General features: G+C 42.5%; 55 protein-coding genes. 40 read left to right on the plus strand and 15 right to left on the minus strand.

The features are described 5' to 3' along the window. Nucleotides 1-336 precede the first annotated feature (336 nt). From dxs to JK635_RS17800, 7 genes are all read left to right on the plus strand, one after another. Nucleotides 337-2232: a 1-deoxy-D-xylulose-5-phosphate synthase gene (gene dxs / locus JK635_RS17770; RefSeq protein ID WP_202655284.1), complete on the plus strand. Its 1896-nt coding sequence runs from the start codon at nt 337-339 to the stop codon at nt 2230-2232. 3 nt (nt 2233-2235) lie between these two features. Beyond that, nucleotides 2236-3069, plus strand: coding sequence for a TlyA family RNA methyltransferase (locus tag JK635_RS17775; protein ID WP_202655285.1), 834 nt, complete (start codon nt 2236-2238; stop codon nt 3067-3069). 149 nt (nt 3070-3218) lie between these two features. After that, nucleotides 3219-3668: a transcriptional regulator AhrC/ArgR gene (gene ahrC / locus JK635_RS17780; protein WP_202655286.1), complete on the plus strand. Its 450-nt coding sequence runs from the start codon at nt 3219-3221 to the stop codon at nt 3666-3668. Nucleotides 3669-3683: 15 nt separating this feature from the next. Further along, entirely contained in the window at nt 3684-5372 is a 1689-nt protein-coding gene (gene recN, locus JK635_RS17785) for a DNA repair protein RecN (protein WP_202655287.1), read from the plus strand. A gap of 113 nt (nt 5373-5485) precedes the next feature. Beyond that, nucleotides 5486-6781, plus strand: a complete 1296-nt coding sequence (spoIVB, locus tag JK635_RS17790) for a SpoIVB peptidase (protein WP_438803840.1) — start codon at nt 5486-5488, stop codon at nt 6779-6781. Nucleotides 6782-7067: 286 nt separating this feature from the next. After that, nucleotides 7068-7862 carry a sporulation transcription factor Spo0A gene (gene spo0A / locus JK635_RS17795; RefSeq protein ID WP_202655289.1) on the plus strand — a complete coding sequence of 265 codons (795 nt, stop codon included), beginning with the start codon at nt 7068-7070 and terminating at the stop codon, nt 7860-7862. A 146-nt stretch (nt 7863-8008) separates the two neighbouring features. Then, on the plus strand, nt 8009-8737 hold the full coding sequence (locus JK635_RS17800) for a glycerophosphodiester phosphodiesterase (RefSeq protein WP_202655290.1): 729 nt from the start codon (nt 8009-8011) through the stop codon (nt 8735-8737). Nucleotides 8738-8749: 12 nt separating this feature from the next. Here the strand turns inward: JK635_RS17800 and JK635_RS17805 are convergent, their stop codons facing one another. Next, on the minus strand, nt 8750-8989 hold the full coding sequence (locus JK635_RS17805) for a DUF2627 domain-containing protein (RefSeq protein ID WP_202655291.1): 240 nt from the start codon (nt 8987-8989) through the stop codon (nt 8750-8752). A 162-nt stretch (nt 8990-9151) separates the two neighbouring features. Here JK635_RS17805 and JK635_RS17810 point away from each other — a divergent pair, with 162 nt between their 5' ends. From JK635_RS17810 to JK635_RS17865, 12 genes are all read left to right on the plus strand, one after another. Continuing rightward, nucleotides 9152-11227: a sigma-54 interaction domain-containing protein gene (locus JK635_RS17810; RefSeq protein WP_202655436.1), complete on the plus strand. Its 2076-nt coding sequence runs from the start codon at nt 9152-9154 to the stop codon at nt 11225-11227. 130 nt (nt 11228-11357) lie between these two features. After that, complete coding sequence (gene yqiS / locus JK635_RS17815) at nt 11358-12245, plus strand: phosphate butyryltransferase (protein ID WP_235888198.1); 888 nt, start codon at nt 11358-11360, stop codon at nt 12243-12245. 81 nt (nt 12246-12326) lie between these two features. Then, nucleotides 12327-13430, plus strand: a complete 1104-nt coding sequence (gene bcd / locus JK635_RS17820; RefSeq protein ID WP_202655292.1) for a Leu/Phe/Val dehydrogenase — start codon at nt 12327-12329, stop codon at nt 13428-13430. A gap of 89 nt (nt 13431-13519) precedes the next feature. Continuing rightward, nucleotides 13520-14653, plus strand: coding sequence for a butyrate kinase (buk, locus tag JK635_RS17825; RefSeq protein ID WP_202655293.1), 1134 nt, complete (start codon nt 13520-13522; stop codon nt 14651-14653). Continuing rightward, nucleotides 14643-16064, plus strand: a complete 1422-nt coding sequence (gene lpdA / locus JK635_RS17830) for a dihydrolipoyl dehydrogenase (protein WP_202655294.1) — start codon at nt 14643-14645, stop codon at nt 16062-16064. Before buk ends, lpdA begins: the two co-directional genes overlap by 11 nt. 258 nt (nt 16065-16322) lie before the next feature. After that, nucleotides 16323-17315: a thiamine pyrophosphate-dependent dehydrogenase E1 component subunit alpha gene (locus tag JK635_RS17835; protein WP_202655295.1), complete on the plus strand. Its 993-nt coding sequence runs from the start codon at nt 16323-16325 to the stop codon at nt 17313-17315. Between the two features lie 14 nt (nt 17316-17329). Then, nucleotides 17330-18313: an alpha-ketoacid dehydrogenase subunit beta gene (locus JK635_RS17840; RefSeq protein ID WP_202655296.1), complete on the plus strand. Its 984-nt coding sequence runs from the start codon at nt 17330-17332 to the stop codon at nt 18311-18313. Nucleotides 18314-18352: 39 nt separating this feature from the next. Next, a complete protein-coding gene (locus tag JK635_RS17845; RefSeq protein WP_202655297.1) occupies nt 18353-19660 on the plus strand; it encodes a dihydrolipoamide acetyltransferase family protein in 1308 nt (435 codons plus the stop codon). A 207-nt stretch (nt 19661-19867) separates the two neighbouring features. Further along, nucleotides 19868-21715 carry a methylmalonyl-CoA mutase subunit beta gene (locus JK635_RS17850; protein ID WP_202655298.1) on the plus strand — a complete coding sequence of 616 codons (1848 nt, stop codon included), beginning with the start codon at nt 19868-19870 and terminating at the stop codon, nt 21713-21715. Continuing rightward, on the plus strand, nt 21696-23894 hold the full coding sequence (gene scpA, locus JK635_RS17855; RefSeq protein WP_202655299.1) for a methylmalonyl-CoA mutase: 2199 nt from the start codon (nt 21696-21698) through the stop codon (nt 23892-23894). Before JK635_RS17850 ends, scpA begins: the two co-directional genes overlap by 20 nt. Beyond that, nucleotides 23895-25007 carry a methylmalonyl Co-A mutase-associated GTPase MeaB gene (meaB, locus tag JK635_RS17860; protein WP_202655300.1) on the plus strand — a complete coding sequence of 371 codons (1113 nt, stop codon included), beginning with the start codon at nt 23895-23897 and terminating at the stop codon, nt 25005-25007. It abuts the gene before it with no gap. Nucleotides 25008-25190: 183 nt separating this feature from the next. Next, the gene (locus tag JK635_RS17865; protein WP_202655301.1) at nt 25191-25628 is read left to right on the plus strand and encodes a BrxA/BrxB family bacilliredoxin; all 438 of its coding nucleotides are present in this window, start codon (nt 25191-25193) and stop codon (nt 25626-25628) included. A gap of 58 nt (nt 25629-25686) precedes the next feature. Here the strand turns inward: JK635_RS17865 and prli42 are convergent, their stop codons facing one another. Then, nucleotides 25687-25785 carry a stressosome-associated protein Prli42 gene (gene prli42, locus JK635_RS17870; RefSeq protein WP_202655302.1) on the minus strand — a complete coding sequence of 33 codons (99 nt, stop codon included), beginning with the start codon at nt 25783-25785 and terminating at the stop codon, nt 25687-25689. A 163-nt stretch (nt 25786-25948) separates the two neighbouring features. On the opposite strand from prli42, the gene mce reads away from it, so the two are divergent. The 4 genes from mce (at nt 25949) to JK635_RS17890 (ending at nt 30583) form a co-directional block, all read left to right on the plus strand. Continuing rightward, entirely contained in the window at nt 25949-26362 is a 414-nt protein-coding gene (mce, locus tag JK635_RS17875; protein WP_202655303.1) for a methylmalonyl-CoA epimerase, read from the plus strand. A 5-nt stretch (nt 26363-26367) separates the two neighbouring features. Then, entirely contained in the window at nt 26368-27915 is a 1548-nt protein-coding gene (locus JK635_RS17880; RefSeq protein WP_202655304.1) for an acyl-CoA carboxylase subunit beta, read from the plus strand. 81 nt (nt 27916-27996) lie between these two features. Continuing rightward, the gene (locus JK635_RS17885) at nt 27997-29118 is read left to right on the plus strand and encodes a M20/M25/M40 family metallo-hydrolase (protein ID WP_202655305.1); all 1122 of its coding nucleotides are present in this window, start codon (nt 27997-27999) and stop codon (nt 29116-29118) included. A 196-nt stretch (nt 29119-29314) separates the two neighbouring features. Continuing rightward, the gene (locus JK635_RS17890; RefSeq protein ID WP_202655306.1) at nt 29315-30583 is read left to right on the plus strand and encodes a DNA polymerase IV; all 1269 of its coding nucleotides are present in this window, start codon (nt 29315-29317) and stop codon (nt 30581-30583) included. Between the two features lie 39 nt (nt 30584-30622). Here JK635_RS17890 and zwf read toward each other — a convergent pair whose 3' ends face one another. Continuing rightward, complete coding sequence (gene zwf / locus JK635_RS17895) at nt 30623-32092, minus strand: glucose-6-phosphate dehydrogenase (RefSeq protein WP_235888206.1); 1470 nt, start codon at nt 32090-32092, stop codon at nt 30623-30625. Between the two features lie 213 nt (nt 32093-32305). On the opposite strand from zwf, the gene rnz reads away from it, so the two are divergent. After that, on the plus strand, nt 32306-33229 hold the full coding sequence (rnz, locus tag JK635_RS17900; RefSeq protein WP_202655438.1) for a ribonuclease Z: 924 nt from the start codon (nt 32306-32308) through the stop codon (nt 33227-33229). A gap of 348 nt (nt 33230-33577) precedes the next feature. On the opposite strand, the gene namA is transcribed toward rnz, so the two are convergent. The 3 genes from namA to proC all read right to left on the minus strand — a co-directional run bounded on the left by namA (nt 33578) and on the right by proC (nt 36725). Beyond that, nucleotides 33578-34597: an NADPH dehydrogenase NamA gene (gene namA / locus JK635_RS17905; protein ID WP_202655308.1), complete on the minus strand. Its 1020-nt coding sequence runs from the start codon at nt 34595-34597 to the stop codon at nt 33578-33580. Between the two features lie 66 nt (nt 34598-34663). Continuing rightward, nucleotides 34664-35818, minus strand: coding sequence for a glycosyltransferase family 2 protein (locus JK635_RS17910; protein WP_235888199.1), 1155 nt, complete (start codon nt 35816-35818; stop codon nt 34664-34666). Between the two features lie 73 nt (nt 35819-35891). Beyond that, the gene (gene proC, locus JK635_RS17915; protein ID WP_202655309.1) at nt 35892-36725 is read right to left on the minus strand and encodes a pyrroline-5-carboxylate reductase; all 834 of its coding nucleotides are present in this window, start codon (nt 36723-36725) and stop codon (nt 35892-35894) included. Between the two features lie 465 nt (nt 36726-37190). On the opposite strand from proC, the gene JK635_RS17920 reads away from it, so the two are divergent. Both JK635_RS17920 and JK635_RS17925 read left to right on the plus strand, forming a co-directional pair. Next, nucleotides 37191-38150: an MBL fold metallo-hydrolase gene (locus tag JK635_RS17920; protein ID WP_202655310.1), complete on the plus strand. Its 960-nt coding sequence runs from the start codon at nt 37191-37193 to the stop codon at nt 38148-38150. An 18-nt stretch (nt 38151-38168) separates the two neighbouring features. Further along, the gene (locus JK635_RS17925; protein WP_202655311.1) at nt 38169-38966 is read left to right on the plus strand and encodes an SDR family NAD(P)-dependent oxidoreductase; all 798 of its coding nucleotides are present in this window, start codon (nt 38169-38171) and stop codon (nt 38964-38966) included. Nucleotides 38967-39069: 103 nt separating this feature from the next. Here the strand turns inward: JK635_RS17925 and JK635_RS17930 are convergent, their stop codons facing one another. From JK635_RS17930 to JK635_RS17960, 7 genes are all read right to left on the minus strand, one after another. Next, on the minus strand, nt 39070-40191 hold the full coding sequence (locus JK635_RS17930; RefSeq protein WP_202655312.1) for an aminotransferase: 1122 nt from the start codon (nt 40189-40191) through the stop codon (nt 39070-39072). A 31-nt stretch (nt 40192-40222) separates the two neighbouring features. Further along, complete coding sequence (gene arcD / locus JK635_RS17935) at nt 40223-41695, minus strand: arginine-ornithine antiporter (RefSeq protein WP_202655313.1); 1473 nt, start codon at nt 41693-41695, stop codon at nt 40223-40225. Nucleotides 41696-42023: 328 nt separating this feature from the next. After that, a complete protein-coding gene (locus JK635_RS17940; protein ID WP_202655314.1) occupies nt 42024-42215 on the minus strand; it encodes a YqzH family protein in 192 nt (63 codons plus the stop codon). Nucleotides 42216-42416: 201 nt separating this feature from the next. Further along, complete coding sequence (locus JK635_RS17945) at nt 42417-42623, minus strand: CDGSH iron-sulfur domain-containing protein (protein ID WP_202655440.1); 207 nt, start codon at nt 42621-42623, stop codon at nt 42417-42419. Nucleotides 42624-42728: 105 nt separating this feature from the next. Next, complete coding sequence (locus tag JK635_RS17950; RefSeq protein ID WP_202655315.1) at nt 42729-43658, minus strand: alpha/beta hydrolase; 930 nt, start codon at nt 43656-43658, stop codon at nt 42729-42731. A 102-nt stretch (nt 43659-43760) separates the two neighbouring features. Then, nucleotides 43761-43901, minus strand: a complete 141-nt coding sequence (locus JK635_RS17955; protein ID WP_202655316.1) for a hypothetical protein — start codon at nt 43899-43901, stop codon at nt 43761-43763. Between the two features lie 54 nt (nt 43902-43955). Continuing rightward, nucleotides 43956-44873 (minus strand): hydroxymethylglutaryl-CoA lyase, encoded by a 918-nt coding sequence (locus JK635_RS17960; protein ID WP_202655317.1) that lies wholly within the window; start codon nt 44871-44873, stop codon nt 43956-43958. 295 nt (nt 44874-45168) lie between these two features. Between JK635_RS17960 and JK635_RS17965 the strand changes: the two genes are divergently transcribed. After that, a complete protein-coding gene (locus JK635_RS17965; RefSeq protein ID WP_202655318.1) occupies nt 45169-45414 on the plus strand; it encodes a YqkE family protein in 246 nt (81 codons plus the stop codon). Nucleotides 45415-45466: 52 nt separating this feature from the next. Here JK635_RS17965 and JK635_RS17970 read toward each other — a convergent pair whose 3' ends face one another. Together JK635_RS17970 and mciZ are read right to left on the minus strand one after the other, a co-directional pair. Next, the gene (locus JK635_RS17970; protein ID WP_202655319.1) at nt 45467-46378 is read right to left on the minus strand and encodes an aldo/keto reductase; all 912 of its coding nucleotides are present in this window, start codon (nt 46376-46378) and stop codon (nt 45467-45469) included. Between the two features lie 64 nt (nt 46379-46442). Next, on the minus strand, nt 46443-46574 hold the full coding sequence (gene mciZ, locus JK635_RS17975) for a Z-ring formation inhibitor MciZ (RefSeq protein WP_202655320.1): 132 nt from the start codon (nt 46572-46574) through the stop codon (nt 46443-46445). 72 nt (nt 46575-46646) lie between these two features. On the opposite strand from mciZ, the gene JK635_RS17980 reads away from it, so the two are divergent. From JK635_RS17980 to sigF, 13 genes are all read left to right on the plus strand, one after another. After that, a complete protein-coding gene (locus JK635_RS17980) occupies nt 46647-47201 on the plus strand; it encodes an NUDIX hydrolase (protein WP_202655321.1) in 555 nt (184 codons plus the stop codon). After that, nucleotides 47198-48364 carry an endonuclease Q family protein gene (locus JK635_RS17985; protein ID WP_202655322.1) on the plus strand — a complete coding sequence of 389 codons (1167 nt, stop codon included), beginning with the start codon at nt 47198-47200 and terminating at the stop codon, nt 48362-48364. Before JK635_RS17980 ends, JK635_RS17985 begins: the two co-directional genes overlap by 4 nt. A gap of 125 nt (nt 48365-48489) precedes the next feature. Continuing rightward, complete coding sequence (gene spoIIM, locus JK635_RS17990; RefSeq protein WP_202655323.1) at nt 48490-49128, plus strand: stage II sporulation protein M; 639 nt, start codon at nt 48490-48492, stop codon at nt 49126-49128. Between the two features lie 113 nt (nt 49129-49241). After that, nucleotides 49242-49703, plus strand: a complete 462-nt coding sequence (gene fur, locus JK635_RS17995) for a ferric iron uptake transcriptional regulator (RefSeq protein ID WP_202655324.1) — start codon at nt 49242-49244, stop codon at nt 49701-49703. A 170-nt stretch (nt 49704-49873) separates the two neighbouring features. Next, the gene (locus JK635_RS18000; RefSeq protein WP_202655325.1) at nt 49874-50101 is read left to right on the plus strand and encodes a YqzK family protein; all 228 of its coding nucleotides are present in this window, start codon (nt 49874-49876) and stop codon (nt 50099-50101) included. Between the two features lie 4 nt (nt 50102-50105). Beyond that, on the plus strand, nt 50106-50999 hold the full coding sequence (xerD, locus tag JK635_RS18005) for a site-specific tyrosine recombinase XerD (RefSeq protein WP_202655326.1): 894 nt from the start codon (nt 50106-50108) through the stop codon (nt 50997-50999). A 264-nt stretch (nt 51000-51263) separates the two neighbouring features. Continuing rightward, entirely contained in the window at nt 51264-52448 is a 1185-nt protein-coding gene (deoB, locus tag JK635_RS18010; protein WP_202655327.1) for a phosphopentomutase, read from the plus strand. Nucleotides 52449-52487: 39 nt separating this feature from the next. Further along, nucleotides 52488-53306, plus strand: coding sequence for a purine-nucleoside phosphorylase (locus tag JK635_RS18015; RefSeq protein WP_202655441.1), 819 nt, complete (start codon nt 52488-52490; stop codon nt 53304-53306). A gap of 25 nt (nt 53307-53331) precedes the next feature. Continuing rightward, entirely contained in the window at nt 53332-54636 is a 1305-nt protein-coding gene (locus JK635_RS18020) for a pyrimidine-nucleoside phosphorylase (protein ID WP_202655328.1), read from the plus strand. A 132-nt stretch (nt 54637-54768) separates the two neighbouring features. Continuing rightward, on the plus strand, nt 54769-55941 hold the full coding sequence (locus tag JK635_RS18025) for a D-alanyl-D-alanine carboxypeptidase family protein (protein WP_202655329.1): 1173 nt from the start codon (nt 54769-54771) through the stop codon (nt 55939-55941). A 136-nt stretch (nt 55942-56077) separates the two neighbouring features. Next, nucleotides 56078-56428, plus strand: a complete 351-nt coding sequence (gene spoIIAA / locus JK635_RS18030; RefSeq protein ID WP_202655330.1) for an anti-sigma F factor antagonist — start codon at nt 56078-56080, stop codon at nt 56426-56428. Beyond that, on the plus strand, nt 56429-56869 hold the full coding sequence (gene spoIIAB / locus JK635_RS18035) for an anti-sigma F factor (RefSeq protein WP_202655331.1): 441 nt from the start codon (nt 56429-56431) through the stop codon (nt 56867-56869). 12 nt (nt 56870-56881) lie between these two features. Continuing rightward, a complete protein-coding gene (gene sigF / locus JK635_RS18040) occupies nt 56882-57640 on the plus strand; it encodes an RNA polymerase sporulation sigma factor SigF (protein WP_202655332.1) in 759 nt (252 codons plus the stop codon). Nucleotides 57641-57671 lie beyond the last annotated feature (31 nt).

A 57671-nucleotide genomic window follows, 5' to 3' on the forward strand; every position in this document is an offset into this window, starting at 1 on the left:
CATTAAAAGAGTTGGCCGGTTTTTAAAAAAGACAAATTTTCTATCAAGAGAGCACTCTAAATAAGTGAATCCGCTTTCACTTCTGTGGGGATAAAAAAACTGCCCACAAATACTTGACTCAAACATTAAACAACGGATGTTTGAGACAATGAGCTCACTGTGATATAATAACTTTTACGCAGAAAACGTTGTCAGGGCCGTTGCACAATGTGTAAGCGGCTATTTTTTAAGATGAAGGTCGGCGGCTATGTCTTTATTAGCTTAGGACAATGAAGCTTATTTATCCGCTGTTCCGTCTTTTTTTCCTAGAAAATGTATGAAAGTGAGTGATCCTTTATGGATCTATTATCAATAAAAGACCCGTCTTTTTTAAAAGGAATGTCAATCAAAGAGCTGGAGGTATTAAGTCAGGAGATCCGTCAATTTCTGATTGAAAAACTTTCTGTGACCGGTGGACATATTGGGCCTAATTTAGGAGTAGTCGAATTAACGATTGCTTTGCATAAATGTTTTAACAGTCCGAAAGATAAAATAATCTGGGATGTCGGGCATCAATCTTATGTCCATAAGATTCTTACAGGAAGGGCAAGTCAATTTGATACTTTGAGACAGTTTAAAGGATTGTGCGGTTTTCCGAAAAGAGCTGAAAGTGAGCATGATGTTTGGGAAACCGGTCACAGTTCAACTTCCTTGTCTGCGGCAATGGGAATGGCCATTGCCCGTGATTTAAAAAGGGAAAAGCATTATGTTGTACCAGTTATTGGCGATGGGGCATTAACAGGTGGAATGGCGCTGGAAGCATTAAATCATATCGGGCATGAGAAAAAAGATATGATTGTGATTTTAAATGACAATGAAATGTCCATTGCACCAAATGTCGGAGCGCTGCACAATATTCTCGGTCAATTGCGCACGGCAGGCAAATATCAATGGGTGAAGGATGAGCTTGAAGTATTGTTGAAAAAGATTCCTGCTGTTGGCGGGAAGTTAGCAGCTACTGCCGAAAGAATAAAGGATAGTCTTAAATATTTATTTATTTCCGGAATGTTCTTTGAAGAACTCGGCTTCACTTATCTTGGACCGGTGGATGGACATCATTTTGAAGCCTTATTGGAAAATCTCAGCTATGCGAAGAAGACAGACGGCCCTGTCCTGCTTCACGTTATTACCAAAAAAGGGAAAGGGTTCCGTCCAGCTGAAACTGATAAAAAAGGGACTTGGCACGGTACAGGGCCCTATAAGATGGATACCGGTGATTTCGTAAAACCGGCTAAAAAGCAGCCGCCGGCATGGAGCAGCCTTGTGAGTGAAACAGTTCGCAAACTGGCGCGAAGCGATAATCGAATTGTTGCGATTACACCAGCGATGCCGGTAGGGTCAAAGCTTGAGGGGTTTGCCAGTGAATTTCCCGACCGCATGTATGATGTAGGAATTGCCGAGCAGCATGCAGCAACCGTTGCTGCAGGATTGGCAACCGAAAACATGAAGCCATTTTTAGCGATTTATTCGACCTTTTTACAACGGGCATATGATCAAGTCGTTCATGATATTTGCCGGCAAAATTTAAATGTTTTTATTGGCATTGATCGTGCCGGGCTGGTTGGGGCCGATGGTGAAACCCATCAAGGTGTGTTTGATATTGCTTTTTTACGGCATGTGCCGAATATTGTCTTGATGATGCCAAAGGATGAAAATGAAGGGCAGCATATGGTTTACACGGCTTTAACTTATGATGATGGCCCCATTGCCATGAGATTTCCCCGCGGCAACGGCCTCGGAGTACCGCTTGATCAAGACCTTAAAGCGATACCAGTGGGGACATGGGAAGTGTTGAAGGAAGGCTACGATGCAGCCATTTTAACCTTTGGGACGACCATTCCAATGGCCCTGGATGCAGCGCAAATCCTTGGAAAACAAGGCATTTCCGTGAAAGTCATTAATGCCAGATTTATTAAACCGTTAGATGGCAAAATGTTAACGGCTTTATTTAACGAAAATATTCCGATTCTAACCATTGAAGAAGCAATCTTACAAGGTGGATTTGGAAGTGCTGTGCTGGAGTTTGCTCAATCCCAAGGATTTTATCATCAATATATCGACCGAATGGGAATCCCCGACCATTTTATTGAACATGGGGATGTAGCCTGCCTTTTAGAAGAAATCGGTTTAACTACTGAAGAGGTTGTTAAACGAATTTCCATCATGGCAAGGAAAAAACAACAAAGGGCGTAAAACATGAAAAACAAAGAACGTTTAGATGTTTTACTGGTAGAGAAAGGCTTGTTTGACACAAGGGAAAAAGCAAAACGAGCGATCATGGCAGGACTTGTCTATACTAATGAAGAACGCTTGGATAAACCGGGAGAAAAAGTAAAAGTTGACATTCCGCTTGTTATAAAAGGTAATGTCTTACCATATGTCAGCCGTGGCGGTTTAAAATTGGAAAAGGCCCTGAAAGTTTTTGATGTCAATGTAACAGATAAAGTTCTGTTGGATATTGGGGCCTCAACCGGGGGGTTTACGGACTGTGCCTTACAAAATGGGGCAAAACGGTCGTATGCCCTTGATGTCGGTTATAATCAGCTTGCTTGGAAGCTGCGGCAGGATGAGCGTGTCGTGGTGATGGAGAGAACTAATTTTCGTTACGTTACACCTGCTGATCTTACGGGAGAGATGCCAAATTTTGCAACCATCGATGTTTCTTTTATCTCGCTAACGTTAATTTTACCGGTATTAAAAACACTTCTCGTTCCCGGAAGCGATATTATTGCCTTAGTAAAGCCACAGTTTGAGGCTGGCCGGGAACAAGTTGGTAAAAAGGGGATCGTCCGGGATCCTAAGGTGCATCTCCAAGTCATTGAAAAGATCATTCATTTTTCGATTGCTCAAGGATATATTGTCCGTGATTTATCATATTCTCCGATAACTGGCGGGGATGGAAATATTGAATTCCTGCTGCATCTTAGATGGGATGGGGAGAAGGAAACCGGAGTTAATCAGCTGCCAGTAACTCCTCATGAAATTGTTTCTCAAGCACATGCAGAATTTCATACGAAACAGGATAAATAGGGTAAGTGAAAAGCTTATCCTATTATGTGTTTTTTATATTTACCGAAACCAAATAATAAATATACAATTTCGGGAAAATGGGCTAACATAAAGATGAAGCGGCCTTTATCGCCGAAGCGCTATAAAAATACGTTGGGGTGACAAAATGAATGAATAAAGGACAACGACACATCAAAATTAGGGAGATTATTGCCATCCAGGATATCGAAACGCAGGATGAGTTAGTCGATGCATTAAAGGCAGAGGGCTATAATATTACCCAGGCTACCGTCTCCCGTGATATTAAAGAATTACATCTTGTGAAGGTTCCTTTAAGTGATGGACGTTATAAATATAGTTTGCCGGCAGATCAACGATTTAATCCATTACAAAAATTAAAAAGAGCACTCATTGATGCTTTCGTTAGACTTGATTCGGCTGGACATTTATTAGTCATGAAATGTCTTCCTGGCAATGCAATGGCGATTGGTGCTTTAATAGATCATTTAGATTGGGAAGAAATCCTTGGAACGATATGTGGTGACGATACGATTCTGATTATTTGCCGGACGTCTGAGGATATTGAAATCGTTTCGAAACGGTTCCTAGAGATGCTTTAATGGGGGGAGTGTTCCTTGCTAGCAGAACTTTCAATTAAAAATTTTGCAATCATTGAAAAGGTATCGATTTCCTTTGAAAAGGGGCTAACTGTGTTAACCGGCGAAACCGGTGCTGGAAAGTCAATTATTATCGATGCCATTCATTTGTTGACAGGCGGGAGAGGGTCAGCAGAATTTGTCCGGCATGGGGAGGATAAGGCTGAAATAGAAGGCTTATTTCAAATTGAAAATCCCAATCATCCTGTTTACGGCAAGGCGCTCGAATTTGGCATCGACATCGAAGAAGGAATGGTTATCTTAAGGCGTGATATTTTTCGTTCGGGAAAAAGTGTCTGCCGGATCAATGGCAAGTTAGTAACGATCTCCATTCTTCGTGAAGTGGGGGCAACACTGGTTGATATTCACGGGCAGCATGAACACCAAGAACTAATGGATGAGACAAGACATTTACCGTTACTTGATCAATTTGGTGCCAGGGAGATTGCAGCTTCCTTGCAGGAGTACCAGCAAATATTCCATCGCTTTGAACAGACGCAAAGCCGGTTAAAGGCGCTGAGTGAAAATGATCGGCAAATGGCACATAGGCTGGATTTAATCCAATTTCAATATGATGAAATCCAAAAGGCAAATTTAAAGCTCAATGAGGATGAAGAGCTGCTTGAAGAAAAAAGGAAACTGGCGAATTTTGAAAAAATTTATGAAGCGATTCAATTAAGCTTTTCCGGCCTGCAGGGTGAACAAAGAGGGCTGGATTGGATCGGTCTGGTTATGGGACATATGGAAAATGCTGCCTCGCTGGATGCTTCTTATAAGGAATTATATGAGGCTGTTGCGAGCAGTTATTACCAATTAGAAGATACTGCTCGATCATTAAGAAATCAATTGGATATTTTAGAATATGATCCGCAAAGGTTAAATGAAATTGAAGATCGCTTAAATGAAATCAACCAGTTAAAGCGAAAATACGGGAAAACAATTCCGGAAATATTAGAATATGCAGCCAAAATTGAAGAGGAAATCGAAACCATTCAAAATAAAGAAACACATATAACTGAATTGGAAAAGGAACTGAACTCCATTAAAAAAGATTTGAGAATTGAAGCCAAACAGCTGACAGAACTTCGCCATAAATGGGGAGAAAAGCTGACAGGATTGATACATAAAGAATTAAAAGATTTGTATATGGATAAAACCGTTTTTGAAATACACTTTGAAACGGAACAGGATCATTTTTCTAGAAATGGCGCAGACCATGTTGAATTTTATATTTCGACCAATCCTGGTGAACCATTAAAGCCTTTAACAAAAATTGCCTCGGGTGGCGAATTGTCTCGGATTATGCTGGCATTAAAAAGTATTTTTTCCAAGCACCAGGGTGTTACCTCGATAATATTTGATGAGGTGGATACCGGAGTAAGCGGCAGGGTTGCTCAGGCCATTGCTGAAAAGATTTATAAAGTGGCGCTCGATTCTCAGGTCTTATGCATTTCCCATTTGCCTCAGGTTGCTGCCATGGCCGACACCCATTTGTTTATATCTAAGATGATTAAAGATGGTAGAACATCAACGGCTGTAACCGCATTAACTGAACAAGAGAAAATTAAGGAAATCAGCCGGATGATTTCCGGAGTAGAAATTACCGATTTGACAAAGCAGCATGCAGAGGAGCTACTTCATCTGGCAGCGGAAACAAAAAGAACTTGAAAAGCTATCCAACTTGGGTAGCTTTTTTATATCAAACGAAGTTATAAATGGCTGTTAAGGAGGCAAAATTAATGATGTAGCCATTTTTTTAGCAGCAAATAGAAGCGAGGAGAGTGAAAAGTTTGAAGCTAGAGATGATTAGAAAAATTATTGGTGGAATTCTCCTTGTTTCATTAATCAGTATTATTTTTTTTCACCCATTGCGACAATATGTAAGTATCCCAAAGACATTGTTTCTGTTTGAGGGACAGAAATATAACCTAAACAAGGCTGCTCCGGTTACAGCCAGACTAGCATCTAATTCAAATATTTCACTTAATCAGGAAAAACATTCGGTCTCTTTACTGGCAATGGAAACAGGCAAAAATGAAATGCTGTTGGAATATGCCGGGATTCCGATTAAAAAGGTCGATGTAAATGTTTTAAAGGATTTTCGGGTATTTCCAGGCGGCCAGTCGATCGGTGTTAAATTAAATACAGTTGGCGTCTTGGTGGTTGGTCACCACTTAGTGAATACACCAGAAGGAAAAAAATCTCCAGGTGAACTGGCTGGAATCAAAGTTGGAGATATTATTACCAAAATAAACGGAAACAAAATTGAAAAAATGACAGATGTTGCCCCATATGTGCAGGCTGCAGGTCAAAACAAAAAAGCCTTGAACTTGGTCATCAGCAGAGAAAATGGAAAATTCTCAACAAAGCTAACCCCATTAAAAGACAAAACCGAAAATTCCTATAAACTGGGATTATATATTAGGGATTCAGCAGCAGGAATTGGTACCATGACTTTTATTCACCCACAAACAAAAAAATATGGAGCCCTTGGCCATGTGATTTCAGATATGGATACAAAGCGGCCCATTGTAGTGGAAGATGGACAAATTGTTCGATCAACTGTCACCTCCATTGAAAAAGGGAGTAATGGCGACCCGGGAGAAAAACTCGCCCGATTCTCCAATGATCGTGAAATTGTCGGAAGCATTAATAAGAATAGCCCCTTTGGGATATTTGGAAAATTAAATCGGGATTTGTCCAATGGCATCATGGATAAGCCGCTGCCTATTGCTTTGTCTCATCAAGTTAAAGAAGGTCCGGCGAAGATTTTGACGGTCGTAAATAATGACAAGGTGGAAGAATTTAATGTGGAAATTGTCAGTACAATACCGCAAAAGTTTCCTGCTACGAAAGGCATGGTCATAAAAATAACCGACCCTAAGCTTTTAGAAAAAACAGGTGGAATTGTTCAAGGGATGAGCGGCAGTCCGATTATTCAAAATGGAAAGCTGGTAGGTGCTGTCACTCATGTATTTGTCAATGATCCAACTTCGGGGTATGGGGTCCATATTGAATGGATGCTGAATGAAGCAGGAATTAATATATATGAAATGTCAAAACATAAAGCGAGTTAAATCAAAAACAGTGCAAAAAGCAAAATAGGTCTTATTTCCTATTTTGCTTTTTGATTTACCAGTGAATTTTCGACATCGAGTTTACGGATTTATAGGAAATCTGCGATTTACGTCGAAATAAAGAGAAATACGAAGAAAAGATAAGATTTTATCCCTATTTTAAGAAAAATAAAAAAAATGAAAGGAATTTTAATGGCATTGTCGAATTTCTAATTTAGAATAGTAGGTAAGAAAGAAAAAAGTCATGAATAATTAGAAATTGGATATACTTGAGGAGGAACTGAAGTTGAAGAAGATCAAAGTCTGTGTCGTGGATGACAATAGAGAATTAGTAGGATTGTTAGAGGAATACATATCCTCACAAGATGATATGGAAGTGGCAGGAACCGCTCATAATGGTCAAGAATGTTTAGAAATGCTTAAAACCACTGACCCTGATGTGTTAGTTTTAGATATTATTATGCCACATTTGGATGGCTTAGCCGTTCTTGAGCGGCTTCGTGAAATGAAAAAAGGAATACTGCCAAATGTCATCATGTTAACAGCGTTTGGTCAGGAAGATGTTACGAAAAAGGCAGTCGAACTAGGTGCCTCCTACTTTATTCTAAAACCATTTGATATGGAGAATTTAGGCAATCACATTCGCCAAGTCAGTGGTAACAGCCAATCGATGACGGCTCGTAAAGGTTCATCATCAGCCTATCGTTCCCAAACGGAATCGAAGCCGAAAAACCTGGATGCCAGTATTACCAGCATTATTCATGAAATCGGTGTTCCGGCACACATTAAGGGCTATTTATATTTACGTGAAGCCATTGCCATGGTTTTTAACGATATCGAGCTGTTAGGGTCAATTACAAAAGTTTTATATCCGGATATCGCTAAAAAATATAACACCACTGCCAGCAGGGTTGAACGGGCAATCCGTCACGCAATCGAAGTGGCCTGGAGCCGTGGAAATATTGATTCGATCTCCTCTTTATTTGGATATACTGTCAGCATGTCTAAAGCGAAGCCAACAAACTCAGAGTTTATTGCCATGGTAGCAGATAAATTGCGCTTGGAACATAAAGCTTCTTAAAAGTCAAAAAGCCTCATGGTTGAGGCTTTTTGACTTTTAGCAAGATTTAATTTTTAATGAGAATAAACAAGCGCATATGCATAATCTGTTCTATAGGAAATTTTCAATAGAAGTTAGTTCCCTATTTAAAGTTAGGAAGTGAAGAGATGACACAAATATTAGCTCATCGAGGATACTCCGCTTCTTTCGCTGAAAATACCATGAGTGCCTTTATGGGAGCAGAAAAAGCCGGTGCAGATGGTTTAGAGCTTGATGTTCAATTAACCAGAGATGGTGAAATTGTCGTGATACATGATGAAAAAGTTGATCGCACCACGAATGGACATGGATTTGTGAAAGATTATTCATATAAAGAAATTAGAAAACTAAATGCCAATAAAAAAGGAGTAAAAAGGGAGCCAATTCCTTCGTTGGTGGAAGTTTTTGAATGGCTGAAAACGAACAAATTATTATGCAATATTGAAATGAAAAATGGCTTGTTTCCATATGAAGGTATGGAAGAAAAAGTGATTGAGCTTGTATACAAGTATGGTTTGACCGATCGGATTATTATTTCCTCGTTTAATCATTACAGCATCGTTTATAGTTACCGGCTGGCTCCGGAAATTGAAACAGCTCCCCTCTTTTTGGAAGCCATTTATATGCCGTGGGTTTATTCACAATCGATTCGGGCGAAAGGAATTCATCCAAAGCATTCAACTATTCCTGATCATATTATCACGACAACCATGGAAAATGGAATTGCCGTACGCCCCTATACCGTTAACAGGGAAGCTGATTTAAAGCGGATTTTTAAGCTGAATTGCACAGCTGTCATTACCGATAATCCTGTCAAGGCTTTAAAAGTTAAAAAACAATATGAAAAGAGGCCGTAATAACAGCCTCTTTTATCTTTTTTGTTTAAATCTAGCCTGGACTTTATTTCTTTTGCGGTCGCGGTGAAGAATAAATCCGCCAATGAAGCCTAAACCGATGACAAATAATAATAAACCACCAATAAATTGGATCCATAAATTAGGGAATGGCGGTTGCAGCACTCCAAAGATCATGTCGCGCATTAATTTGATTCCCAATGCAGCTAAACAGCCTGGGATTAAGAGAATGAAGAGGGCAATGATTCGTGTCATATGTATTTCCTTCCATTGTTATTTACATCCACTATTATCCACTCAAAAAAATAATATTACATAGAAGGAATTTGTCAAGAATTCAGTTTAACGCTACAATTTATTATGAAAAATATTGCAAAATTCCAATGAAAAAAATTTCCAACTAAAAGGAGTGGAATGATGCAAAACGTTATGATTGTAGGTGCAGGTAAAGGTGGCACGGCAATTTTTAAAATATTAAAGGAATCTGAAGTACTAAATGTTTTTGCGGTCATCGATCGAAATAGAAAGGCAACAGGAATTTTATTGGCACAACAGCAAGGGATTAAAACCGGAAGCGATTGGAGGCCGTTATTAAACGAAAATATTGACATCATCATCGAGGTAACTGGTGATGACAATGTATTTCAACAACTGCGAAACGAAAAAAAGAAAAAAACAATTTTAATTCCAGGGAGTGTCGCCTTTCTTTTATCAAGGCTGATGGAAGAGAAAGAAGAATTAATCAGGAAGCATCAATATGAATCATATTTGCAGGAGCTGATCTTTAACTCTACGAATGACGGAATGGTTGTCATTGATCATAACGGGTTTGTTATTTTGTTTAATAAACGGGCTGAAGAAATGATGGGGGTTAGGAAATCACAGGTAATCGGAAAACATGTAACGGAGATCATCCCCGAAAGCCGGCTTCCCATTATTCTTAAAACCCGAAGGATTGAGACAAACCAAGAAATGGTGCTGGGCAATGGTCGAAAAATTATTACATCGCGTATTCCTATTGTGGAAGCGAACGGATCATTAATTGGGGCCGTTGCCGTCTTTAAAGATATTACTGAAGCGGTAAAACTTGCTGAGGAGATTACTAATTTAAAGGAAATTCAAACGATGCTGCAAGCAATTATCCATTCTAGCGATGATGCGATTTCTGTCGTCGATGAAAATGGCCGGGGGATTTTGATAAATCCCGCCTATACCCGAATAACTGGTCTTTCCGAGGAACAGGTGATCGGTCAGCCGGCAACAGCTGATATTTCGGAAGGCGAAAGTATGCATATGAAGGTGTTGCAAACAAGACGTGCAGTGCGTGGAGTACCAATGAGGGTGGGCCCGAATAAAAGGGAAGTCATCGTCAATGTGGCCCCTATCATCGTGAATGGTAAATTAAAAGGCAGCGTCGGTGTTATTCATGACATGTCGGAGATGAAATCGCTGAGTCGAGAATTAAATCGGGCCCGGCAGTTAATTCGAAAGCTTGAGGCAAAATACACGTTTGAGGATATTATTGGTAAATCGGATGAAATGGTACTGGCCATTGAACAGGCTAAACTTGGCGCGAAAACGCCAGCTACCGTTCTATTGCGCGGGGAGTCAGGGACGGGAAAAGAGCTATTTGCCCATGCAATCCATAATGCCAGCGACCGAAAATACAATAAATTTATTCGCGTAAACTGCGCCGCCATTTCAGAATCCTTGTTGGAAAGTGAATTATTTGGCTACGAGGAGGGGGCTTTTTCCGGTGCCTTAAGAGGCGGCAAAAGAGGGTTATTTGAAGAAGCAAATCACGGAAGTATTTTCCTCGATGAAATCGGAGAACTTTCAGCCAATACACAGGCAAAGCTCTTGCGTGTCCTTCAGGAAGGAGAAATCATTCGTGTCGGTGGTACAAAGCCGATCACCATTGATGTAAGGGTAATTGCTGCGACAAATGTCAACTTGGAAAAAGGGATTGCGGGCGGGACGTTTAGGGAAGACTTATATTACCGTCTTAATCGGATGCCCATTCATATTCCGCCGCTCAGAAACCGCAAAGAAGAGATTCCGGCATTATGTGAGCGACTGATTCAAAAAATAAACCGCGATTATGGGAGAAATGTGGAGGGGATTACCGAGGCAGCTTTAACTCAGTTAATCGAGTATGACTGGCCGGGAAATGTCAGGGAATTAGAAAATATTCTTGGCAGAGCGATGATTTTTATGAACAATTATGAGCTGTTCATCGATGTCCATCATTTACCGGAATTGAAAAGCAGCACCCATCACAAAGAAGAAGGTATACAAGACAGCCACCAACCGCTTGGCATAGGGCGTAGCTTGGCGGATTTGCTGGATGAATATGAAGCTAGAATTATTCAGCAAACTCTCTCAAGATGTAATGGAAATAAAACATTAACGGCTAAAACACTTGGCTTATCCGTAAGAAATTTATATTACAAGCTCGAAAAATATAAATTTGAAAACAATAGCATGCAATAAATTTCATGGTGTGAAATTTATTGCATCATATATACGGAAAAGTTAAAGCGTTTTCAAAAATATTTTTGGCGCAATACTTGCATTTAAAAATATTAGAGTTCGAGTTAAGGAGGAAAGGGTTGATGACAACTTGTTGCTGGAATCGCTTATCGAAAGAGCAGCCCAAATAAACACCAAAACAGTCGCAGTTGCTCTAGCAGAGGACTCTGAAGTGATCAAGGCGGTGATTGAGGCATCTGAGCGGAATTTAGCACGTTTTATTCTTTACGGAAATCAGGAAAAAATCAAGGCATTATTAGATACAACGAAGTATGATATCAAAATTGTTCATACAGATTCAAGTGCTTCTGCAGCAGAATGTGCTGTAAAGGCAGTTTCTAGCAAGGAAGCCGACGTTTTAATGAAGGGCAATCTCGCGACAAATATTATTTTAAAAGCGGTGTTAAATAAGAACTTCGGTTTACGAACTGGTAACATTCTATCGCATACAGCCGTTTTTGAGATTCCGGAAATTGATCGCTTGCTGATTGTTACCGATGCGGCGATGAATGTTTCACCGGATTTGGAACAAAAACGGCAAATTATCGAGAACGCGGTATGGATTGCCCAATCAATTGGCATCGACCATCCAAAAGTTGCTCCAATTGCTGCAGTGGAAACTGTGAACCCTCTAATGCAAGCTACATTGGATGCAGCCGCTTTAACGATGATGAATAAGCGTGGACAAATTGACGGATGTTCCATCGATGGACCGCTGGCATTAGATAACGCTGTGTCCAACCTGGCAGCGAAACATAAAGGAATTCACAGCGAGGTTGCCGGTAATGCTGATATATTATTAGTTCCAACCATTGAAGTTGGAAATGTTTTATATAAATCACTCGTTTATTTTGCCAAAGCAAAGGTTGCAGCGGTCATTTCCGGTGCCAAAGCGCCGATTGTTTTAACTTCAAGAGCTGACAGTTCCGAAAGTAAGCTGCATTCTCTCGCCTTGGCATTATGTTGTGCTACTGAATAGCATTGTTTTGCTGATCTTCATTCGAATGATTCTTGACTGATAAGGTGCGGCCTGCTGCAAAATTTAGGAGGAATGAACAATATGGAAATCTTTAACTACCTAGAAAAATATGATTATGAACAGCTTGTATTTTGTCAAGATAAACAATCTGGTTTAAAGGCGATTATTGCCATCCATGATACCACTCTTGGTCCAGCACTCGGAGGAACAAGAATGTGGACTTATGCTTCTGAGGAAGCAGCCATTGAAGATGCCCTTCGTTTAGCAAAAGGGATGACGTATAAAAATGCCGCAGCCGGATTAAATCTTGGCGGTGGTAAGACAGTCATTATCGGTGATCCGAGAAAGGATAAAAACGAAGAAATGTTCCGCGCTTTTGGTCGCTATATTCAAGGACTAAACGGCCGCTATATTACCGCGGAGGATGTCGGAACAACCGTAGCCGATATGGATCTAATTCACGAAGAAACCGACTATGTTACCGGTATTTCACCGGCGTTTGGTTCGTCAGGCAATCCTTCTCCAGTGACAGCATACGGAGTCTATCGCGGAATGAAAGCAGCGGCAAAAGAAGCCTTTGGGTCTGATTCATTAGAAGGTAAGACAGTTGCCATTCAAGGTGTTGGCAATGTCGCTTATACGCTTTGCCGTTACCTGCATGAAGAAGGCGCACGATTAATCGTAACAGATATTAATAAAGAAGCAGTGAAGCGGGCAGTAGAAGAATTTTCTGCCAAGGCTGTCGATCCGGACGAAATTTACAGTGTAGAATGTGATATTTATGCCCCCTGTGCACTTGGGGCCACCATCAATGATGAAACGATTCCCCAGTTAAAAGCAAAAGTAATTGCCGGTTCAGCCAATAATCAATTAAAGGATGCACGCCACGGAGATATCATTCATGAATTAGGCATTGTTTATGCCCCTGATTATGTGATTAATGCCGGTGGAGTCATTAATGTTGCTGACGAATTATATGGCTATAATCGCGAACGGGCCATGAAAAAGGTAGAAACGATTTATAACAGCATTGAAAAAATTATTGAGATTTCAAAGCGTGACGGTATCCCAACCTATGTAGCAGCGGATCGGATGGCTGAAGAAAGAATAGAAAGAATGCGAAATTCAAGAAGCCAATTTTTACAAAATGGACATCACATTTTAAGCCGAAGAAGATCAAGATAAGGACTTGAAGAAACTAAAGGCAAAGTGCTGAATCGGGGGAATTCAGTGTCTTTGCCTTTGTTAAAGTAACTGTTTTGGAGGTTATCGTATTGCCGGAAACTGTGTATCGAATACTTACGATCAATCCTGGTTCAACATCTACAAAGATTGGAATCTTCGATAACGAACTGCTGCTACTCGAAAAAATAATTCGCCATGACGCCGACATGCTTCATTCCTTCCCTAATATTATCGATCAATATGAATTCAGAAAGAAGATAATTCTTGAAATACTTGATTATGAGGGAATCAATATCTCAAAATTTAGTGCTGTTTGTGGGCGCGGCGGTCTTCTCCGGCCGATTGAAGGGGGGACTTACGCTGTCAACGAATTAATGCTGCAAGATTTACGAACCGGTTATTCAGGCCAGCATGCCTCTAATCTTGGTGGAATCATTGCCCATGCGATTGCTTCTGGTTTAAATATTCCTTCCTTTATTGTTGATCCAGTCGTAGTCGATGAGCTTGAGCCCATTGCCAGATTTTCGGGATTCCCCTTGATTGAAAGGAAAAGTATCTTTCATGCTCTGAACCAAAAAGCAGTTGCAAGAAGAGTTGCAAAGGAATTAGGAAGAGATTATAGCGAATTAAATCTTATCGTTGTCCACATGGGCGGGGGAATTACAGTTGGTGTCCATAAACAGGGTCGGGTGGTCGATGTGAATAATGGACTTCATGGTGAAGGTCCGTTCAGCCCGGAACGTGCTGGTACAGTTCCTGCGGGAGACTTAGTGTCGATTTGTTTTTCTGGAGAATATTACAGGGAAGAAATTATGAAAATGCTTGTTGGCCGAGGCGGACTGGCTGGTTATCTTGGAACAAATGATGCCCTAAAAGTGGAAGCGCGCATTGCCGCTGGCGATGAAAAGGCAAAACAGGTCTATGAAGCTATGGCCTATCAAGTTGCCAAGGAAATTGGTTCTGCAAGTGCCGCACTTTCCGGTAAAGTAGATGCAATTATTTTAACAGGTGGTTTGGCCTACGGGAAGGATTTTGTCACGGCCATTTCGAATAGAATTAATTGGATTGCAGATGTGCTGGTCCACCCGGGAGAAAATGAACTTCAAGCATTAGCGGAAGGAGCCTTAAGGGTTTTACGTGGAGAGGAGGAAGCAAAAGTATATCCTGGGAAATATATAGAATCTAAAATATCAAATTCAGGAGGAACGAAAAGTGGCACATGAGTATGATGTAGTAATTTTAGGCGGGGGCACTGGCGGCTATGTTGCAGCGATACGGGCATCACAACTAGGTTTAAAAACAGCAATTGTCGAAAAAGGAAAGCTTGGGGGGACATGTTTACATAAAGGCTGTATTCCTAGCAAGGCTTTGTTAAGAAGCGCCGAAGTATTTGCCACGGCAAAGCGAAGTGAAGATTTCGGCGTCATGACTGGTGATATATCGGTAAATTTTGGCAAAGTCCAGGAAAGAAAAGACAAAATTATCACCCAGCTTCACAAAGGGGTTCAGCATCTTATGAAGAAGGGGAAAATTGATGTTTACGAAGGGATTGGCCGGATTCTCGGTCCATCGATATTCTCACCAATGCCGGGAACGATTTCGGTTGAAATGAATAATGGGACTGAAAATGAAATCCTTATCCCGAAAAATGTGATTATTGCTACCGGCTCAAGACCAAGGAGCCTGCCGGGTCTGGAAATTGACGGAGAATATGTCATGTCATCCGACGAGGCCTTGGAAATGAAAACCTTGCCTGAGTCTATCCTTATAGTCGGTGGTGGAGTTATTGGGATTGAATGGGCTTCCATGCTTTCTGATTTCGGAGTGAAAGTAACCATTATTGAGTATGCGGACCGAATTATCCCCACGGAGGATCATGAGATTTCTAAGGAAATGCAGCGGATCATGAAGAAAAAGGGAATAAAAATGATCACGGGTGCTAAGGTCTTGCCCGAAACATTGGTTAAGGATCAAGGTGTTACCGTATCTGCAGAGGTTAAAGGAACAGTAAAAGAATTTAACGCTGACAAGCTGCTTATTTCTGTAGGACGACAGGCAAATACAGAAGGGATTGGTCTTGACAATACGGAAATTCAAGTTGAAAAAGGTTTTATTGTCACCAATGAATTTTTTCAAACAAAGGAATCTCACATTTATGCCATTGGCGATGTGATCGGCGGCCTTCAATTGGCACATGTTGCATCACATGAAGGAATTATTGCGGTGGAACATATAGCCGGGAAAAATCCATCGCCGCTTGATTACCATCTGGTTTCCAGATGCATATACAGTAATCCGGAGGTTTCCAGTGTCGGAATGACTGAACAAGAGGCAATTGAAACAGGAAAGAAAGTGAAGGTTGGCAAGTTTTCCTTCAGGGCAATTGGCAAGGCCCTTGTTTTTGGGGAATCGGATGGTTTTGTAAAAATGATTGCCGATCAAGAGACGGATGATCTATTAGGCGTGCATATGATTGGCCCGCATGTGACAGACATGATATCAGAAGCTGGGCTGGCCATGGTATTAAATGCTGTACCTTGGGAAATTGCCCATACAATTCATCCTCATCCAACGTTGTCAGAGGCTATTGGGGAAGCGGCGCTGGCTGTGGATGGAATCGCAATTCACGGTTAAGTGTAAAGGGACACTTTTTTGGCTAATAAGAAAGTATAAACTTTCTACCGAAAGCTTTATACTTTCTTAACGCATAAGTGCAACTACGCCTTTGCCTTCGCCCTTTAAGGCTTGCCAGTCGGCGAGTTTTCTTTAACTAAAAAGAAGATGGAACGAGAATCCGGCAGTTTGCCGAATTCTTTTTCATAGCTATTACCATCTGGACTATGAGTAACTGCTTTTACATGTTGGATATAAAATGACGAGAGGATGAACTAAATGGTAGAGAAGCGTCATGAAGCGTTAGGTTTAAACGACGATAAAGTGTTGGAGATGTATGAAACGATGCTTTTAGCCCGTCGCATCGATGAGCGAATGTGGCTGTTAAATCGTGCCGGGAAAATTCCATTTGTCATTTCCTGTCAAGGGCAGGAAGCCGCCCAAGTTGGCGCCGCTTTTGCTTTGGATCGTAACAAAGATTACGTGCTCCCATACTATCGGGACATTGGAGTTGTTTTGACATTCGGAATGACCCCGAGAGAACTTATGCTGTCCGGATTTGCCAAGAAAGAGGATCCTAACTCTGGGGGAAGGCAGATGCCTGGCCATTTCGGACAAAAGAAGAATCGAATCGTAACGGGGTCATCCCCTGTAACAACACAGGTTCCACATGCAGTCGGGATTGCCCTGGCCGGAAAAATGGAAAGAAAGGATTTCGTCTCTTTCGTCACATTTGGAGAAGGATCTTCCAACCAAGGGGACTTCCATGAAGGTGCTAATTTTGCCGGTGTTCACAAACTTCCTGTTATTTTCATGTGTGAGAATAATAAATACGCTATCTCCGTACCAATTGAAAAACAATTAGCTTGTGAAAAGGTATCCGACCGGGCGATTGGCTATGGTATGCCAGGTTTCACGGTAGACGGTAACGATCCTTTAGAGGTTTATAAGGTTGTCCGTGAAGCGGCAGATCGGGGGCGTCGCGGCGAGGGACCGACTTTAATTGAAACGGTTTCCTATCGCTTGACTCCACACTCCTCTGATGATGATGACCGCTCCTATCGGGCCCCGGATGAAGTGGCAAAAGCGAAAACGCAAGACCCAATTATCACCTTTGGGGCCTATTTGAAAGAAACGGGTGTGATGACAGAGGAAACAGAAAAGGAAATTAATGACCGCGTCATGAAAGAGGTAAATGAAGCTACTGAATATGCCGAAAATGCTCCGTATGCAGCGCCGGAGGATGCATTGAAACATGTTTATGGGAATTGATGGGAGGATGAAACATGGCAGTCATTTCTTATATTGATGCTGTAACAATGGCCATTCGCGAAGAAATGGAAAGGAACCCCAAGGTTTTTGTACTGGGGGAGGACGTCGGGAAAAAGGGCGGCGTCTTTAAAGCAACGCAAGGTTTGTATGATCAATTTGGTGAAGAAAGAGTCATCGATACACCGCTTGCGGAGTCGGCTATTGCCGGTGTAGGCATTGGTGCAGCCATGTACGGCATGCGTCCAATAGCGGAAATGCAATTTGCTGATTTTATCATGCCGGCCGTTAACCAAATCATATCGGAGGCTGCAAGAATTCGTTACCGATCCAATAATGATTGGAATTGTCCGATTGTCATTCGGGCACCGTATGGCGGCGGTGTTCATGGCGCACTCTATCATTCCCAATCTGTTGAAGCAGTATTTGCGAATCAGCCGGGCCTCAAAATTGTCATGCCGTCAACACCTTATGACGTGAAAGGACTGTTAAAAGCAGCAATTCGCGATAACGATCCCGTTCTTTTCTTCGAACATAAGCGGGCCTACCGCTTAATTAAAGGGGAAGTTCCTGCTGAAGACTATACACTGCCAATTGGCAAAGCGGATGTAAAACGCGAAGGAGAAGATATCACGGTTATCACTTATGGACTTTGTGTTCACTTTGCCCTTCAGGCGGCAGAAAAATTAGCTAAAGACGGAATTTCAGCACATATTCTTGATTTGCGTACCGTTTATCCCCTGGATAAAGCGGCGATTATTGAAGCGGCCTCCAAAACAGGAAAAGTTTTACTAGTGACGGAGGACAATAAAGAAGGCAGTGTCATGAGCGAAGTAGCGGCAATCATCGCAGAACATTGCTTGTTTGAATTGGATGCTCCGATCAAACGACTGGCAGGCCCAGACGTTCCGGCAATGCCATACGCTCCGACAATGGAAAAATTCTTTATCATCAATCCGGATAAGGTTGAAAAAGCAATGCGGGAATTGGCTGAATTCTAACTGGTCCTGAAGAAATAATCGCATAGGAGGTATAGACCATTGGCAGTAGAACAAATAAAAATGCCGCAATTGGGTGAAAGCGTAACGGAGGGTACAATTAGTAAATGGCTGGTGAAACCTGGAGATAAAGTAAATAAATATGACCCACTGGCCGAGGTCATGACAGATAAAGTAAATGCAGAAATACCCTCGTCCTTTACAGGCGTCATTAAAGAGTTGGTAGCGTCCGAGGACGATACCCTGGCTGTAGGAGAAATTATTTGTACGATTGAAATTGAAGACAGCCGCGACCCTGGGGCCAAAGTAATCGCTTCTAATGATAAGCAAAAGGTGTCAACGGCAGCAGAAAATATTGCTGCAGCCAACCATGTAAATAAATCCCGCTATTCTCCTGCAGTATTGAAGCTTTCTCAGGAACACGGCATTGATTTAAACCAGGTGTCAGGCACCGGTGTCGGTGGACGGATCACCAGAAAAGATTTATTGAAATTAATAGAGTCAGGTAATATTCCAATTGCCGGTCAAACAGCAGTATCCGCAGCTACGCAGGCTGTTGACGAAACGGCCGTTCCGTCTGAGGTGCCAGGTCAAGTGGCCGGAGCACCAGTTCAACCCGCACCTGCTGTCAATATCCCGGTCTCTTCCGGGGATATCGAAATTCCGGTGACAGGTATCCGTAAAACAATTGCGGCCAATATGCTGCGCAGCAAGCATGAGGCCCCACATGCATGGACAATGGTGGAAGTGGACGCTACGAATCTGGTGGAATATCGTAACTCAATTAAGACCGAGTTTAAGAAAAAAGAAGGATTTAATATTACTTACTTTGCCTTCTTTGTAAAAGCTGTGGCACAAGCACTGAAAGAATTCCCGCAAATCAATTCAATGTGGGCAGGAGATAAAATAATCCAGAAAAAAGATATCAATATCTCCATTGCCGTGGCTACGGATGATGCTTTATTTGTTCCAGTAATTAAACAGGCAGATGAAAAAACGATTAAAAGAATTGCCCGTGAAATTTCTGAACTGGCTGAGAAGGTTAGAGTCGGCAAGCTGCGACCCGAAGATATGCAGGGCGGAACCTTTACTGTTAACAATACGGGCACATTTGGCTCTGTTCAATCCATGGGTATTATCAACTATCCGCAGGCAGCGATTCTGCAGGTTGAATCAATTGTCAAACGGCCGGTTGTGATGAGCAATGGCATGATTGCGGTCCGTGACATGGTGAACCTTTGTCTGTCACTTGACCACCGTGTCTTAGACGGTCTGGTTTGCGGGCGCTTCCTGGCAAGATTAAAGGATATTATCGAAAATATCTCTAAAACAACAACTTCAATTTATTAATAGTTGTTGGAAAGCCGCCAATTGTATTTTTCATTGGCGGCTTATTTTTTCCTAAAAGGCTAGGATAATACAGCTCCACCTCTGTCTTCGTGCTTATGGACTTGCCAATCGGAAGTTTTCATTTAGCTAAATATTCTGTTTTCATTGCCTGATTGTTCATTGTATCCTAAAATAAAGTTATAAGCAGACGGAAGGGGGAGAAGAAGCTTGGATCAAATAAGGAGTCAGAATTTTCCAATTAAATCTTTAGACGATTGGATTGAGAAAGCTGAATTATCATTAAAAGGGAGGAAGGTAGAATCCCTGCAAAGTAATACATATGAAACTATTACTTTAAAACCGCTTTATACTCGGGAAGATGAAAAGCCGGTATCGAATTATCCGGGCGGGACCGATTTCCGGAGGGGGATTGATCCATTAGGTTATCTTATTAATGAATGGAAGGTTGCGCAGCGAATTTCCTATGAAACAGTAGGAGAGCTTACACAGAAGCTGGAAGACGCTTTCAAGCGAGGACAAACCGCTATTTCCTTTGAGGTTTCGGAAGAGGTTGTTCCCCATTTATCGGAATTACCAACTGAAATAATTCAAAACTATCCCTTTGCGATTAATTCTAAATGGTACCAGGCCGCGCTATTAAATAATCTTGCCGCTTTGTCAATCGATGGCACACAGCTAACCGGGTATATTGCCAATGATCCGATTGCCTTGTTTGCTGAGGAGGGAGTCTTGACAGAGACAGTCTTTAAAGAATGGTCATTGGACGTAATGCAAGCTGAAGATCATTTTCCTAATTTACGCACGATCCTCATCGATACAACTCCTTATCATAACGGCGGGGCCAATGCGGTTCAGGAGTTAGCAATTGCTGCAGCTACAGGTGTATTTTATTTGGAGAAACGGACAGAAGACGGGATCGAACCGGAGCGGACACTGTCAAAAATGATATTTCAGTTCGCGATCGGTTCAAACTTCTTTATGGAACTGGCAAAGCTTCGCGCGGCAAGAATCTTGTGGAACCGCATCAGTGAACTTTATCGTGCTGAAGAAAAAGCACGGGGTATGCAGATTGCGGCTGTTACATCCAGCTTTACAAAAACAGTTTTTGATCCGCATGTCAATCTGCTTCGTGGCGCAAATGAAGCCTTTGCGGCTGTGTTAGGCGGTGTTCAGTATTTGCATGTCGAACCCTTTGATCAGCTTACCGGTTCCAGTCCGTTTTCAGAGCGAATTGCCCGAAATACGCAGCTGATCTTAAAAGAGGAAGCCCTTTTACAGAAGGTAGTTGATCCTGCTGGTGGTTCTTGGTATATAGAAGCCTTAACAACAGAGTTGGCAGACAAGGCGTGGGCGCTCTTTCAAGCAATTGATGCCAAGGGCGGAATCCTTGAGGTTTTAAAAACAAATTGGCTGCAGCAGGAAATAGCGGCCGTTTTTGCAAAAAAGAGGATCGATATCGAGACCAGAAAACAAAGCATCATTGGAACGAATGTTTATGCCAGACCGGATGAAACAGCTCTTTATAAAACGTCTCTTCACGATAAGCAAAACAAAAATATTGAGGCAATACCGCAGCGCAGACTAGCGGAGCCTTACGAAAAACTCCGTAGCAAGGCAAAAAAACTAGCGGAACAAAAAGGATCGGCTTTGACTGTAGGGCTTCTATGCCTTGGCGAATTAAAGCAGCACAAAGCAAGAGCTGATTTTATGAAAGGGTTTCTTTCAGCAGGTGGGATTAAAACCGTTGACAGTCCTCCAATTGGAACCGTTGCTGAGGCCAGACAGTATTTAACAGAGTTACCATCGCCGTTCGTTGTCTTTTGCGGAACAAATGAGCAATATGAACAGCTTGGTCATAAGCTGTTAACGACTTTAAAACCAGAATTTCCAAAGCTGAAATTTTTCCTGGCAGGACTTCCTGATAAAGAAAATCAGAGCCAGTGGCTTGCGGATGGAATAACACAGTTTATCCATGTGAAAAGCAATTGCTATGAAACTCTTGCGGGAATGCTTGAAGAATGGGAGGTGACCTTCGATGAATCACAACAAGCCTGATTTTCAACATATAACATTGTCTGATCATCAGCCGCTAATGACGAAAGAGGAGTGGCAGAAAAAGGCGGAGCAGGAATTGGAAGGCTCTATTGAAGAACTGCTGTTTGAAACAAATGAGCATATTAAATTAAAACCACTTTATACAGGAGAAGATCGCGAAGGCATTGAGCATCTTGATCATCTCCCGGGACTGCCGCCATATACAAGGGGCCCCTATCCCACCATGTATGTAAATCGTCCTTGGACAGTCAGACAGTATGCCGGATTTTCAACTGCGGAGGAAAGCAATGCTTTTTACCGCCGCAACCTGGCGATGGGACAAAAAGGCTTATCGGTCGCCTTTGACTTGGCGACACATAGGGGCTATGATTCTGATCATCCGCGTGTCGTCGGCGACGTCGGGAAAGCAGGGGTAGCGATTGATTCTGTTCTTGATATGAAAACGTTATTTGCCGGAATTCCGCTTGATCAAATGTCTGTCTCGATGACGATGAACGGGGCAGTACTTCCGGTTCTTGCCTTCTTTATTGTCACGGCCGAGGAGCAGGGGGTCAGTCAAGAAAAGCTATCTGGAACAATTCAAAATGATATTTTAAAAGAATATATGGTCCGAAATACGTATATTTATCCACCAGAGATGTCGATGAAAATCATTGCTGATATTTTTGAATATACCTCGAAGTATATGCCGAAATTTAATAGCATCAGTATTTCCGGCTATCATATGCAGGAGGCTGGAGCACCAGCAGATTTAGAATTAGCCTACACCTTGGCGGATGGCTTGGAATATGTAAGAACCGGACTTAAAGCCGGCATTGATATCGACTCATTTGCCCCAAGGCTGTCGTTTTTCTGGGGAATTGGCATGAATTATTTCATGGAAGTTGCCAAAATGCGGGCCGCCAGATTGATTTGGGCTAAAATGATGAAATCCTTTAACCCGAAAAATGAAAAATCAATGGCGCTCCGGACTCATTCGCAGACATCAGGCTGGAGTTTGACGGAGCAGGATCCATTTAATAACGTTACGAGGACGCTGTTTGAAGCTCATGCCGCGGCAATGGGGCACACGCAATCCTTACATACCAACGCGCTTGATGAGGCAATCGCACTGCCGACAGATTTCTCCGCCCGGATAGCCCGCAATACCCAGTTATTCCTTCAAGAAGAGGCAGGAATTACCAAGGTAATCGATCCATGGGCTGGTTCTTATTATGTTGAAAAATTAACCGATGAATTGATTAAGCGTGCCTGGAGCCATATCGAGGAGATTGAAAATCTTGGCGGTATGGCCAAAGCGATTGAAACCGGGCTGCCAAAGATGCGAATTGAAGAGGCTGCTGCGAGAAGACAGGCACAAATCGATTCCGGCAAGGAAACCATCATCGGGGTCAACCGCTATCGCTTGGAAAAGGAAGAACCGATTGATATTTTAGATATTGATAATACCGCTGTCCGGTTAAAACAGATCGAGAAATTAAACGCCCTAAAAATGAGCCGTGATGATCAAAAGGTGGAAGAGGCATTGACAGCCCTGGCTCAAGCTGCGGCAACTGGTGAAGGGAATCTGTTAGAGTTTGCCGTTAGGGCAGCACGTGCACGGGCGACCCTTGGAGAAATTTCCGATGCGATTGAAAAGGCTGCCGGCAGACATAAAGCAGCCATTCAATCCATCAGCGGTGTCTACAGTTCGGCCTTTAGCAATGAAGAGGAAATTAGAATTGTCAAAGAAATGTCCGATGAATTCCTTGACAATGAAGGAAGAAGACCGCGAATATTAATAGCTAAGATGGGGCAGGATGGTCATGACCGCGGTGCCAAGGTCATCGCTACGGCGTTTGCCGACCTGGGCTTTGATGTGGATATCGGTCCACTATTTCAAACACCGGAAGAGACGGCACGACAAGCGGTTGAGAACGATGTCCATGTGATCGGGATGAGTTCGCTTGCTGCTGGACACAAGACATTGTTGCCCCAGCTGGTTGATGAACTGAAAAAGCTGGGCCGTGAGGATATCTTGGTGGTTGTCGGCGGCGTCATTCCGGCACAGGATTACCAATTTTTATATGAACATGGGGCTGCTGCCATCTTCGGACCAGGGACGGTAATTCCGGTAGCGGCACAAAAGGTCATCAAGGCGATCTATCAGCAGCTCGGTTATGAGGAAGTGTCAAATTAAATGACAGCTGATTATAAACCTGAATGGAACGACCCGAAGAATCCGGAGCTCTGTTCAAGTGTGGTAAGAAAGGGGGAGGAGCTTGAAGTTCAAGCATCCCTTAAAAAAAACAGTCGCTTTGCCAAACGCAGTGCACTTGAGCCTTCGGTTAATCAATTATTTGATGGTGTTTTAAACGGTAACAGAGGTCTGCTTGCACGGGCGATTACGTTGATTGAAAGTAACGCGGAGCAGCATTTTCAAAAGGCGCAGGAATTGTTGCGAAGGCTTTTGCCATTCAGCGGTCATTCGATTCGTATTGGCATAACCGGTGTCCCGGGAGCCGGGAAGAGTACCTTTATTGAAGCGTTTGGGATGCATCTTTGCAGCCTGGGATTGAAGGTGGCGGTATTAGCTATTGATCCGAGTTCAAGCATCAGCGGCGGCAGTATCCTTGGTGATAAAACCAGAATGGAGCAGCTGTCGAGGGATCCGCGGGCATTTATCCGCCCCTCTCCTTCCGCCGGCAAGCTGGGCGGAGTCCATCGAAAGACTAGAGAAACGATGCTTGTTTGTGAAGCGGCCGGTTTTGATGTGATTTTGATTGAAACTGTTGGGGTCGGGCAAAGTGAAGTGATTATCAGGGACATGGTTGATTTCTTCATGCTCCTGGTCTTAACCGGTGCCGGTGATGAATTGCAAGGGATGAAGAAAGGGATCATGGAGCTTGCCGATGCGATTATTGTCCATAAGGCAGATGGCGATAATTTACCGAAGGCGGAAAAAACGAGGCATGAGTACAATCGAATCCTTCATTTTTTGCAGCCAGCTACCAAAGGCTGGGTCACAAAGGCACACACCTGCTCATCTTATACCAAGGAAGGCATCAGCGAAGTCTGGAATGTAATTAAAACCTTTGAAGCCAAAGGGAAAGCTTCAGGAATCTTTGACGAAAGAAGAAAAGTGCAATCACGGGAATGGCTGCATGCATTAATTGCCGACCAGCTGCACTATCACTTTTATCATCACCCAGATATTAAAAATCTCCTGCCAAAATTGGAGAATGAAGTGATTGCCGGGGAAAAAACAGTGGCCTCAGCGGTGGAAATCCTATTTGAAAAATTTTTATCATAATTTATCTTAGAAGAAAAGATATAGAAAATTACCACGCTGCAGTGTACGGTGTAATGACTAGACAGGGATCAATAGGCTCTCTGTCTTTTAATTTCATTCCAAGAAAATAAGAATTATAATTTGTAATAAGATTATTTTTACTGTTAATATGTAAATATAGGATTTATAAAGGAGTGAGAAGATATGAGTATGGATTTTAATTTTTTCATGAATGATGTTGTCCGCCAAGCACGGCAGGAGATTGCCGAAGCAGGGTATGAAGAATTAACCACTCCTGAGGAAGTGGAAACAGCATTTGAACGTAAAGGAACAACTTTAGTGATGATAAATTCGGTTTGTGGCTGTGCCGGTGGTGTTGCCCGCCCGGCAGCGGCGCATGCGATTCATTATGATAAGCGTCCAGATCATCTTGTGACCGTGTTTGCTGGTCAGGATAAAGAAGCAACGGAGAAGGCAAGAAGCTATTTTACTGGCTACCCGCCATCCTCACCATCATTTGCCCTATTAAAAGACGGTAAAATCTGTACCATGGTGGAACGTCATCAAATCGAAGGGCATGATCCGGCAGCTGTTGTGGCAAAACTGCAGCAGGAATTTGATAAATATTGTGAAGAAATTTAACTGTCTACTCAAAAAGGCCAATCTCATTTCAGAGATTGGCCCCTTTTTAGACAATTTTTTAATAAAGAAATTTGGCGATCCCCAAAAGGAGTGTAGAGGCCAGCATCGCAAACAACATTAAATAAACGATAATCTTTTGTGTTTTTTTCTTAGACAACTGAGCAAACCTCCCTTACAACCTAAAGTTTTAACTCCATTTTACAGGGAAAAACCAAAATGGACAACCGGAAACTACTGTTCATTTTAGGAAGGATTTATGACATTTATCACGAATACAATAAATGTCGAAAATTATAATAATTTGAACAAGAGGGGTATAAATGATTAAAAAAGTCGACCACATTGGAATTGCTGTTAAATCTCTGGAAGCAGTGTTGCCTTTTTACACGGAAGTACTAGGAATCCCTTTGTTAAGGGTCGAGGAGGTAGAAAGTCAAAAAGTGAAAGTTGCTTTCATGCAAGCAGGGGAAACAAAATTAGAGCTGCTTGAGCCGATGTCTCCGGAAAGTACGATTGCCAAATTTATCGAAAAACGTGGCGAAGGCATCCATCACGTCGCACTGGGCGTTGAATCAATTGAAAAGAGAATTGCTGAACTAAAAGAAAAAGGGATTCGCATGATTGATGACAGTCCAAGACCTGGAGCAGGAGGCGCCGATATTGCCTTTATGCATCCAAAATCAGCTTCAGGTGTGTTGTTCGAGCTTTGTGAAAAGAAAGTAAAGAAGGGGTAATTGGGATGGATATCTATGAAAGAATCAATGAGTTATATGACAGGCGCAGAGAGGTAGAACTGGGCGGTGGCGATGAACGAATCGATAAACAGCATGAAAAGGGAAAATTAACCGCTCGCGAGCGAATTGACTTGTTAGTTGACAAAGGAACGTTTGTGGAACTGAATCCTTTTATTGAGCATCGCACCAATGATTTTGGCATGGATGGGCAAAAAGGACCTGGTGACGGGGTTGTAACCGGGTACGGAAAAGTCAATGGCCGGCCGATTTATTTGTTTTCACAGGATTTTACTGTGTTTGGCGGTGCTCTGGGAGAAATGCATGCGAAGAAGATTGCTACGGTTATGGATTTAGCGGCAAAAAACGGGACACCGTTTGTCGGACTGAATGACTCAGGGGGCGCGCGGATTCAGGAAGGTGTTGTTTCCCTCGATGGATATGGACACATCTTTTACCGCAACTCGGTTTATTCCGGTGTCATCCCGCAAATCTCCGTGATTATGGGACCATGTGCTGGCGGGGCAGTTTACTCACCGGCCATTACTGACTTTGTCTTCATGGTGGAGAAAACTAGCCAGATGTTTATTACCGGACCAAAGGTAATTGAAACCGTTACCGGAGAAAAAATTTCCGCCGAAGACCTTGGCGGTGCAAATGTTCACAATACCATTAGTGGGAACGCCCATTTTCGTGCGAAGACGGAAGAAGAAGTTCTCCATCAGGTTCGCAAACTATTAAGCTATTTACCTCAAAATAATCAAGAGAGACCGCCAGTTGCTGCCGTGGAGGAATCAGATGATTATCGTCCAGACTTGACTGATGTGATTCCCTTTGATGCGGTGCGGCCATATGATGTCAGGGTGGTAATTGAACAGGTTGTTGATCATGACTCCTTTTTGGAGATTCAAAAAGATTTTGCGAGAAATATAGTTGTTGGATTTGCAAGAATAAAAGGGGAGACGGTCGGCCTTGTTTGCAACCAGCCAAAGGTAATGGCCGGCGGCCTGGATATCGATTCCTCCGATAAAGCGGCCCGGTTTATTAGAACCTGTGATTCCTTTAATATCCCAATTATCACCTTTGAAGATGTCACCGGCTTCTTTCCGGGAGTAAAACAGGAACATGGCGGGATCATTCGTCACGGGGCGAAAATATTATATGCCTATTCGGAAGCAACCGTACCGAAGCTAACGGTTATTTTACGCAAAGCATACGGCGGGGCCTATGTGGCATTAAACAGTAAATCAATTGGCGCTGATCTTGTTTTCGCCTGGCCAAATGCGGAAATCGCCGTCATGGGCCCACAGGGGGCAGCCAATATTATTTTTGCGAAAGAAATTCAGAACAGTGAAAATCCGGAGCAAACAAGACAGCAGAAAATTGAAGAATATCGTGATAAATTTGCCAATCCGTATGTAGCAGCTGCAAGAGGGATGGTTGATGACGTCATCGACCCTCGCGAGACAAGAATCAAAATCATCCAAGCTTTAGAAATGCTTCGTCATAAGAAGGAAACCCGGCCATATAAAAAACATGGAAACATTCCACTATAATTTTATCTATCTCCCTGATTTGAAGCGGGGAATCGGTAAAGGTATACTGATATAGTGAGTACATATTATGGAGGGACAACAATGGTGAATCAAGAACGTTTGTTAAAGGAATTTTTAGAGCTTGTACAAATTGATTCAGAAACAAAATACGAAGCAGAAATTGCCAAAGTTTTAAAACAAAAATTTACCGATTTAGGTCTTGAAGTTTTTGAAGATGATACAACCGCAGTAACAGGACATGGAGCCGGGAATTTAATTTGCACGCTTCCGGCTTCGAAAGAGGGCGTCGACCCGATTTATTTTTCCTGTCATATGGATACCGTTACACCTGCGAAAGGTGTGAAGCCATCGATTAAAGACGGCTTTGTTGTGACAGACGGAACGACCATTTTAGGTGCTGATGATAAAACCGGGATTGCCGTTATGCTGGAAACGATCCGCTTGCTGAAGGAACAAAATCTGCCGCATGGATTAATTCAATTTGTGGTCTCTGTTGGTGAAGAGTCCGGCCTGCAAGGGGCGAAGGCAATCGACCCGTCGCTGTTAAAAGCTAAATACGGCTATGCACTTGATAGTGACGGCTTAGTTGGGAACGTCGTAGTCGCAGCGCCAACACAAGCAAAAGTGACAGCGACCATTTACGGAAAAACGGCGCATGCCGGGGTTGCTCCTGAAAAAGGGGTTTCTGCAATCACGATCGCTGCCAAAGCGATAGCAAAAATGCCGCTGGGAAGAATTGATCAGGAAACAACGGCGAATATCGGTCGTTTTGCAGGCGGACAGGCAACCAATATCGTTTGTGACCGCGTCGATATTTTAGCGGAGGCTCGTTCGCTTGTTCCGGAAAAAATGGAAGCCCAGGTAAGGAAAATGAAAGAAGCATTTGAATCGGCTGCTGCGGAAATGGGTGGAAAAGCAGAAGTGAATGTGGAAATCATGTATCCTGGCTTCAAATTTGGCGATGGTGACCAAGTCGTTGAAATCGCCAAGAAAGCAGCGGCAAAAATTGGGCGCAGTTGTGAATTGCAGCAGAGCGGCGGCGGCAGCGATGCCAATGTTTTTAATGGCTTCAATATTCCAACTGTTAACCTGGCTGTTGGTTATCAAGAAATTCATACGACCAATGAGCGGATGCCGCTTGAGGAATTATACAAGCTGGCAGAAATGACGTTGGCAATCATCGATGTCGTGACAAATCAATAATTTGCTGGAGAGCCCGTACACTTAGGGCTCTCTTTTTTGGATTAATAGGGAAGAAAAATTTTTGCTAATTTTATCCTTCCTATGTCGCATCCATTCAACTACGTCTCATGAACCGCCCTAACGGACTCGTCAATCGGCGAGTTTTCATTTAATATTAATATAATGGAAAGAGATTATTTTGTAAGGAAGTGTCGGCATGAAAGAGATGTATCCGAAAAACGGACGAGTCATTTTACATGTTGATATGAATAGTTTCTATGCCTCGGTGGAGATGGCCTATGACCCAACCCTAAAGGGGAAACCGCTGGCGATTGCCGGCAATCCTGAAGAACGGAGAGGTATCATTGTAACCTGCAGCTATGAGGCTAGGAAATTTGGAGTGAAAACAACAATGCCGCTGTGGGAAGCGAAAAAGCTCTGTCCGCAGTTGATTGTTAGAAAACCAAATTTTGAGCGTTACCGGAAGGCTTCAATGGCGATGTTTGGAATTTTACGGAATTATACCCCGCTTGTTGAACCTGTTTCCATTGACGAAGGATATATGGATATTACCGAAAGCTTTGAGCTTGGAACGCCGCTTGAAATTGCCGAAAGCATTCAAAAGCGGATTCTTGAACAGCTTGATTTACCTTGCAGCATTGGAATTGCTCCAAATAAATTTTTGGCCAAGACGGCCTCGGATATGAAAAAACCGCTCGGAATTACCATTCTTCGTAAACGTGACATTCCTACTGTACTCTGGCCGCTTGCGACGAACCAAATGCATGGGGTTGGTAAAAAAACGGCGGAGAAGCTTGCCACGATTGGAATTCATACAATTAGAGATTTAGCCAGTGCGAATGATCTCCAGCTTAAATCTCTTCTTGGCATCAATGGACTTCGTTTAAAAGAGCGGGCAAATGGAAAGGACCAACGGCCTGTTGACCCGGAAGCTATTGAGGAATTTAAAAGTATTGGCAACTCTACGACTCTTCCCAAGGATGTTAGCAATCAACAAGAACTTTTCCATGTACTGGAATCACTGTCTGAAACGGTTTCGGTCAGACTCAAGCGAAAAAATGTCTTCGCAACTACTTTGGCCATAACCATTCGCTATAAGGACCGAAAAACAATAACCAGAAGTAAAAAACTTGCCAATCCAATTCAACTTCCAGAAGATGTGGCATCCATCGCCAAAGAGCTTCTAATCAAGAATTGGAATGGAGACCCGGTTCGGTTGTTAGGGATCACTGGGTCCGATTTGATTGAGCAAGATCATGCTTATAAACAGTTGGATTTATTTTCCTACGAGAAAGATGCCAAGCAAGAGCCGTTACTGCATGCCCTTTCAAGTTTAAGGGAGAAATATGGAAAAAATATTATTGAATCGGCTGGTTCCCATAAAGTCGATCCAAATCATACAATTGGTACCGCAACCAGCTTTAATAAAGATTTCCTGCGCCGTCGTGAACCCGAAAAAGAATAAAAGCTCTACTTGCTGGCAAATCAGCATGTAGAGCTTTTTTTATCTACAATTATCAACATCTAAATTATTTATAGGCCACCAGAAAAAGCCGTCCTTTTCCAGCAGTTCATCGGCCGCTTTTGGTCCCATTGTGCCTGCATCATAGTTTGGAAAGTCTCCCTTCGTTTGGTCCCAAACCTTCGAGATTTCATCCACAAAGGCCCAGGAATAGGCCACTTCATCCCAGTGGGTAAAATTCGTGGCATCGCCGCGCATGCAGTCGAATAGCAGTTTTTCATAACCCTCCGGGGTGTTCATCGCATATGTGCCTGTATTTGAAAAGCTTAATTTCACTTCCTGGGCATCAAGGTGACTGCCAGCCTTCTTGGCATTCAAATGCAACGTAATACCTTCCTCCGGTTGAATATGAATCACCAGCAAGTTTGGGCTTAGCTCTTTTTCCGGCCGATAATATAAATTCATCGGAATATCTTTAAATTGAATGACAATTTTTGTCGATTTCGTTTCCATTCTTTTTCCTGTTCGGATGTAAAATGGTACGCCAGCCCAGCGAAAATTGTCAATCATCACTTTTCCGGCAACAAATGTTTCGGTATTGGATTCATTGTTAACCATTGGTTCATCACGATATTTAGGAACCTTTTTTTGATCAATTTCTCCTTCCCCGTACTGTCCGCGGACGAAATAATCATTGACTGCTTCACCTTTGATGGTGCGAAGTGAGCGAAAGACCCTTACTTTTTCCAAACGGATCTCTTTTGTCGTCAGGCTGATTGGCGGCTCCATTGCCAACAGTGCGACGATTTGCATCATATGGTTTTGCAGCATATCACGCAATGCCCCACTCGATTCGTAATAGCGCCCCCGTTCTTCAACCCCAAGGGTCTCACTCGAAGTAATCTGAATGTTGGAGATATAGCGGTTATTCCAAAGCGGCTCAAAAATCGCATTGGCAAAACGGATTACCTCAATATTGCGAACCATTTCTTTTCCTAAATAATGGTCAATCCGATAAATCTCCTCTTCGGAGAAGGCTGTTCTAATTTGTTCGTTTAATTCCTTAGCCGATTCCAAGTCATGCCCGAATGGTTTTTCAATGACCAGGCGTTTGTACCCCTTAACGTTTGTTAACCCGTCTGCTTTTAAATGCAGGGCAATCGACCCGAAAAACTCCGGTGCCATTGCGAGGTAAAAGATGCGATTGCCTTCAAGATGATTGTGGGTATCGATCTCATCGGCAAGCTTTTTTAAAGCAATATAGGAGTTGGAATCTGTTACATCATGTGACTGATAGTAAAAATGGGAAGCGAATTGATCTAGGTTCTGCTTTGCTCCTAATGCCGATGTGACTGAGTCCTTTACTGATTGTTGAAACTGATCATTCGAAAGAGGCCTTCTGGCAACACCAATTACGGCAAATCGGTTCGCTATTCGGCCTCGTTCAAATAGACGGTATAGAGATGGAAAAAGCTTGCGCTTAGCTAGATCACCCGTTGCTCCAAAAATCATTATCAAGGTCGTCATGTTTTGTTCCAAAATGTTGTTACCTCTTTTCATGCAGCAAAACTTGCCTATGTATTTTATGAAACAAAATAATACTATCGGTTTATTTTAGATTTCTCAAATATATTGCTTTGCATGTATCCATTTAAAAGATTTAGGCAATTGATTTCGTTTATGCTATATTATCCATATTGAGTGATTGGAACGGAGGCTTTCATGATGGATATTTTTTTCTTGGGAACCGGTGCCGGGATGCCTGCAAAACTGCGTAATGTTACTTCAATAGCATTAAAGCTGCTGGAGGAACGGGGGGCGGTATGGCTGTTTGATGCTGGTGAGGCTACTCAGCATCAAATATTACATACAACAATAAAACCGCGGCGAATTGAAAAAATTTTTATTACGCATCTCCATGGTGACCATATATATGGTCTGCCAGGGCTTTTAGCAAGCCGCTCTTTTCAAGGCGGAGAATCAGAGGTTACTGTTTATGGTCCCAAAGGCATTAAAGAATTCTTGCAGGTAAGTTTGTCTATCAGCCAGACCTATTTGAAATATCCGTTAAAGATAATTGAAATAGAGGAAGGACTTGTGTTTGAAGATGAGCAATTTTCAGTGGAAGTCCGCCTGCTTGACCATGGAGTCCCGTCCTTTGGTTACCGGATTGCCGAAAAGGACCGGCCGGGTACATTGCTGGTTGATAAGTTGATAGCAGCCGGTGTACGGCCGGGGCCCGTTTTTAAAAAAATTAAGAATGGCGAAGCCGTAACGTTAGAGGATGGCCGGGTACTTAATGCAGGGGAATTTGTCGGTCCTCCGCAGAAAGGGAGAGTGGTGACAATTCTCGGAGATACCAGGTATTGTGAGAACGCGATTCTGCTGGCGAAAGAGGCCGACCTGTTAATCCATGAAGCAACCTTCTCGAAGGGGGAGGAGAAGCTTGCTTTTGATTATTTTCATTCCACTACCTTCCAGGCGGCTGAAGTGGCCAAACAAGCGGGATGCAAACAGTTATGCCTAACCCACATCAGCTCTCGTTACGATAAAGCTGCTTGGTTGAAATTAGTGGCGGAAGCTCGTGAAATCTTTTCTAATACCGAAATTGCCGAGGATTTTAAGGAGATTACGATTCCTTACAAATAGCCTGATTTTTTAGACAAAATTGCTTAAAGTTCGCTGCAAATGTCGTAAAGAAGTAGGATGTGGGACAAACCGAGGTGAAAATCTGGCTGAAATGTCTTTCATCAAGGGGATGAAGGACAAACCAAGGTGAAAATCTGGCCGAAATGTCTTTCATCAAGGGGATGAAGGACAAACCGAGGTGAAAAACCGATCGAAATGTCTTTCATCAAGGGGATGAAGGACAAACCGAGACGAAAAACTGGTCGAAATGTCCTTCATCATAGGTGAACGTGATGAAAAATTGTGAGAAATGCAGCCGTATCAAAACGAAAAAATAGTCCCGGATTTCTCCGGGATCATTTTGCTATATTACAACCACCCGCGCTCGTACTGCTTAGGTGCTTCAATTTCGACTCCAAGTTCTTTTGCGGCTGTCCGCGGCCAGTACGGGTCGCGCAGCAATTCCCGTCCTAAAAAGACCAGGTCAGCACGATCATTTTGTAATATTTCTTCCGCCTGAATTGGGGAGGTAATTAATCCTACTGCACCGGTTGCAATTCCGGCCTCGTTCCTGATGATTTCTGAATAAGGCACTTGATAGCTGGGAAAGGCATGGATGTGTGCCGGAACAACAGCACCGGAGCTGACATCAATTAAATCAACACCTTGTTCCTTCATCCACTTAGAAAATATTATGTAGTCTGCCGGCGTTAATCCATTCTCATGATAATCATTCGCGGAAACACGAACAAATAGCGGACCATCCCACACGGTTTTCACTGCATCAATCACTTCACGAAGGATCCGGTAGCGGTTTTCCGCTGTCCCGCCATATTCATCGTTCCTCTTGTTCGAAAGCGGGGATAGGAACTGGTTGATTAAATACCCGTGGGCGCCGTGAATTTCAATCACATCAAAGCCCGCTTTCTTAGCGCGCTCGGCCCCTTTTTTAAAGGCTTCAACGGTTTCTGCAATCTCTATTTTTGTCATCTCTTTAGGTTTTTTTGATTGTTCGTTAAAAGCAATCGCTGATGGCGCGACGATCTCCCCTTCCAGCACGGCTTTTCTGCCGGCATGGGCGAGCTGAATTCCAATCCTGGCACCATGCTCTTTCACAAGGCCGACAAGCTCCTGGAACCCTTCAATATGCTCATCGCCCCAGATGCCTAAATCCTGTGGTGAAATTCGTCCTTGCGGTGTCACGGCTGTTGCTTCCACAATGATTAAGCCCACTTGTCCGACCGCTCTGGATGTATAGTGGGTACGATGCCAATTTTGTATATGTCCATCCTCATTATGGCTGGAATACATGCACATCGGCGACATTACGATACGATTTTTTAAGGTAACATCCTTAATCGTATAAGGAGAAAATAATTTTGTTGTCATTTCGATACCTCCTTGATAGATTGAACCACTTTTAGTATAGCAAATGACCTCAAAATAATGTGCAATTTAGCTTTTGTCTTTTTCCCTCAGTTCACTTAAACGGTAGGTTGTTTCGCGCCAAACTATTCCACCGCGTTTAAAGGTGAGAAAGCTCGCCCGGACAATTGAATAGATAAACAATAAAGCAGTAATTGGCAAGACGAGAAACAGGAGAGGGGAGAAGCTCGTCATTCTTTTTATGATGAAAAAGTAATGAATCCCGCTTAAGATAATATTTCCTAAGCTCAAAAGGGCGATAGCTTTATTGCTGGAAAAAACCATGATAAATGGAAGCACATTGGTGGCAAAAACGCCGAATATTGCAAAAAACACCATGCCAATGCGATAATTTAACCCCGCAAACGTATTTTTCTCAAGTCCGACAAATGCTTCTTTAAGACTGCCGTACCACTCCACTTCAATTAATCGCTGTGCGGTAACAATTCGCTGCCGGAAACCCGCCTTTTTCAACTTCATTCCCAGCTGCAGGTCATCATCGGGGCGCATTTTGATTTTTTCATGAGTGCCCAATGCCTTGTAGGCCGATTTCCTCACAAGATTAAAGGCCCCGATTCCAGTGCCATTTTTTGATTTAGGGTTATTAGCCATCCATGGCCGTTTATAAAAAGAAAATCCAAACAGGAAGTAGGCAACAAATGTCTTCAGCCAAAACTTTTTGGCATTTAGGTTTGGTGCGGCCGTTAAATGGTCGAGTTGGTGCCTTTCAAAGTAATGCAGTGCTTTGGCAAAAGCCTTCGGCTGGTAATTGACATCGGCATCGGTAAATAGCAGCCACTTTCCGGAAGCATTTAAAGCTCCTGTATATAAGGCATGGTTTTTGCCGAGCCAGCCTTCCGGTAAGCTTTTAATATGAATCACCGTAATGCGTGAATCTATTAATGCCAATTCATCCATGATTGCCCCAGTACGGTCGGTAGAGCGGTCATTGATGAGGAGCCATTCTACATTTTTATAGGTTTGCTTTAGCTGGGTTAAAATACTTGGTTTAATATGTTTTTCTTCATGTCGCGCTGCAACAATGACAGATAATAGCTCTCCGGTTTCCAGTTCTTGCTGCGTCTCTAACTCATCCAAATTTTTAAGTCCTATTAAGGCGTCTGCCAAAAAGGCAAGCCATACAATCATGCCGATAGTGAATAAAACGATAAGTATGATTTCCATCTTTCCAATTCCTTTTTCGCAGTATTACTTTCAGTATATGAAAGATAGAGGTGAAGTAGCAGGCATGCATCAACTAATAAACTTTCAGTTCTGAGGATAAAGCATCCCCCATTTTTTTAGACTGTGTGGCGGCTGCTTTAATACAGGAAATAAACGCTTGCCGAACCCCATTTTCTTCAAGAATCCGCACTCCAGCCTCTGTTGTGCCGCCTGGACTGGTTACTTCCCGCCGCAACTCCTCAGGCGGTTTGGCCGAACTTCTAACCATTTCTGCTGCCCCAATAAGTGTTTGAACAATCAGTTGTTTTGCTATTTGTTTTTCGAGTCCAATTTCCACAGCACTGTTTTCCATCGCCTCAATCAAATAGTATATATAGGCTGGGCCGCTTCCGGACAATCCGGTTACAGCATCTAGCTGCTCTTCCTCAACAAATGTTGCCAAGCCAACTGTTTCGAACAGCTTCCGTGTGGTTTCTAACTGACTCTTTGACACACGTTCATTCACGGCAATCGCCGTTGCAGATTTTCCCACAGCTGCAGATGTATTAGGCATCGCTCTAACAACCGCCAGTTGCTTACCCGCGATCCTTTCAATGGTTTGCAGCGAAACTCCCGCAAGTACTGAGACAATTAGCATTTGTTCCGATAAATGGCCACGTATTTTGGCAATTGCCTGGGCCGCGTCCTTGGGCTTCATGGCCAGAATGACAATGTCAGTCCCGTCAAAAAGCGTTTGTAAATCATATGTCCCATTGATGCCGTAGCGTTTCTCCAAATATTGTAATCTCTCCTGATTGGACTGGTTTGTTACCCAAACATTCTTTTGCTTCACAAAGCCATTTTCAAGTATTCCCGAAATAATCGCTTCAGCCATTGAACCGCCGCCGACGATGGTCATTTTTTTCATCGAATATATCCCCTTTCCGTTTTAAAAATATAAAAAGACCTTTCATCCGTAAAGGACGAAAGGTCTTAGCTTCCGCGGTACCACCTTCATTTACCTTAAGCAACAGCTGCTGCCATGAGGTTCTCTCAACTTCCGTTAACGCCGGAATACGTTAGGTTTGCCTAACTGCTCATAAGGTAGGTTCAATGATCAAGAGGGCGGTGAAGCCTTTCAGCCTGGTTGAGCCTCACTCTCTTTCGCCGTTTCTCATTTACTGGCCTTACTCATCGCAAGAAAACGAATCAAAGTTTTAATAGTGATTATGCTGGATAGACAGTCCATCTGTCAAGAGGTAAATTTCACAATTTTCGATTTTTTAGAAAATAATCGTATAAAAATAATGACAACTTTAGAAAAAATCGTTACACTTTAAACATATATTTACAGTATCGAACTATTTAACAATAATATTGAGGGGTTTTTACTTTGACAAAATGGAATGATGGGATTGCAAAAATTACGCTGCCGACTCCTTTTCCAGTCGGAGATGTAAATGTTTATCTGATTAAGGGAGAACGGTTAACACTTGTCGACGCCGGACCAAAAACTAAAGAGTCTTGGAATCTGCTGCAAAACCAATTAGCTGAATTCAATATTCAAATGAAAGACATCGAACAGATCATTCTTACCCATGATCATCCTGACCACGCCGGGATGCTTGAGTTTTTCCCTGATTCGGTGGAGGTTTGGGGCCATCCGTTAAATGAGCGCTGGATCAATCCAAAAGAAGCCTTTATCCGCGAACTTGAAGATTTTACAAAAAGCCTGTTTGAAAAATCTGGTTTGCCTGCGGCTTATTTGCCGTATGCTGCTGACGTAAAGAAGATGTTTAAGGCTTCCTGTTATCGCTCTTTGACCGGCCATCTTTATGAAGGTATGACACCGCCGGGACTTTCAGACTGGAAGGTGATTGAAACACCGGGGCATGCCCAGAGCCAGATCGCGCTTTTCCGGGAAAAGGATGGAGTACTGATTGGCGGTGATGTTGTTTTAGCTCATGTTTCCCCGAACCCGTTGCTGGAGCCGCCATTACCCGGTGAGAAGGAAAGACCAAAGTCGCTGCTGCAGCATAATCAATCGATGATCAAGCTATTATCCTACCCTGTTCAAATGGTTTATACCGGACATGGGGCAGAGATTTTTGAATTAAAGCAATTGGTTGAAAAACGGCTGGACCGCCAGCATGAGCGGGCGATGACCGTTAATAGCTGGCTTAAAGAAGAGCAGCTGACGGTTTTTGAAATTTGTCAGCGGTTATTTCCGTCTGTGTATCAGCGCGAATTGTTCTTGACGATCTCGGAAACGATTGCCCAGCTTGACTATTTGACTTCCATCGGAGAAATTATTAGTGAGGGAAATCAGCCAATATTATTTCATGCTAAGTAACTCAACCGAGGTGGTCATATGATCAGGGAACGATTAACAGGGAAGAATATTGTCATCACTGGAGCATCGGGCGGGATAGGTGCGGAGATTGCCAAGCTGTGCGCAGCAAGCGGAGCCAATCTTGTCTTGCTTGCCCGCAGCGTCGACAAGCTTGAACAGCTTAAAATGGACCTTGAAACAAGGCATCATGTACAAGTAGCTGCCTTTCGGCTTGATGTTGCCGATACAGATCAAGTGCAGGAGGTTTTTCGGCAGATTTTTGAGACAATCGGCGATATAGATGTCCTGGTTAATAATGCTGGGTTTGGTATTTTTCGCGCGGCCCATGAGGCATCCATCGCTGAAATAAAACGCATGTTTGAGGTAAATGTTGTCGGGTTAATGGCCTGTACCAGCATGGTACTGCCAAAAATGCGTGAACGACGGTACGGCCAGATTATTAATATTGCGTCCCAGGCTGGAAAAATCGCGACCCCGAAATCGAGTGTCTATTCGGCCACGAAGCATGCGGTGCTTGGTTACTCCAATGCGCTGAGGATGGAACTATCAGACGATAACATCCAGGTAACAACGGTGAATCCGGGTCCGATTGCGACTAACTTTTTTACGATTGCGGATGAACAGGGGAAATATGTGAAAAATGTTCAGCGGTTTATGCTGAAGCCGGAGTATGTTGCCCAGAAAATTGTTGCCAGCATGCTCACAAAAACCCGCGAGATTAACCTGCCGCGCTGGATGAATATGGGCAGCGTAGTTTATGTTCTATTTCCGCGGCTGTTTGAACGGATCGGCAAACGGGTGCTGAATAAAAAGTAACGGCACTGCTCCCGCGTTTAACAAGGGGAGGTTCTTCCTGTCAATTTCAATAGCGCAAAAAAGGAGTACTGACGGATCAGTACTCCTTGACGTGCTCCGAAGATTATTCATCAAATTTACGCAGGTACGCCGACAATTCCGCTAATCCTTTTTTTAGCGTCTCCGTATGGGCACAGTACCCCAGACGGGCATGCTTTGGAATATCAAAGCGGTTTCCAGGCACTAATAAGACACCTTTTGTTTTTAATAAGTCGATACAAAATTCTTCAACATCAATTGGAATATCCAATTTAATAAACGATGTCGAAACGGCTTTAGGAAATACCAATGAGACACGTGGTTCATTTTCCACCCATTCTTTGACAATTGCCAGGTTTTCAAAAACAATTTCGCGATTTCGTTTTAATACTGCTTCTTTGTTTTTTAATGTATGAACCGCAATATAGTCATCAATGACACCCGCGCAAATCATCGTATAGTCGCGGTATTTTCTGAATAGATCAGCCACTTCCCGATTGCTGGCGGTCCAGCCAACGCGTACACCAGGTACGGAAAAAGTTTTTGATAAGCTATTCGTCGCAATTCCTTTATCATATAAATCGACAATCGATGAAACGTGCACGGTCGGATCCAATGGCTTGTACACTTCATCCACTAGAATATAAGCACCTACTTCTGAAGCAATCGCAACAATCTCTTTTAACATCGTGTCATCAAGAACCGTTCCTGTCGGATTGTTGGCGTTATTGAGGCAAATCATTTTCGTATTAGGGCGAATGATTGATTTTAGTTCCGCGATATCCGGCATCCAATCATTTTCTTCATATATTTCCCATAACGTTACCTCAGCCCCTAATGAACGAGGAATATCAAACAATTGTTGGTAACTCGGGTGCATCGCAATCACATGATCACCTGGCTCAACTAAGGAATAGATTGCCAATAGATTGGCACCTGTTGCCCCGTTGGTTTGTAAAATATTTTCCGGAGGCATGTTTTTGTATAATTTGCTTACCTCTTGTTTAAATTCAGGTGACCCCTCAATCCAGCCATAATTCATCTTAAAGTTTAACATTTTTTCATAGAATTCCTTAGGGTCTGTTCCATCAATTCCGATGATTTCCTCCAGTGTAAAGGAGGCAATGGAACTTCCTGCAATATCGTAAATAGCGTCATTTTCCCACACATTTAACCATTCTTCGACTCCGAAATTAGCAATTTTCATGTTCAAGGCCTCTTCTCTATTCTATTCTCTACTAAATTTGTACCTGACCAGTAGCAATTAAGAATACGGCTGCGATCGCTCCGACGGTAATAACCGCTGCTGCCACCCATTCATTTTTTGATAAGGCTTTAGTTGCTCCGTGTTCTTTACGAGCTTTGATAAAGAAAAAGATTCCTGGGATATATGCCATGAAGCATAGCAAAGTATAAGAAAGGCCGGAAGATAGTATCGCCCAAACCTGAAATACTAGAGCACAAATCCCAATAATTAATTGACCGATTTCGCCTTTTTGGCTGCGATTTTGATACGATAATTTCACTTGATATAAGGCTACAAAAAGATAGCAGATTAAAATGGCTGCTGTACAAAGTGAATAGGCAAAATTATAAGCTTTCTCGGTAAATAGGAAAGTAAATACAAATACTTGAATCAGTGCAGCTGTAACGACTAATGAAAACGTTGGTGCGTTGGCTTTATTTGTTTTTCCAAAGACTTTTGGCAATAGCTCTCTTTTAGACATTAATAACGTTGTTTCTCCAGGGAGCATGGTCCATGATAACCAGCAGCCAAGCAATGAAATAATTAAACCGAGATTAATCAGGGCAGCCCCCCAAGGGCCGACGACTTTTTCAAAAATAAAGCCGATTGATGGCTGGTCAAGAGCTGCAATATCACTTTGGCTCATCAACCCGTATGGAATAATCGACGCCAGAACATAAATAACTAATAATCCAATTAGACCTAAGACGGTCGCTTTTCCGGCATCAGATTTCTTTTTCGCCCTCGCTGACAGGATGGATGCCCCTTCAATCCCGACGAATACCCACATCATTACCATCATGCAATTTTTTACTTGATTGAAAATACTGCCATTGTCAATATTTGCTGTAACATGCCCCCAAAAGTTGGCGGTAAAAATATCAAACTTAAAGGCAAAGATTCCAATAATAATAAATACAAACAGGGGAATTAATTTGCAAATTGTGATAATGGTATTTAAAATTGTTGCGCTTTCGACACCGCGATTAACAATGTAAGTTAAGCCCCACATAATCATACTTGCGGCAATAATCGAAGGAACATTTTGGCCACCTTTAAAAATTGGAAAAAAGTAGCCGAAGGCACTCATGATCATGGTTGCAAAGGCAACGTTGCCGAGCCATGCTGAAAGCCAGTAGCCCCAGCCGCTGATAAATCCGCCAAATTTGCCGAAGCCCTCTTCCGCATAACTGAAAATACCTTCTAAATCCGGCCGCTTTTTCATTAAATTATTAAAACAGAGAGATAACATTAAGATTCCAAAACCTACGATCGTCCAGGCGATTAATGCAGGACCAGGTGCGGCACCAGATGCTAAGTCGGACGGTATTCCGAAAATACCACCCCCAATTGAAGAACTGATTACTAGTGCTGTTAATGGAAGGAGACCAATCTTTTTAGTTTGTCCTGTAGCTTGTCCCGCTTCTGCACTTTGGTTTACGGGAGTCTCCGTTGTATTACTCATTTTTTTTCCTCCTTATATATGAAATCCTTGCCATAACTTAATTTTAAGTAAAGGAGGAGGGGTATTTTGTTAAATACATCATTGTTGGACTGTGAAAATAATTACACTTTTTTGTTGATTATATAAATAAATATGTATATTTATTGGCTAGTTTTGCTGAAAATGGCTGATTTGAAAGGGGGATAATGAATAATTATTGTATGTCATATTATGTTCACAGATAATGTTTGAAAATTAAAAAAGCTACTTAAGGAGGAAACTTCTTTTTGGCGGGGTCAAAGAATCGCTAAGAGTATACGGGGAACTGATAGAAACGTGCCAGCCTGCCTTAATCTGTCATAAACTCATAAACGATATCATTCACTACCTCATACAAATTTATTGCAGGCTCTTCTTGTTTTATAGATAGAATTCGATTTGCCAACTGTTCCAGTTCTTGATTTTCGATGGGAATGGAATCTTCCTCATAATATTGTTTAAAACAATTTTGAATCATTTTAACAACGAATTTTTTATCCATAGGAGTTCACCTCATCCAATATTATACTGGTTTCTTGCCGAATCGAAAAAATCCGCTATTGGGATTAACTGGAACAGAGGCTTCATGTTGTTGATCGGTTTAAAGCAGTACACCGGATTCTGATTGAAGCGATTGCCGATATTCGGCTGACGGATAAGTGAAAGAGCGGTCCTAAACTAAAAAACCGCTCTTTGAAAAGTTTTAGTCTGCTTTTGGTACGCGGACTTGGGATTGAAAATGTCCTTTGTGGGAGCCGTCACAAAATGGTTTGTTATTTGACTTTCCGCAGCGGCAGAGCGAGAACGATGGTTTTGTCGTGTAAACATTCCCCTCACCGTCTAACAGTTCCACATCACCGGTGATTCGCAGCGAACCATTATCGTTTACCTTAATTTGCACCTTTGACATCATAGCACCCCTTTTTTAAAAAATCTATATTACTTTTGAGATTAACTGGAATATTAAGAAAATGCAAATAATAGGCTGCGAGCAAATGGGAAACAGTTCAAAAGGTCAGTCTGTATTAACTTGGTGAAGCCTGTTCACATATGTTTCTAAAAACTCATCGACAACCCGCTCATAATCGGCCCGGTTTTCATTGAAAGACTGGGCATGCTTGCCTTTTTCAGCGATATACAGCATCTTCGGGCCCTTTTTATGTTCAAACAATTCCTTTGTCATCGACGGTAAAATAAAATCATCTTTCCGGCTATGGATAAAAAGGACAGGATGCTTTATATTTTCAATTGCTGAAATTGGCGATACATGCTGAATCGAATATTTGTCACGCAGGCGCAAGAACAGATCCCCAAGCGGCAGCAAAAGTCCGGGCTTGATTTTGAAATCCTTTTTGATCACATGGGCCAGCTGCTGTTTAAAGTCGGAAAAGGGGCAGTCGGCAATATAAAAATCAGCGCCATCCTCAAGCAGGCCGGCATAAAGCAGCAACGTTGCCGCTCCCATTGATTCCCCGTGAATCCCTAATAAGATATCGTCGCCTTTCTCGTTTTTCAGCCAATCAACCACTGCTTTTAAATCGAATTTTTCATAGTGGCCAAAGCTTGTGGTTTTCCCGCCGGATTCCCCATGGCGGCGGTGGTCATAAATTAACGTATTAAAGCCGCGCTCAAGAAAAAGATTGGCATATTTAATGGAATTGACTTTCGTTTCGGTTACACCGTGAGCGATAATCACATAGCGGTTCGTTTGATATGGCTCGGCAAGAACGGCTTTAATCGAATAGCCAAAGGGCGATTGAATATCGATATGCCGCCTTGGCAGTGTTTTTAAGGCTTTAGGATCCACCCTGCCAGCCTCTGTTTCCCGCTTTAAAATGAAATCCTCGTCCTTCTTTTTCATATACATCAGGCGGTTGGTGAAATAGATCCCCAATGCCAGCCAGAAAAATAAAATGATAAACAAGGTGCGAAATGCCTTTTTCAAACTGGGCACCTCCAAAGAAACGTTTAAATAGATTGATTAGTTAATTTTACCATAAGAAAAGCCGCTTATCCTAATGAGCGGCTCCTCGAATATAGTCCCACATTATTGTTCTGAATTTTGACGCTTCGTTGGATGGATGGCTTTTTCCACTTCTTCGGCAGATATCATCCGCTTGCCAGTGCCCGCTGTTTCCGCGTAGTTTTTTCCCGCTGAACTGTATCCTTTTTCCCGTTTTTGACTCATAAAATCCCCCTTTAAGAAAGTTTCATCTATTAAGATGCATGGAGGAACAAGCAATTATTCATGGCTTTGGACTGTTTGCCGATGCAGACGGTAATAACCGCTGTCAATCGGTCTCGATAGATGCGGGCGGATCGTTTCAATCGCAGCTAAAAGCTTTGAAAGATGAATCCCGGTTTCGATTCCCATTCGTTCCAGCATATAGACGACATCCTCTGTTGCTGTATTGCCGCTCGCGCCGGGGGCAAATGGACAGCCGCCAAGCCCGCCTGCGGAGGTATCAAAGCGGTCAATCCCGGCTTGGAGACAGGCAAAAATATTGGTCAGCCCGAGCTTTCGGGTGTCATGAAAATGCGCCGTAAGAAGGGTATTCGGAAACGCGGCTTTTAATTTTGTAAATAAGGAATAGGCTTCGTGTGGAGCAGCCATGCCAATTGTATCCGCAACGCTCAATTCATCGACGCCGCAAGCAACAAATTGCTGGCAAAGTTCGATTGTATCCTGCTCCATTATTTTTCCTTCAAAAGGGCAGTAAAAGGCTGTAGAGATACAGGCTCTGACGAAGTATTGCTTTTCTTTTAATTCCCGGATGATGGGCTTTAGTTCAGCGATGCTGTCTGCAGTCGACTTATTAATATTTTTTTTATTAAAGCTGTTACTGACTCCTACAAATACGGCAATCGCCTTGCAACTGGTGGAATACACTCTGTCAATCCCTTTACGGTTTGGCGCAAGGACAATGTTTCTTGTGTTTTCATCATCACAGTCATAAATAATTTCGGCGGCATCCGCCATTTGCGGTACCCACTTTGGCGAAACAAACGATGTTAGCTCCATTTCCTTAATTCCGGCATCCCGCAGTTCCCTGATAAATTGTTTTTTAATCTCAGTTGGGACAAATAGCGTTTCATTTTGCAGGCCATCGCGCGGTCCGACTTCAATAATGGTTACTTTTTTAGGCAGTATCATCCGCATTCCCCTTTACGGTATTATAATTTTATCCCGCCTTAACGGGCAGTAAGACCCCCACTGATGGAAGTTTTACTTTATTGTAGTAGGATTAATTTCAAAAAATCAAGAATAAACGGAATTTTATTAAAATTATCAGACCTTTGTATTGGCGGCGGTCAGGAGGCGGCGACCATTGTAGAACTGGATAAATAAATGGCAAAGGGCAGGCTGCATCTCTTGAATAGCCTGCTTTTTACATGATTTTCGCGGGCAGTGGTTGTATAATAAGAACAAGATCTTCTTTAAGGAGAGTAACCAAATGAAGAAAAAACAGCACAAACCCACACCGAAAAAAGATGATTCAGCTTTAACACTTAAGGATATGATTAATCCGGATTTACTCAAACAATTAAAAAACCAGCAGGAGCAGCTGAAGGCTGAGGAAGAGAAAAGACAAGAGCTGGAAGAACACAGAAAACGTGAAGAAAGAAGATTGAAGGAAAAAAATAAATCGTTTGAAGAGCTGTTAAACGAAAGCAGTATGAACTGGAAGGAATTTAAATAAGAGAGCCGTAAGGGCTCTCTTTGAAATAACCAAGGCGTTTGCGCTTTTCTAATTAACGATGTTCCTGATAAACATTTGCTTTCGTAATTTCTTTAATTAGAGCAATTTCTTCAGCCGTTAACGGCTGGCTCCTCACCGCTGCAGCATTTTGCCGGATTTGCGCAACACTGCTGGCACCAGCGACAACAGAGGTGACGGCCGGGTCAGCCAAATTATATTGTAAGGCAACCTCTGTCAACGATCTGGATGTCGCGACCCTTTTCTTTAATAATGGTAAGACTTCGCTTAATTCTTCATAGCTGTAATCCAAAAATCCTTTGTCTACCGCCTTTTCCAACAGCCTGTCAGTCAATAGTCCCTTCGCAAGCGGACCGCGGGTCACCACGCTGATGCCATGTTCAGCCAAAAGCGGTAATGTTTCCTCTTCAGGACGGCGGTCCAGGATGCTATACTGCATCATGACCGAGACAATATTTGATTTCTCTACATATTCCCTAATAACATTCGGCCGAATCGAAGAAATGCCGTAATAGCGGATAAACCCTTCTGCCTTTAATTCCTCAAACGCTTCAATTGTTTCGTCTATGGGATCGTGAATGGTGCCGCCGTGCAGCTGATACAAATCAATATAATCAGTTCCCAGCCGCTTCAAGCTGTTTTTTACCGCTTCTTTTATATATACTTTGGAAGGATCCCATGTCCAGCCGCTTTTGTCCGCTTTCCAGCGGTTGCCGGCCTTTGTGGCAATGATGACATTTTCCCGGACATGCTTTAATGCTTTTCCAACGATCTTTTCATTTTCGCCAAAATCATATAAGTCCGCCGTGTCAAAATAATTGATGCCTTCGTCAAGGGCTGCTTCAATGATTTCGCGGGCTGCCTTTTCTTCTGTCCCAAGCGACATGCAGCCAAGCCCTAATTCCGTCACATACAAATCAGAGTTTCCCAGCCTTCTTTTTTGCAAAAAACCACCTCCGCCCTTTTCTACAATTTTAGTAAAAATTAGGGCAGACTACAAACAGCAAGTTTTAATCTTGCTGAACCTTTTGCACCCAATCAGCGACGGTGGTGTATTCCCGATTATATTCCTTTAGCTTTTGCAGCACTTCCCAGCCTTTGCCGACCAAGATAATCCCCTTCTCATGAACATACAGCTTCATCCCATCCCCCTCCCAATAAAGTATGGTAAAATGTATGACGGGAAGTACGGAATAGAACAGGAGTTGACAAGTATGAACAATTTAGAGGAAAAAACACTCCACAGCGAGGAAATATATTCAGGGAAAATCATCACTCTCGAACTGCACGAAGTCGAGCTGCCTAACGGCAAACAATCCAAACGGGAAATTGTGAAACATCCGGGAGCAGTCGCTATTATCGCTTTAACTGAGGATAATAAAATGGTAATGGTGGAACAATACCGTAAAGCGTTAGAAAGAACGATTGTTGAAATCCCTGCCGGCAAGCTGGAAAAAGGCGAAGAACCGGCAAGCTGTGCCCGCCGTGAATTAGAGGAGGAGACCGGCTATGTCTGTGAATCTTTAGAGCTCATCAGCTCTTTTTATACATCGCCTGGCTTTTCTGACGAAATCATCCATGTATTTTTAGCAACAGGTCTGACAAAGAAAGAAAACGCCGCTGCCATGGATGAGGATGAGTTTGTCAATTTGGAGGAATTGACTCTCAAAGAAGCGTTACAATATGTCAAAGAACAAAAAATTTATGATGCCAAGACAATCTACGCAGTCCAATACTTACAATTACAAGAGGCGTTGACAACTAAATGAATCGCTATTATGTAGATTTACATATTCACATCGGTAGAACGTGGACGGGCAAGCCGGTGAAAATTACCGGAGCCAAGTCTCTCACGTTTACCAACATCATTGAACATGCACGAAACGTAAAAGGGCTTAATATGGTCGGAATTATCGACAGTCATTCGCCGGAAGTCATTCTTGAAATGGAAAGCTTAATTGAAAGCGGGAAAATTTACGAGCATCCCGATGGCGGTCTTGTTTTTGGAGATTTAACCATCATCTCCGGTTCAGAATTAGAAATTTATGACGAAGGGACTAACGGCCCGATCCATCTACTTTGTTTTATGCCCAATCTATCGGCTATGAAGGAATTCTCAAATTGGCTTTCCGGCCATTTGAAGAATATCCAGCTTAGCTCCCAGCGTGTTTATATAACGGGTCTTGTTTTACAAAAGAAGGTCAAAGAGATGGGCGGCATCTTTATACCAGCCCATGTATTCACTCCATTTAAAAGTTTATATGGGAAAGGTGTAAATCGTTCTCTCGCGGAAGTGCTTGATCCCGAACTGATCGATGGGATTGAACTGGGCTTGAGTTCCGATACGAAGATGGCCGACCAAATCGGTGAAATCCATCCATACACTTTTGTGACGAATTCTGATGCTCATTCGTTGGCGAAGATCGCAAGGGAATATCAAGTAATCGCCATGAAGGAGCCGACATTTACTGAATTGGGAAAAGCATTGAGAGGGGAAGACGGAAGAAAAATTATCGCCAATTATGGTCTTGATCCTTTGCTCGGTAAATACCATAAGACTGTTTGCGCTCACTGCTTTCATCCTGCTTACGAAGAAGATCAAGTATGTCAATATTGTGGCAGTAAAAAAATTATAAAAGGGGTGGCCGATCGGATTCTTGAATTGAAGACAGCTGACACCAGCCCATTATCAAGGCCGCCCTATGTTCATCAAGTACCGCTGGAATTTATCCCCGGTCTGGGGCCGCGGCTGCTGGAAAAATTGGTCGATCATTTTGGCAGCGAAATGGCTATTTTGCATGAAGTTCCACATGATGCTTTGCTGGAAGTAGTGCCTGAAAAAATTGCTGATCTTATTTTGAAAGCAAGAGAAGGAAACGTCACCTTGGCGGCAGGCGGCGGTGGCAAATACGGAAAAATTGCCGAACCATAAGGAATCAAACCCGACAGTGAAAGCTGCCGGGTTTTCATTTATACAGAATCTATCAAAATTAATCATAGACTTGCTAGACTGGCATAGACTGTAGTAATCGATTGAAAATGTAGGAGGAACTAGAGATGAAAAAACGATTATACCAGTCCGTTATCGCCAGTTATTTCCGCGAACATTCCTCAATTTTCTTATTTATTGTTGTGTTATTTTTAATGGGTGTGATTTTTGGTGCCATCGTAGTCAATAGTATGAGCTTTACCCAGAAAGAAAACCTATTTTATTATTTATCGCAATTTTTTGGCGAAGTTTCAGATGGGAAAGTAGCCGAGGAAAACGACTTGTTTATCCAAAGTTTTTTTCACAATAGTAAATTTATCGGGCTGATCTGGATTCTCGGAATTTCGATTATTGGTCTTCCGGTGATTCTCATTCTATTATTTGTAAAAGGAATGGTTGTCGGTTTTACCGTCGGTTTTCTTGTCAGCCAAATGGGGTGGAAGGGATTTATGCTTGCGGTAGTTTCCATCTTGCCGCAAAACTTGATTATCATTCCTATTTTTATTATTATGGCATCATTATCAGTGATCATTTCATTAAAGATGATTAAAAAGCAATTTATGAAGAAATTTGCCCAGCCCGTATTACCCTTATTCAAGGGGTATATTTTTGCTTTAATTGCAGCGGTCATCCTCATTTCGGCAGCTTCCGGAATTGAGGCTTATTTATCCCCTTGGCTCATGAAAACAGTCATAAGCTCAATTTGATTAAAATAATTATTAAATGATAATTAATATATAATGTTATTTATAATAATTTTATTTTGACACCACCCTTCCATCTGTTATAATGAGAATTAACAGTGGGGAGGGACGTCAGAATGGAAACAAGACTTGAACGAATTAAAAAACAACTGCATTCAGCCAGTTATAAACTCACACCTCAGCGCGAAGCGACCGTAAAAGTTTTACTAGAAAATGAAGAGGATCATTTAAGTGCAGAAGATGTGTACCTCCTCGTGAAGGAAAAATCGCCTGAAATTGGTTTGGCAACTGTTTATCGAACTTTGGAATTATTAACGGAATTGAAAATAGTAGATAAAATAAATTTTGGCGATGGCGTATCCCGTTACGATCTGCGGCAGGAAGGCGCAGCCCATTTTCATCATCATCTTGTCTGTATTGAGTGTGGGGCTGTTGATGAAATTCAGGAGGATTTGTTGGAAGATGTCGAAGCGATTGTAGAACGCAAGTGGAATTTTAAAATAAAAGATCACCGTCTTACCTTCCATGGCATTTGTCATCGCTGCCAGGATAAAGTGAACGGAGACCATATCGAGTAATTCAAGGCCTTTTTTAAAAGGTCTTTTTTTAGCTTTTGTTATAATCCTATTTAATTAGGTATAAATCTTGTCCATTTTGGCATACCTTTTTACTAGGAAACAAATGCCGTATGGGGACAGATATCAATGGCAGAGTTTTTCTGATTAAATAGGAGTTTGGGGGAAATAAGATGATTTCCTTTATCAAGGCTATCCTGCAAACCTTTAAGGTTTTTCTCATCTTCACGGGATGCACGATTCTTTTTTATTATGGTATCATGTGGATATCTGAAGAATATCAAAACTATCATCGCTATGATGAGCCGGAAGGGACAGCACTAAAAGTTTCCAATCCGGTAAAAGAGGATAATTCTACCTGGTACGATCGGTTAATGTTGTTTTATTTAAATGGGGAGTAGGGCGATGGAAGCACAAATACAACGTTTTTTACATTTTTTAATTGCCGAAAAAGGCTTGGCGCAAAATACCATTTCATCTTATGAGCGTGACCTGAAAAGCTATCTTCATTATTTAAAAGAGGTGGAATTAACAGCGAGCTTAAATGAAATCCAGCGGGTACATATCGTTCATTTTCTAAAATATTTAAAAGAGCAGGGGAAATCTCCCAAAACACTAGCAAGGCATATAGCTTCAATCAGGGCCTTTCATCAATTTTTACTGAGGGAGAAAATGGCGGAACAGGATCCGACGGTTCAACTTGAAATACCCAGGTCAGAAAAGACGCTGCCCAAGGTATTAAGCGTACAGGAAGTGGAGACGTTATTGGATACCCCCAAACCGCATGACCATTATGGGTTAAGAGATAAAGCGATGCTGGAGCTTCTTTACGCCACCGGAATCAGAGTGAGCGAATTAATCGGCATGAATATTCATGATGTTCATATACCAATGGGCTTTGTCCATTTTATTGGCAAGGGTAATAAGGAAAGGATTCTTCCGATTGGGGGGATAGCGGCCAAGGCCATTCAGCAGTATTTAGATGCTGGCAGGCCGTTATTTAACACAAAACATCATGATGATCAGGCGCTGTTTTTAAATCATCAGGGAAAGCGTTTATCAAGGCAGGGCTTTTGGAAAATATTAAAGAAATTGGCACAGGAAGCAGGGATAGATAAAGAATTGACACCGCACACCCTCAGGCACTCTTTTGCCACACATTTATTAGAAAACGGTGCGGATTTACGGGCAGTACAGGAAATGCTGGGTCATGCTGATATTTCCTCAACGCAAATTTACACCAATGTAACAAAAACAAAAATAATGGATGTTTATCGTAAATTTCATCCCCGAGCTTGATAGAATAGAAGTTTAGGAAAAAATGGGAAAAGAGTTCAAAAAGCTGCCAAAAATGAGGCAGCTTTTTTCTTGTAATTTTACCACCATTTAGTACAATAAAGATGTCAGACTTCTGACAATTAATCAGTTTTATTGGTTAAATCGTCCTATAAAGGGAATCATATGATTTGCATTGTTGCGATTTTCTGCAAACGTTATCAAAGGATTCAGAAACTAGTTCTGGAATCTGGGGTACCTTAACAGCATGGAAAAGGAGGAAAAAGAATGACGTTGGATACATACAAACGTATTTTTATCATTGTAATGGATTCAGTTGGAATAGGTGAAGCACCGGATGCTGAAAAGTTTGGCGATCAAGGGGCGGATACACTTGGCCATATCGCGGAACAAATGAATGGTCTGCATATGCCAAACATGGGTAAGCTTGGTTTAAGTAATATCCGTGAATTAAAGGGAATTGAAAAGGCAGAGAAGCCGTTAGCTTTTTATACAAAAATGAGGGAAGCCTCAAACGGAAAGGACACGATGACCGGGCATTGGGAAATCATGGGGTTAAATATTAAAACTCCGTTTCAAGTCTTTCCGGAAGGATTCCCGGAGGAACTGATTTCTGAGTTGGAGGAACGAACCGGCCGTAAAGTCATCGGCAACAAACCGGCAAGCGGTACGGCAATTATTGATGAGCTTGGTGAAGAGCATATGAAAACCGGGGCAATGATTGTTTATACATCGGCTGACTCCGTACTGCAGATTGCAGCTCATGAAGAAATCATTCCGCTTGATGAGCTGTATCATATTTGTAAAATAGCTAGGGAGTTGACGCTTGATGAGAAATATATGGTAGGACGGGTCATCGCCCGGCCGTTTATCGGAAAGCCCGGCAGTTTTACCCGTACACCAAACCGTCATGATTATGCTTTAAAACCATTTGACCGGACTGTCATGAGTGAGCTTAAGGATGCTGGGTTTGACGTAATTGCAATCGGAAAAATTTCTGATATATATGATGGGGAAGGCGTAACGAAGGCACTGCGAACCGTCTCAAATATGGATGGCATGGATAAGCTTCTTGAGACCTTTAAAATGGATTTTACCGGCATCAGCTTTTTAAACTTAGTTGATTTTGATGCCTTATATGGGCACCGCCGCGATCCGCAAGGCTATGGGAAAGCCCTGGAGGAATACGATTCCCGGCTGACGGAAGTTATTGCTGAAATGAAGCCGGATGACTTGTTAATGATTACGGCTGATCATGGGAATGACCCGACGGCACCCGGTACTGACCATACACGTGAATATGTGCCGCTGCTTGTGTATTCCAAACGAATGACGGAAGGAAAAGAATTGCCTCTCCGGGAAACATTTGCAGATCTGGGGGCAACAGTTGCGGAGAACTTCCAGGTAAAAATGCCGAAGTACGGCAAAAGCTTTTTAAAAGAATTAAAATAATATTATATTTTTTGGATTGGGTTACAAGGGGGGAACATGATGAAGTTTGAAAGTATTGAAAAGACAGCGGGCTTTTTAAAACAAAAATATCCTACTGCACCAAAAATCGGGCTTATCTTAGGTTCAGGGCTTGGGGTGCTTGCTGATGAAATTGAACAGCCTGTAAAAATTCCTTATCATGATATTCCTGATTTTCCGGTTTCCACTGTGGAGGGGCATGCCGGACAGCTTGTTTTTGGCGTTTTGAACGGCGTCGAGGTTGTTGCGATGCAAGGGCGTTTTCACTTCTATGAAGGCTACGATATGGAAAAGGTGACTTTCCCTGTCCGCGTTATGAAACAGCTTGGTGTCGAAATATTAATCGTTACTAATGCAGCCGGGGGAATAAATGAAAGTTTTTCACCGGGAGACTTAATGATTATTAAGGATCATATTAATAATATGGGCACCAATCCTTTAATCGGGCCCAATGATGTAAAGCTTGGCGAACGGTTCCCGGATATGTCTGAGACCTATTCAAAAGAATTGCGGGTAATCGCCAAGGAAGTTGCCGCTCAATTAGAGATGGCCGTGAAAGAAGGCGTCTACTTTGCAAATCCAGGTCCAGTCTACGAAACTCCGGCAGAAATTCGGATGATTCGTACTCTCGGCGGTGATGCTGTAGGGATGTCGACCGTGCCGGAAGTAATCGTCGCGAGGCACAGTCGAATGAAGGTTTTAGGTATTTCTTGTATATCCAATATGGCCGCAGGGATCTTGGATCAACCGCTGGCACATGAGGAAGTTATCGAAACGACCGAAAAGGTAAAAGCAGACTTTCTTCGATATATAAAAGCAATTATTAGCAGGATTGGATAACGTTTTGGTAAAGTGGTGAATGAATATGAGAATGGTCGATTTAATTGAAAAAAAGCGCGATGGTCAAGAATTATCGACAGCAGAAATCAATTTTATTATTAGCGGATATACAGATGGTTCGATTCCTGATTATCAGATGAGCGCACTCACAATGGCTATTGTTTTTCGTGGTATGACCGAAAGGGAGCGCGCCGATTTAACGATGGCAATGGTAAGGTCAGGGGAGCAAATTGATTTGTCACAGATAGAAGGAATAAAAGTTGATAAGCATTCTACCGGCGGAGTTGGTGATACAACAACTCTTGTCTTGGGGCCGCTTGTTGCAGCAGTGGGTGTTCCGATCGCCAAAATGTCCGGACGCGGCCTGGGACACACAGGCGGCACGATTGATAAATTAGAATCGATTAAAGGCTTCCACGTGGAAATAGACAATGCTGAGTTCATCGAGCTTGTGAACAAAAATAAGATTGCCGTCATCGGGCAAAGCGGTAATTTAACACCTGCTGATAAAAAACTCTATGCACTCAGAGATGTGACAGCAACAGTTGAAAGTATTCCGCTGATTGCCAGCTCCATTATGAGCAAAAAGATCGCTGCCGGGGCCGACGCGATTGTTCTTGATGTAAAAACCGGAGCCGGCGCTTTTATGAAGACGCTGAAAGATTCACGGGAATTAGCACACGCAATGGTGAGGATTGGAAATGCTGTCGGCCGCAAAACGATGGCAGTAATTTCTGATATGAGTCAGCCGCTTGGGTATGCGGTCGGCAATGCCCTTGAGGTAAAGGAAGCAATTGATACCTTAAAAGGAGAAGGTCCTGCTGATTTAACCGAGCTATGTTTAACGCTTGGCAGTCATATGGTGTATTTAGCGAAGAAAGCAGCATCATTAGCGGAAGCGCGACAGGCGCTTGAGAAAGCGATCAACGACGGTTCAGCATTGGAAAAATTAAAAGTATTCTTAAGTTCTCAAGGTGGTGATGCCACGGTCGTCGACCATCCCGAGAAACTGCCGCAGGCGAAATACACCTTTGAACTTGAAGCAAAAGCAAATGGCTATGTAGCTGATATCGTCGCTGATGAGGTTGGAACAGCCGCAATGCTGCTTGGGGCCGGAAGAGCAACGAAAGATTCTGTCATTGACTTAGCCGTCGGTCTTGTGCTACGAAAGAAAATTGGCGATCAAGTGAAAATAGGTGAATCACTCTGCACCATCTACAGCAATGCTGAAAATGTAAACGAAGTAAAGCAAAAGCTATATGAAAATATCAAGATTACTCCTGAAAAGGTAAACCCGCCAACCCTCATTTACGAGGAAATTACAGATTAAAAGGTGTCGGGGATCATGTGAACGATCACATGACCCCTAACACCTATTTTTTTATTTAATTACTGGAAATGACTGTATAAAGTAATTAATTTTGGAAAAAATGTTGGCTATAAAGAATGGAGGGTTATCTGGATGAAACGACTGTTTTCTATCACAGCAATATTAGTTTTGCTTATCAGTTTACCAATTTCTTCTGCTTTCGCTGCTGAAGAAAAGAAGAGTACTGAAATGATCGCCAACGTTAGATCCGCAATTTTATTAGAGCGGGATACTGGGAAAGTCCTCTTCGAGAAAAATAGTAAAGAAGAACTGCCGCCTGCCAGTATGACAAAAATCATGACCATGCTGTTAATCATGGAGGCCATTGATAAAGGAAAACTTTCCTGGAACGAAAAAATTCGTGCAAGTGAATATGCTGCTTCAATGGGTGGATCACAAATTTTCCTGGAGCCTGGTGAAGAAATGACGGTAAAAGACATGTTGAAAGGGATTGCGATTGCCTCGGGAAATGATGCTTCCGTAGCGATGGCGGAAAGGATTGCCGGTACTGAGGAAGCATTTGTTGACATGATGAATGCCAAAGCAAAGGAACTGGGATTAAAGCATACTTTCTTTAAAAACACAACTGGACTGCCGGAAAGCGGTCATTACAGCTCAGCCTATGACATGGCGATCATGGCAAAAGAACTGCTAAAATACGAAGACATTACAAAATTTACCGGGATGTATGAAGGGTATTTAAGAGAAAATACCGACAAAAAATTTTGGCTCGTTAATACCAATAAATTAGTTCGTTTTTATCCCGGAGTGGATGGCTTAAAAACTGGTTTTACCGCAGAGGCCAAATATTGTCTGACGGCAACTGCTCAAAAAGACGGAATGCGGGTGATTGCTGTTGTGTTCGGCGCTCCAACATCTAAGGAGCGCAATGCCCAGGTGAGCAAAATGCTCGACTATGCCTATAGTCAATACCAAACACATCCGATGTATAAGCGTAATCAAACAATAGGCCTGGCTAAGGTTAGTAAAGGTCAAGATAAGACAGTTGCGGCGGTAACCAGTGAGTCTTTATCTTTATTGACGAAAAAAGGTGAAAAAACGGCAGATGTTAAGCAGAAGGTCTTGTTACAGAAAAATTTAAAGGCCCCAATTCGAAAAGGTGACAAGGTGGGAACCATTAAGCTCATCAGAAATGGAGAAGTGGTGCTAGAAAGCCCGCTAGTAGCCAAGAATACCGTAAAGAGTGCCAGCTGGTGGACACTTTATAAGCGTTCGTTTGGAATGTTTACGAAAGCTGGTAAATAAAACTTTTTCAGCAGTGTCGAAAGCCGAAGCATCCGGACTTCTTTTAGCGAAAATCGACTAGTTTTGTATTTGAGAAGGAAAATAAAACCTAAAAATCGAATTGACTCACTAGATCAGAAAAAGGAGGACCAGGATAGTGAGTCTTACGATTGAATTCAAAATCAAACAGGATGTTTTATGCATCCGTCTTAACGGCGAATTAGATCATCATACGGCAGATGAACTTCGTGAAAAAGTTACAGCTGTTATTGAGGAAAAAGCAATCCGTCATATTGTCTTGAATCTTGAACAGCTTACTTTTATGGACAGTTCAGGTTTAGGCGTTATTTTAGGCAGATATAAGCAAATTAAACAGCTGCACGGTGAAATGGTTGTTTGTGCCATTACCCCTGCGATTCAACGATTATTCGATATGTCGGGTCTGTTCAAGATCATTAAAATGGAGCCGACAGAAGAATTTGCGTTACAAAAATTGGGGGTGGCCTGAATGAAGAATGAGATGAGCCTGCAGTTCAGTGCCTTAAGTCAAAATGAATCCTTTGCCCGTGTTACAGTAGCTGCTTTTATTGCCCAATTAGACCCAACGATGGATGAGCTTACCGAGATAAAAACCGTTGTGTCCGAAGCTGTAACCAATGCCATTATTCATGGATATGAAAATGACCCGGAAGGTATTGTTTATATTACTGTGACAATTGACGACAATTTCATTGAGATGACCATTAAAGATACTGGCGTCGGAATTACAGATGTCGATGAAGCCCGCCAGCCATTATTTACAACAAAGCCGGAATTGGAACGTTCCGGCATGGGTTTTACGATCATGGAAAATTTTATGGATGAGGTTGAGGTTTTAACTAAGCCAGGCAGCGGAACCGAGGTTAGACTACGAAAGCATTTACAATCTCGCAAAATGCTTTGCAATTAAGGAGACTTGCCAATGGATGTGGAGGTCAAAAACAATAAAAATCAGACATATTTAAAGGATCATGAAGTCAAGGAACTTATAAAAAGAAGCCAGACAGGTGACCAGGAAGCAAGAGATCTTCTTGTGGAAAAAAATATGCGGCTTGTTTGGTCGGTGGTCCAACGGTTTCTAAATAGGGGATACGACCCCGATGACTTGTTTCAAATTGGCTGTATCGGGTTATTAAAATCAGTTGATAAGTTTGACCTATCCTATGATGTAAAGTTTTCTACCTATGCCGTTCCAATGATTATTGGAGAAATCCAGCGATTTATTCGTGATGATGGAACCGTCAAGGTCAGCCGGTCACTGAAGGAAATGGGGAATAAAATCCGTAAAGCGAAGGATGAACTGTCGAAAACGCTGGGCAGAGTTCCCACTGTTAATGAAATCTCTGAGCATCTTGACCTTCCTTTGGAGGATGTCATCCTTGCCCAAGAAGCAAGCAGGTCCCCGTCATCCATTCATGAAACCGTTTATGAAAATGATGGTGATCCGATCACATTATTGGACCAAATCGATGATGGTAATGAAGGAAAGTGGTTTGATCAAATTGCTTTAAAGGAAGCCATCCGTGAGCTAGATGAACGGGAACGGCTGATTGTCTATCTAAGGTATTATAAGGATCAGACACAATCAGAAGTTGCCGGAAGGCTGGGAATTTCTCAGGTTCAAGTATCAAGGCTGGAAAAAAAGATATTGCAGCAAATGAAAGACCGTATGGATGTGTAGACTCCATACGGTCTTTCATTTTACAAAGTAC

Source organism: Neobacillus paridis, from assembly GCF_016765675.1.
Lineage (GTDB): Bacteria > Bacillota > Bacilli > Bacillales > Cytobacillaceae > Neobacillus > Neobacillus paridis.

Bases quoted from the DNA above. Each gene is read 5' to 3' on its own strand.
- JK635_RS17980 (WP_202655321.1), top strand. From the start codon at position 46,647: ATGAACAATTTAGAGGAAAAAACACTCCACAGCGAGGAAATATATTCA.
- zwf (WP_235888206.1), bottom strand. From the start codon at position 32,092: ATGATTTTTGGAGCAACGGGTGATCTAGCTAAGCGCAAGCTTTTTCCA.
- fur (WP_202655324.1), top strand. From the start codon at position 49,242: ATGGAAACAAGACTTGAACGAATTAAAAAACAACTGCATTCAGCCAGT.
- meaB (WP_202655300.1), top strand. From the start codon at position 23,895: ATGACAGCTGATTATAAACCTGAATGGAACGACCCGAAGAATCCGGAG.
- JK635_RS17960 (WP_202655317.1), bottom strand. From the start codon at position 44,873: ATGCGGATGATACTGCCTAAAAAAGTAACCATTATTGAAGTCGGACCG.
- JK635_RS17955 (WP_202655316.1), bottom strand. From the start codon at position 43,901: ATGAGTCAAAAACGGGAAAAAGGATACAGTTCAGCGGGAAAAAACTAC.
- JK635_RS17775 (WP_202655285.1), top strand. From the start codon at position 2,236: ATGAAAAACAAAGAACGTTTAGATGTTTTACTGGTAGAGAAAGGCTTG.
- proC (WP_202655309.1), bottom strand. From the start codon at position 36,725: ATGAAAAAAATGACCATCGTCGGCGGCGGTTCAATGGCTGAAGCGATT.
- JK635_RS17835 (WP_202655295.1), top strand. From the start codon at position 16,323: ATGGTAGAGAAGCGTCATGAAGCGTTAGGTTTAAACGACGATAAAGTG.
- JK635_RS17885 (WP_202655305.1), top strand. From the start codon at position 27,997: ATGGTGAATCAAGAACGTTTGTTAAAGGAATTTTTAGAGCTTGTACAA.
- JK635_RS17940 (WP_202655314.1), bottom strand. From the start codon at position 42,215: ATGGATAAAAAATTCGTTGTTAAAATGATTCAAAATTGTTTTAAACAA.
- JK635_RS18020 (WP_202655328.1), top strand. From the start codon at position 53,332: ATGAGAATGGTCGATTTAATTGAAAAAAAGCGCGATGGTCAAGAATTA.
- JK635_RS17910 (WP_235888199.1), bottom strand. From the start codon at position 35,818: ATGGAAATCATACTTATCGTTTTATTCACTATCGGCATGATTGTATGG.
- spoIIM (WP_202655323.1), top strand. From the start codon at position 48,490: ATGAAAAAACGATTATACCAGTCCGTTATCGCCAGTTATTTCCGCGAA.
- JK635_RS18000 (WP_202655325.1), top strand. From the start codon at position 49,874: ATGATTTCCTTTATCAAGGCTATCCTGCAAACCTTTAAGGTTTTTCTC.
- JK635_RS17805 (WP_202655291.1), bottom strand. From the start codon at position 8,989: ATGACACGAATCATTGCCCTCTTCATTCTCTTAATCCCAGGCTGTTTA.
- JK635_RS17890 (WP_202655306.1), top strand. From the start codon at position 29,315: ATGAAAGAGATGTATCCGAAAAACGGACGAGTCATTTTACATGTTGAT.
- JK635_RS17880 (WP_202655304.1), top strand. From the start codon at position 26,368: ATGGATATCTATGAAAGAATCAATGAGTTATATGACAGGCGCAGAGAG.
- JK635_RS17800 (WP_202655290.1), top strand. From the start codon at position 8,009: ATGACACAAATATTAGCTCATCGAGGATACTCCGCTTCTTTCGCTGAA.
- scpA (WP_202655299.1), top strand. From the start codon at position 21,696: ATGAATCACAACAAGCCTGATTTTCAACATATAACATTGTCTGATCAT.
- JK635_RS17810 (WP_202655436.1), top strand. From the start codon at position 9,152: ATGCAAAACGTTATGATTGTAGGTGCAGGTAAAGGTGGCACGGCAATT.
- arcD (WP_202655313.1), bottom strand. From the start codon at position 41,695: ATGAGTAATACAACGGAGACTCCCGTAAACCAAAGTGCAGAAGCGGGA.
- JK635_RS17930 (WP_202655312.1), bottom strand. From the start codon at position 40,191: ATGAAAATTGCTAATTTCGGAGTCGAAGAATGGTTAAATGTGTGGGAA.
- JK635_RS17945 (WP_202655440.1), bottom strand. From the start codon at position 42,623: ATGTCAAAGGTGCAAATTAAGGTAAACGATAATGGTTCGCTGCGAATC.
- ahrC (WP_202655286.1), top strand. From the start codon at position 3,219: ATGAATAAAGGACAACGACACATCAAAATTAGGGAGATTATTGCCATC.
- rnz (WP_202655438.1), top strand. From the start codon at position 32,306: ATGGATATTTTTTTCTTGGGAACCGGTGCCGGGATGCCTGCAAAACTG.
- JK635_RS18015 (WP_202655441.1), top strand. From the start codon at position 52,488: ATGAAGTTTGAAAGTATTGAAAAGACAGCGGGCTTTTTAAAACAAAAA.
- JK635_RS17925 (WP_202655311.1), top strand. From the start codon at position 38,169: ATGATCAGGGAACGATTAACAGGGAAGAATATTGTCATCACTGGAGCA.
- sigF (WP_202655332.1), top strand. From the start codon at position 56,882: ATGGATGTGGAGGTCAAAAACAATAAAAATCAGACATATTTAAAGGAT.
- JK635_RS17985 (WP_202655322.1), top strand. From the start codon at position 47,198: ATGAATCGCTATTATGTAGATTTACATATTCACATCGGTAGAACGTGG.
- namA (WP_202655308.1), bottom strand. From the start codon at position 34,597: ATGACAACAAAATTATTTTCTCCTTATACGATTAAGGATGTTACCTTA.
- xerD (WP_202655326.1), top strand. From the start codon at position 50,106: ATGGAAGCACAAATACAACGTTTTTTACATTTTTTAATTGCCGAAAAA.
- JK635_RS17840 (WP_202655296.1), top strand. From the start codon at position 17,330: ATGGCAGTCATTTCTTATATTGATGCTGTAACAATGGCCATTCGCGAA.
- bcd (WP_202655292.1), top strand. From the start codon at position 12,327: ATGGAAATCTTTAACTACCTAGAAAAATATGATTATGAACAGCTTGTA.
- dxs (WP_202655284.1), top strand. From the start codon at position 337: ATGGATCTATTATCAATAAAAGACCCGTCTTTTTTAAAAGGAATGTCA.
- mce (WP_202655303.1), top strand. From the start codon at position 25,949: ATGATTAAAAAAGTCGACCACATTGGAATTGCTGTTAAATCTCTGGAA.
- JK635_RS18025 (WP_202655329.1), top strand. From the start codon at position 54,769: ATGAAACGACTGTTTTCTATCACAGCAATATTAGTTTTGCTTATCAGT.
- spoIIAB (WP_202655331.1), top strand. From the start codon at position 56,429: ATGAAGAATGAGATGAGCCTGCAGTTCAGTGCCTTAAGTCAAAATGAA.
- deoB (WP_202655327.1), top strand. From the start codon at position 51,264: ATGACGTTGGATACATACAAACGTATTTTTATCATTGTAATGGATTCA.
- mciZ (WP_202655320.1), bottom strand. From the start codon at position 46,574: ATGAAGCTGTATGTTCATGAGAAGGGGATTATCTTGGTCGGCAAAGGC.
- JK635_RS17865 (WP_202655301.1), top strand. From the start codon at position 25,191: ATGAGTATGGATTTTAATTTTTTCATGAATGATGTTGTCCGCCAAGCA.
- JK635_RS17965 (WP_202655318.1), top strand. From the start codon at position 45,169: ATGAAGAAAAAACAGCACAAACCCACACCGAAAAAAGATGATTCAGCT.